Below are 57,671 nucleotides of genomic sequence, written 5' to 3' on the forward strand. Positions count from 1 at the left end.
AATTAACATAATGCTAGTGCATAACACGCATGCGGATGGGGTTAGTTCTTATTGACTCTTGGTGACCCAAAATTCTTTATCAAAAAAGAGCAACAAAATATCTCGAAGTATTTGAAATTCAGACTGCGCTCGGTTTGTATTATATAGAGTGTTAACGGTTTGGTTGCGGTTTGCTTCGGGCTATGGTAGGGGCTGGCCTTCACATCGATTACACACTCAACCAACTCCCCGGACCGTTCCATGACCGCGGCACCCGCGACCGACACCCGCCTCGGCATCCTGATGATGCTGGGCGGGATGACGCTCTTCACGCTGAACGACGCGCTCGGCAAATGGCTGGTGGCCGACCATCCGGTCGCCATGCTGATCGCCGTGCGCAGCCTGTTCGGGCTGGCGGTGCTGGCGCCGATGATCCGGCGCGAGGGCGTGGCCAGGGTCTTCGCCGTCGACCGGCTGCCGCTGCACGTCCTGCGCGTCCTCCTGATGACGGTGGACGTCGCCTGCTTCTACTGGGCGGTCGGCTATCTGCCGCTGGCCGACGTGATGACCATCTACATGTCGGCGCCGCTGATCGTCACCGCGCTGTCGGTGCTGGTCCTGCGCGAGAGCGTCGGCTGGCGCCGCTGGGCGGCGGTTCTGGTGGGGTTCGTCGGTGTCGTCATCGTGCTGAACCCGACCGGCCGCTTCGACCTGTGGCCGTCGCTGGTGGCGCTGCTGGGTGCGGTCATCTTCTCCGCCGGCGTGATCTCCACCCGCGTCCTGCGCTCCGCCTCCAGCCTGACGCTGGTCGGCAACCAGATGGTCGGCGGCATCCTGATCGGCGGTGCGGCGTTGCCCTGGTCCTGGTCGGCGCCGGGCTGGGCCGGCTTCTTCCTGCTGGGGCTGCTGGGCATCACCGCGCTGGCCGGCCACGCCATGATGAACCGCTCGCTGCAGCTCAGCCCGGCCGCGGTGGTGGTGCCGTTCCAGTATGTGTCGATCCTGTGGGCGGTGATCCTCGACCTCGCCGTCTGGGGCACCGCGCCGACCGTCCGCATGGGGGTAGGGGCCGCGCTGATCATCGGCAGCGGCCTGTTCATCGTCTACCGCGAGCAGCGCGTGAAGCGCGGCGTGGCGGCGGAGGGGGTGGCGGAGGTGCCGTGAGGGGAAGGTTATGGCAACGGGTGCCCCCTCCCTAACCCTCCCCGCTCTCGGCCGGCCGAAGGCCGGTCCGATCGCGGGAGAGGGGACTGCCGCTGTGTTCCCGCAAGCGTCCTACCCCCTCCACCGCCAAAGGCGGGGGAGGGATGGGGAGGGGGCACCCGCCGTGACCACTCCCCCTCACCCCCAAAAAACCGCGGCACCAGCCTGATCGTCACCGGCTCCAGCGGGCGCCAGCCATAGTCGCGGATGACGTCGTTGGACTCCACCGCGCGGCGGTTGCGCTCCAGCGACCATGTGATGTGGTAGGTCGATCCGTCGGGCCGGTCGCTGGTGCCGTCGATGGCGACGATGAGCGCCTGCACCCCCTCGCCGTCGTCGGCGCAGCCGATCACCTCCGCAAGCGTCTCGGTCGGCAGCGGCTCATCCCGGCCGGCGCCGAACTTCTGGGTCACATGGTCGGCGACGAGCCGCTCGTAACGCTGCGGGACCAGGGCCAGCAGCCGGCCGCGCTCCTCCGCAGGCAGTTCCCAGCCGGTGTATCCCGCTCCCATCACCCGATCCTCCGATACGCACACGCCCGACTCAACTCAACGCCGGCCGCCGTTCATGATCCCGTCCATGATCTTATTCGCTTCGGCCGGGCCGGCAATCAGCTCGATCATGCGGATGGCGGTGTAGCCGGTGCGGGCATTGCCGGCGGGGCCGCCCAGCGCCTGCTGGGCCTTCTCGGTCAGCGAGGCGGTGGTCTTCTGCGTCATCTCCCGCAGCTCGCCGCGCAGGCCCAGCGAATCGGCGATGGTCGCGCATTTGCGCAGCGCGCGGGCCTGGTTCTCCGCCTGGGCCAGCTGGGCCCGCCCGTCGCCGCCGCCGTCCAGCGCGCCGATGGCCGCGACGATGCCGGCGTCGGCGTCCTGCAGGACCTGCGTCTTCACCATGGCGTGCACGGAGTTGCGGACTTCCTTCAGCCTCTGGTCGAAGTCCCGGTTGCGGCTGTGCTCCATCGCCGCGCGGGTGGCGTCCAGGCTGGCGACGAGGTCGAGCGCGAGGTCGGCCACCGCCATGCGGTCGGTGCCGGTGCCGGGCGCGCTGCGGAAGGCGCGCGACCGGTCCTCGATCTGGGCGACGACGGTGCCGCTCAGCGCCATGAACAGGGCGGCGCGGTCGGCCGACTTCTGGCCCAGATCCATGTCCCACAGCCCGCCCAGCAGGACCGACGGGTCGCTGAGGCGCGATGTGGCGATCAGGACGAAGATCTTCAGCGCCTCCGGCCGGGCGCGGGTGATGCGGCGGCCGATGGCCTGGATCGCCTCGACATGGTCGGCATGCAGCTTCGGTACCGGCTTTGGCGACAGCGCCGCCTTCATTTCCGTCACCTCGGGCGCGATGGACAGGATGGTGGCGATGTCGGTCAGCGCCCGCATCCGCGCCGGATTGATCCGCAGCTCCAGCGCGTCGCTGTAATGGCCGGCGACCGCGCCCTCGGCGATCCGCGCCACCGCGACCCCGCACTCCGCCCAGAAGGCTTCGGTCAGCGACTTGCGTTCCGGTCCGTCCTGCAGGGCGGGGCGGAAGGCGCGCAGCCGCTCCTTGCCGATCTCAGCCTCCACCAGCGGCCACAGGCTGTTCATCAGCGACCGCTCGATCACGCTCAGCGGCACCGGATCGGCTTTGCCCAACGCTTCGAACAGATCCTCGAACGGGTCGCAGAACAGGCGCTTCAGGGTGGGGCGGCGGTGCAGCCGCAGCTCGACCAGCCGGGGGCGGATCACGGCGATGGTGCGCTGGATATCGGGGTGGTCGTTCATCCGCTCCAGCAGATCGACCACCTGCCGGAACTTGGCCTCGTCGATGTCCAGAAGCTTGTCGCCCAGCGCGACCAGATCCCTCATCTCCATGGTCAGGCCGCCCTCCCTTTCAGCGTCTCGATCCGCATGACCAGATCGACGTCCAGCTGGCCGCTGCGCCAGTCGACATAAGCGCGCACCGACCGTTTCTGGCTGGAGATCAGCTTGTCCGCCAGCAGCGACTGGTCGGCGCGCCCCTCGTCGCGGGGCAGCAGCGGGATGACGCGGAAGATGTCGTGGACGGCCATGTCCTGGCTGTAGCGGTCCTGGGTCAGCGCGTCGCTCCACAGCAGGATCAGGTATTCCCAGCCGTCCAGCAGCCAGGACAGCCGGCTGGACGCCTTGCGGATCTGCGGCCGCTTGGTTTCCCACTGGCGCAGCAGGACCTCGAAGGAGGCCATGGCCTGATCCAGCTGGCCGATGACGTTGCGGGCGTGGTTGACCGTGTGCTCCGCCACCTCGGCGCAGAAGCCGCCGATGGGCGCCGCTTCGGACACGTTGTCGGTGGCCCAGTCGGTCATGCTGTCGCGGAAGCCCTGCAGGTCGCGCATCAGCCGCCGCAGCCGCGCCGGCTTGGGCGAGGTGGCGAGCCCGATCGGCTCCATCAGCACCGCCAGCTCGGCGATGCGGCCGTAGAGTTCGGTCGGCTCCAGCGCCAGCCGCTGCGCCGCCCTCATCATCAGGTCGCGGGTCAGCTTCTGACCTTCGGCGGAGGCGAGGCCGACGCGCAGGATCTCGGTCGATTCCAGGCCGACGGCCTTCAGCGCCTCCACGATCAGCTGGTAGTTGATGAGCAGCCGCTGCTCCTCGTCGTCGTTCAGCGCCGCTTCCGCCGCCGCCACCGCGCCGCCGCCGGCAAGGCCGCAGCGCGCCGCCTCCAGCACCGCCTTGCGGATGTCGTCGGGGGAGCAGCCCTCGGCCTTGGCGATCAGGTCGTGCAGCATGCGGTCGTGCACGGTCATCGGGAAGGCCAGCGGCAGCGACTTCCACGGCACCACATAGACGCCGCGCCCCTCCGACAGGTTGGGCACCAGGACCTCCAGCTGGTCGCGGCTGTCCTTGCGCACCCGCGTCTGGGCCAGCACCGGCGTGGTGAAGGCCACCGCGGCACCGCGTTCCTCAAAGGTGGACGGGGCGAAATTGGTAAGGGAGCGCATCGTGTCTGCGGCCGTGGCTGCCAGGGAGTGTCGAAACCGGATCGTCCGATTACGGCCCGGGGAAGCTGAATTTTGCGTTAAATCCAATATAAGCGCCTGCGAAAATATATCACGTTCGGGCTAGGGAATGGGAACTCTTGCGGTACTCCCGTCCCCGGACCTTCGCCGTTCCGCCCCGCCGGCCGTTGTCAGGACAGGACGGTTTGCGGAGGGCCGGGGGCATGGCAGCGCGAGCGGGATCGGTGTTCAAGTGGATCGGCTACGGCCTTCTGGGGCTGGTCGGCCTCGCCGTGGTCGGCGTCGGCGCGGTGGTGCTGCTGTTCGACTGGAACGACGCCCGCGGGTTCGTCGCCCGCCGCGCCTCCGCCGCCCTGGACCGCGAGGTCGCCATCGACGGCGACCTGCGCGTCCGTCTGGGCAACCCGATCCGCATCCATGTCGAGGGGCTGCGCGTCGCCAACGCCCCCTGGGCGGTGGAGCGCGGGGAGGACAAGGACATGGTGGCGATCCAGGCGCTGGACGCCACGCTGCGGCTCTGGCCCCTGCTGCGCGGCGACTGGGAACTGCCGGAGCTGAAGTTCCAGGGACCGAAGCTGATCCTGGAGAAGAACGACAAGGGCGAGCCCAACTGGAACTTCGGCCCGCCCAACGCGGAAAAGGCGGTGGCGAAGGAGGCCGCGACCCCCGATGACCGCGGCGACATCCCGGTGATCGAACGGCTGGTGATCGCCGACGGCCGTCTGCGTTACCGCGATCCCACCAGCGACATCGACATCGACAACACCATCAACACCGCCACCGGCGGCAACGACGCCGACACGGTGCAGCTGAACGGCAAGGGCAACTTCGCCGGCAAGCCCTTCACCCTGGCGGCGGAAGGCGGATCGCTGCTCTACCTGCGCGACGACCCCAAGCCCTATCCGATGAAGATCGAGGCCGCCGTCGGCAAGACCAAGGGCCGCATCGAAGGGTCGGTGGCGGAGCCGGTGAAGCTGGAGGGCGTCGACCTGTCGGTGGCGCTCAGCGGCAATGATCTGGCGGAAATCTTCCCGATCCTCGGCATCCCGACGCCGAAGACGCGCCCCTATTCCATCTCCGGCCACCTGTCGCGCGAAGGGGGGCTGTGGGCCTTCCACGGCATGAACGGCAAGGTCGGCGAAAGCGACCTGTCGGGCGACCTGTCGGTCGACACCAACGGCGAACGGCCGATGGTGAAGGCCGACCTCACCTCCAACCGGCTGGCGGCGCAGGATCTGGCCGGCCTCGTCGGCGCCTCGCCGCGCGGCAGCGACGATTACCCGACCCGCGGCAACGGCCGCGTCATTCCCGCCACTCCGATCAACGTGGCGATGCTGCGCAACACCGACATGGACGTCCGCCTGCGCGGCAAGCGGGTGGAGGCGCCCTTCGCCCCGCTCCAGGACCTCGACATGCGGGTGAAGCTGAACAATGGCGACCTGCATTTCGACCCGCTGTCGCTGGGCATCGGCGGCGGGCGCATCGCCGGCACGGTGCAGGTGGACGGCAGCCGCAAGGTTCCGGCCCTGCGCACCAACCTCGACATCCGCGCCATGAAGCTGTCTGCCTTCTTCAGCGAGACCTCCTTCGCCGGCCAGATCGGCGGCACGGTGGCCGGGCGCATCCAGCTGGCCGGTGCCGGCAAGACGGTGGCCGACCTGCTGGCGACCTCCGACGGCAAGATCGGCGTTTCGGTGGACGGCGGACGAATCACCAGCCTCGCGGTCAAGGGGCTGAAGACCAACATCCTGGAGACGCTGGGCGTCGTGATCTCCGGGTCGGAACCGATGCCCTTCAACTGCCTGGTCGGCAACCTGTCGGTGGAGAAGGGCATTGCCCGCGCCGAGGCGCTGGTGCTGGACACGCCGGAGACGCTGGTCACCGGCAAGGGGACGATCAGCCTGCGCAACGAGGCGCTGGACCTGCGCATCGTCGGCGATTCCAAGTCGCCGCAGATGTTCGCCACCCATGTGCCGGTGCTGGTCGGCGGCACGCTGGGCAACCCCGACATCGGCGTAGACCCCACCGAGTCGGCGGCCCGCGGCGCCGCGGCGGTGGCGCTGGGCGTGCTGCTGACCCCGCTGGCCGGCGTGCTCCCCTTCCTTGACCCAGGCAGTGATGAGCAGCCACAGTGTGGCCGGCTGGTGCAGGATGCCCGATCCCCGAACAAGGGAGCGCCGGCGTCCGGCGGGTCGGGCAATGGCCGTGGGGAGGGGAAGGCGTCGGGTTCCGCGCGCTGACCGTCCGCTCCGCGTCCTTCCTGTCCGGCTCCCTTTCGCCAGGGCAGCCCCGGAAACCGGACAGGAAGGACGCCGCCTTTCCCAATGACCTTCGACCAGATGTTATCGTTCGGCATCATCGGCGCGGTGATCGCGCTGCTGATCTGGGACCGGCTGCGCTACGACCTTGTCGGCATGATCGCCCTGCTGGCCTCGGTGGCGGTGGGGATCGTGCCGGCCAAGCAGGCTTTCCAGGGCTTTTCGGACGACATCGTCATCATCGTCGGCTCGGCCCTGGTGGTCAGTGCGGCCGTCGGCCGGTCCGGCGTGGTGGAGGCGGCGATGCGCCCGCTGGCCGCCCGGATGACCACGGTGTGGTCGCAGGTCGTCATCCTGGCCGGAGCGGTCACCCTGCTGTCGGCCATCGTCAAGAACATCGGCGCGCTCGCCATCTTCATGCCCATCGCCCTGCAGGTGGCGCGGCGGACCGGCACACCGGTGTCGATGCTGCTGATGCCGATGGCATTTGGCTCGCTGATGGGCGGACTGATGACGCTGGTCGGCACCTCCCCGAACGTCATCGTGTCGCGCCTGCGCGCCGAGATGACGGGGCAGCCCTTCCACATGTTCGATTTCACGCCAGTCGGGCTGGTGATCGCGGTGTTCGGCGTCGCCTTCCTGGCTGTGGGCCACCGGCTGCTGCCCAAGGGACGGACGGCATCGGCCGGTCCGGCCTTCAACATCGACGACTACACGGCGGAGGCGAGGCTGCCCGCCGGCTCCCAGTTCGTCGGCCGCACGGTGGCGGAGCTGGAGGCGGTCGGCGAGGGCGAGGTGACGCTTGCCGCCATCGTGCGCGAGAATTACCGCCGCTATGTGCCGTCGGGCCATTGGGTGCTGTTCGCCGACGACATCCTGGTGCTGGAGGGCGACACCACGGCACTGGCCGAACTGGTCAAGCGTGCCGGCCTGAAGATGGTGCACGACAAGGATCTGGAGGGGGTCGAGAAGGAGGACGACATCGTCCTGGTCGAGGCGGTGGTGGAGCAGCGCTCCGCCATGATCGGCCACAGCATCGAGGAGGTGAACCTGCGCGAGCGCTTCGGCGCCAACCTGCTGGCGATCAGCCGGCGCGGGCGGCCGATTCGCCAGCGGCTGCGCCGCGTCCGCCTGCAGTCGGGCGATCTCGTCGTCCTGCAGGGGCGGGAGGCGGCCATGGCCGACACGCTGGCGGAGCTGGGCTGCCTGCCGCTGGCCGAGCGCGACCTCGCCATCGGCCGCACGCCCAAGCGCGCGGCGGCGGTCGCCGTGCTGGGGCTGACCGTGGTGCTGGTCGCCACCGGGCTGGTTCCGGTCGCCATCGCCTTCTTCGGGGCGGCGGTGGCGATGATGGCACTGAAGGTGGTCAGCCTGCGCGAGGCCTACGAATCGGTGGAATGGCCGATCCTGGTCCTGCTCGGCTCCCTGATTCCGGTCAGCGAGACCCTGCGCACCACCGGCGGCAGTGAACTGATCGCCGGCCTGCTGTCGCAGGCGTCGCAGGGACTGCCGCCCATCGGCGCGCTCGCCATGATCATGGTGGCGGCGATGGCGGTGACGCCCTTCCTGAACAATGCCGCGACCGTGCTGGTGATGGCGCCCATCGGCGCCAGCCTCGCCACCCATCTTGGGCTGCGGCCGGACGCCTTCCTGATGGCGGTGGCGATCGGGGCCGGCTGCGACTTCCTCACCCCCATCGGGCACCAGTGCAACACGCTGGTGATGGGGCCGGGCGGTTACCGCTTTGGTGATTACTGGCGGCTTGGTCTGCCGCTGTCGATCATGGTGGTGATCCTGGGCACGGCGGCCATCGCGGTGTTCTGGCCGCTGACGCCGCACTGAAAAAGCCGTCCGTTCACGAAAATGTGCAGCGCGCGGCCGGTTCCGTCTTCCCTCCGTCTGGTGTAGGCTTCCCCCTGGGGGCTGGACCTATGGGCTGGAGCCTGACGGGAGGCGGAAATGTCGGTGTGGCGCCGCTATCTGGTGAAGGACGTGACCGGCCGGCTGGTCGACCTGCCGAGCAGCATGCTCGACCGTGCCGATGACGGCACGGCCCCGCTGCCGCATTTCGCCGGCCGTTGCGTGGAGATGGTGGCGGCGGTGATCGTCGGCGACCGCAAGAGCCACGCCCGCGTCACCGAACTGGCCTTCACCAAGCTGTATTTCGACCAGATGGGCTATGTCGACGCCGCCAAGCGGGAGCGGATGATCCGCCTGATGCTGGAAAGCTGCGCCGACCGCCGCTGCACCACCTCCCCGCAGGACGCCCGTCACGGGGATTGCGCCCGCCTGTCCCGGCGCGCGGGTGCCGCCCGCGACCAGCTGATCCGCGAATTCGGCTGGGAGCCCAAGCCCGCCGAACGCGACGCCGCCCTGAGCCGCCTCGACCCCGCCCGCCTGCGCACCACCCGCGTGGAACCGGTGCAGACGCTGCATTGAGGGGGTGTGCGTAAATTCCCCCTCTCCCCGGGGGGAGAGGGGATCCTTTCGAGGTCGAGGGCCTGTGCATGCCCCGCCCGCAAGGGGAGGGGGCTTTTCGGCTGCCACCTTCCGGCCCATATGCAGGCCAATGGAAAGCATGGAGCCTGGCAAACCACAGATGAGTCCTCCCGATACCGCCCAGACGCTGTCTTTCGCGCGGGTGCGCCAGCTGGCACTGATCGGCGCCGGATGCACCATCATCCTGTTCGGCCTGCTTCTGGCGCCTCTGCCCGGTCCCGGCGGGCTGCCGGTGATGCTGCTCGGCGGCATCATCGTGCTGCGCAATTCCGCCGACGCCCGCCGCCTGTTCGTGCGCAGCAAGCGCCGTTACCCCCGCATGTTCAGCCCGGTGGAACGCATCCGTGTGAAGCTTCGCGAGCGCCGCCTGCGCAAGATGGCCCGCGGCTGACCGGCCGCTCGAACAGTGGAACATCGGCGGAAAAGCGTTCCACACCGTTTCAAACGTTCAGTTCGCCCCATCCGCCGCCCGCGGTCTGCCCTGCGGAAGCGGGCACTGGACAGCCGCGCCCCGCAGCCTCCATCTTGTGCGTCCGTTCGCATCAGGAGGGTTTGCGGTGAAGTCGGGCAACGCGCTGCTGTCCAGCTATGGCACCACCATTTTCGAGGTCATGTCCCGCCTGTCGGAGGAGCATGGCGCGATCAATCTGGGCCAGGGGTTCCCGGACGACCGCGGGCCGGCCGACGTGCTGCAGACCGCGGCCGACGCGCTGCTCCAGGGCTGGAACCAGTATCCGTCGATGATGGGCACCCCCGACCTGCGGCAGGCGCTGGCCGCCCATGCCGGGCGCTTCTACGGCCTGGACGTCGATTGGAAGACCGAGACGATGGTCACCTCCGGCGCCACCGAGGCGCTGACCGCCTGCCTGCTCGGCCTCATCAATCCGGGCGACGAGGTGGTGCTGTTCCAGCCGATGTACGACAGCTACCTGCCGATCGTCCGGCTGGCCGGCGGCGTGCCGCGCTTCGTCTCGCTGAAGGCGCCGGACTGGAGCTTCAGCCGCGCCGACCTGGAGGCCGCCTTCTCGCCGCGCACCAAGCTGGTCCTCATCAACGACCCGCTGAACCCGGCCGCCAAGGTCTTCGACCGGGCGGAGTTGGAGCTGATCGCCGAGTTCGTCGAGCGCCATGACGCACTGGCCGTCTGCGACGAGGTGTACGAGCACATCGTGTTCGACGGCCGCCGCCACATCCCGCTGATGACCCTGCCGGGCATGCGCGACCGCTGCCTGAAGATCGGCTCGGCCGGCAAGACCTTCTCGCTGACCGGCTGGAAGGTCGGCTACGTCACCGCCGCCCCGCATCTGCTGCAGCCGGTGGCGAAGGCCCACCAGTTCCTGACCTTCACCACCCCGCCGAACCTCCAGGCCGCCGTCGCCTACGGCCTTGGCAAGGAGGAGGGCTACTTCACCGGGCTGGCCGCCGGGCTGCAGGCCAAGCGCGACCGGCTGGCCGCCGGCCTCGCCTCCGTCGGATTCGAGGTGCTGCCCAGTGCCGGTACCTATTTCGTCGCCGCCGACATCGGCCGCTTCAGCTTCGACGGCGACGACCAGGCCTTCTGCCGCTGGCTGGTGGCGGAGGCAAAGGTCGCGGCCATCCCGGTCAGCGCCTTCTTCGTGGAAAATGCGCCGACCAGCGTCGTGCGCTTCTGCTTCTCCAAGCGGGACGAGGTGCTGGACGAGGCCATCGCCCGCCTGCGCAACCGCTTCGCGGGCAGCTAGGCGTCGGCGCGGCGGGAGCCATCTGCGCGCCCCCGCCGCAAAGCCATGGCGAAACCCCAGCCGCTTGGGCATACTCCGCGCCGGTTTTGTCCAGGTCCGAGCCGCCGCCAGGGCTGTCCCCGGTCTTGCGGTTCCGGACCCACCCGCGGAATTGGGGCCTGTCTCGAATGTTGCGTGCGCTGGCGCGTGTCTGTGCCGTTCTCGTCGCGTGCTCCGGCACGTTCACCGTTTCCCGGACGCTTGCCGCCGATCCCCCGGCCGAGCCCGTGCCCTTCGGCGTGTCGGGCGTGGAGGTGGTGGCGGAGCGTGATACGCCCCAGGCCTGCTTCACCTTCACCGACCGGCTGGAGCGCTCGCGCGCCGTCAACTACCGCGACTATGTGGCGGTGGAGCCGGCGGTCGACGGTGCCGCCATCGCCCGCGACCGCACCCTGTGCGTCGAGGGGCTGCGCCATGGCGAGAGCTTCCGCGTCACGCTGAAGGACGGGCTGCCCGGCATCGACGGCAAGCGCCTGCCGGCCGCCGACACCCGCGAGGTGCAGGTGCCCAACCGCAAGCCCTCGCTGGCTTTCCGCGGCGCTGGCTACATCCTGCCGCGCGTGGGTGCGGACGGGCTGCCGCTGCGCTCCATCAACCTGGACCGGGCGAAGCTGCAGGTGCTGCGCATCGCCGACCGGACGCTGGTCGAGAAGATCTATTTCGGCCGCATCACCCAGCAGATGACCGACTACGACATCGGCGAGATCCTGGACAAGTCGGGGCAGGAGGTCTGGCGCGGCGAGATGGGCATCGGCAACCAGCCGAACCGCACCGTCACCACCGCCTTCCCCATCGACGCCGTCCTGGGCAAGCTGGAGCCCGGCGTCTATGTCGCCGTCGCCGGCGCCGACGAGATCAAGCCGGGCGGCTGGGACCGCAAGGCGACCCAGTGGTTCGTGGTGTCCGACCTCGGCCTCAACACCATCCTCGGCGACGATTCGCTGGTGGTCTTCGCCCGCTCGGTCCAGGGCGCCAGCCCGGCGGCGGGCGTGGAGCTGCGTCTGGTCGCCCGCAACGGCGCCGAGCTGGGCCGCGTCCAGACCGGGGAGGACGGGCTCGGCCGCTTCGACCTCGCCGCATTGCGCGCCGCCGGGACGGAGCCGGTGCAGGCCCTGTTCGCCGCGCGCGGCGACGGCGACTTCGCCGTTCTCGACCTGACCGCCGGCGGCGCCCCGTCGGCGGAGTCGCCGGACAAGCCGGCCCCGGTCGTCCGTCCGGTGACCGGCGGGCTGAACGCCTATCTCTACACCGAACGCGGGATCTACCGCCCGGGCGAGACGGTGCAGCTGACCGCCCTGCTGCGCGACACCGACCTGAACCCGCCCACCGGCAAGGCGCTGACCATCCGCGTCCTGCGTCCCGACGGCTTCGAGGTCGAACGGCGCACCCTGAACGACAGCGGGGCCGGCGGATACGCCACCCGCATCGACATGCCGATGAACGCCTTCCCCGGCAGCTGGACCGTGACCGCCCACGCTGAGCCGGACGGCCCGGCCGTCGGCAAGGCCGAGTTCCTGCTGGAGGATTTCGTGCCCCCGCGGCTCGACCTGTCGCTGTCCTCCCCGACGACGGAGCTGGCGGCCGACGGCGAGGCCGACGTGGCGCTCGACAGCCATTTTCTCTACGGCGCGCCGGCCTCCGGCCTGCCGGGAGAGCTGACGGTGACCCTGCGCTCCGCTGCCAACCCCTATCCCAACCTGCCGGGCTACCATTTCGGTCTGGCGCAGGAGGACGCGAAGGCGGCCCGCGCCGATCTGCCGGGCTTCATCACCGACTCCAACGGCTCGGCCCGCCTGAAGGTCAAGCTGCCGCGGCCGCCGGAAAGCACCCGTCCGCTGGAAGCCGTGGTCCGCGCCACCCTGTTCGACATCGGCGGCCGTCCGGTCGGCCGCGACTTCGTCCTGCCGGTGCGCCACCAGCCCTTCGCCATCGGCATCAAGCCGCGCTTCGAAGGCGACGGCGTTCCTGAGGGAGCCACCGCCGGCTTCGACGTCATCGCCGTCGGTCCGGACGGCAAGCCGGCCGACCGCGCCGACCTCTCCTACGAGCTGTTCGAGGAGGAGTACGACTACGCGTGGTACGAGGCCAACGGCCGCTGGGACTACAAGGTCACGGTGAAGGACCAGCGCGTGACCGGCGGCACCTTGTCGGCCCAGGCCGCCAGCCCGACCGCCGTGGAGGCACCGGTCGCCGCCGGCCGCTACCGGCTGGAAGTGTTCGATCCCAAGACCGGCGTCGCCACCAGCGTCCGCTTCGCCGCCGGCTGGTGGATGACCCCGACGGCCGGCGAGCGGCCCGACGCCGTCGACGTCTCGGTGATGATGCCGGCCTACCGCGCCGGGGAAAGCGCCTGGGTCTTCGTCAAGCCGCCCTATGACAGTCAGGTTCTGGTGGCGGTGGCCGACCGCGGCGTGACCTATGCCGTCACCCGCGCCATCGGCACGCAGGGCGCCTTCCTGGAAATCCCGGTCGGGCAGGGCTGGACCAGCGGCGCCCATGTTCTGGCGACCGCCTTCGCCACCTCCGACCCGCAGTCGAAGAAGCCGCCGCGCCGCGCCGTCGGTCTCGCTTGGCTGGCGATGGACAAGGCGCCGCGCACGCTGGACCTCCGCCTGTCCGCCCCGGCGGAGGCGGAGCCCCGCCGCGCCATGACCGCCGACATCGCGGTGGAGGGCATCGCGGAAGGCAAGCAGGCCTTCGTGACGCTGGCCGCCGTCGACGAATCGGTCATGCAGCTGACCGACCAGCCGTCCCCCGACCCGTCCCGCCATTATCTGGGCAAGCGGCCGCTGACCGTGGAGCTGCGCGATTCCTACGGCCGCCTGATCGACCCGGCCAACCTGGAGGCCGCCCGGCCGCCGGCGGCCCCGGCTCCGCGCCTGCGTCAGGTCGCCGGACTGGTTCCGCCCAAGTCGGAGCGGGTGGTCTCGCTCTACTCCGGCATCCTGACCGTGGGCGCCGACGGCAAGGTCTCGGTTCCCTTCGACCTGCCCGACTTCCAGGGCCGGCTGCGCCTGATGGCCGTGGCCTGGAGCGAAGGGCGGATCGGCCATGCCGAAAGCCAGATGCTGGTGCGCGATCCGGTCGTCGCCGACGCGGTGCTGCCGCGCTTCCTCGCCCCCGGCGATTCGGCGCAGGTGATGCTGTCGCTCGACAACCTGAACGGCCCGTCCGGCGATTACCGCATGACCCTGACCGCCGAGGGCGCCGTCTCCATCCTCCAGGGTGAGGCGGGGACCGAGCTTGAGGTGCCGAAGCTGGCGCGCGGCAAGCGGGCGACCGCCGGCCGGGTGCTGACCGCCACCGCCGTGGGTGCCGGCCACGTCACGCTGGACGTCACCGGTCCGGACGGCGTCCGCGTCACCCGGCGCTGGGACGTCACCGTGCGCCCGGCCTCGCCGCCGGTGTCGCGCCGCAACGTCGCCGCCCTGCACACCGACAAGAGCCTGACCATCCCGGCCGACATCGCCGCCGGCCTGCGGGCGGAGACGCTGTCCATCGGTGCCGTGGTCGCTCCGCTGCCGGACCTGGACCTGCCGGGCCTGCTCTTCGCGCTCGACCGCACCGCACCGGGCGGGGCGGAGCAGACGGCCAGCCGCATCCTGCCGCTGCTGTCGATGGCGGACGTCGCCGCCGGCCTGGGCATTGCGCCGGAGGACCGGATCAAGGCACGCGTCCAGCGCAGCATCGACCGGCTGCTGACCTTCCAGCGCGCCGACGGCGCCTTCGCCGCTTGGTCGCCGAAGGGCGATCTCGACCCCTGGTTGACCGCCTATGCGGTCGACGTGCTGGGGCGTGCCAAGGCGGCGGGCTACCGCATCCCCGACCAGCCCTATCGCAAGGGGTTGGACTGGATGAAGCAGGCGGTCGACAACGCCTGGGTGGAGACCGCCGACCTGCCGGGCCGTGCCTATGCGCTTTATGTGCTGGCGCGGGCGAAGATGATCGATGCCGGCGCCGTCCGGTATTTCCGCGAGAACTATTGGGACCGGCTGCAGACCGACTTCGGCCGGGCGCAGATCGCCGCTGCCGCCGCCGCGCTGGGCGACCAGCCGGCCGCCGCGGACGCCTTCTCCAAGCTGACCGGCGCCCGGATGGTGACGGCCAGCCTGCGCGACCAGGGCTCCTCCCTGCGGGACGAGGCCGGCGTGGTGACGTTGATGGCGGAGAGCGGCGCGGTCGAGCGCGACCGCATCTTCCAGGCGGCGGAGCGCGTGGCGAAGACCTTCGCCGCGGTGCGCACCACCAACCCGCAGGAACAGGCGTGGCTGCTGCTGGCCTCCAAGGCCCTGATCGACCGTGCCGCACCGATGAAGCTCGCCATCGGCGACCAGACGGTGGAGAGCGCCAAGCCCCAGGTCCTGCGCATCGACCCGGCGGCTCCGCCGGCGGTCCGCAACCTGGGCGGCGAGGTCCGGCAGACCGTGTCGGTGTCCGGCGTGCCCGACCAGCCGGCCGGCGCAGAGGAGCAGGGGATGACCATCCGCCGCCGCCTGTTCGACATGGCCGGCCGGCCGGTCGATCCGGCCGGCGTCCGCCACAACGACCTGCTGGTGGTGATCCTGGAAGGCGAGGTCAACGACCCGCTCGACCATTCGGTGCTGGTCAGCGACCCGCTGCCGGCCGGCTTCGAGATCGAGAATGTCCGTCTCGCCAACAGCGGCCAGCTCGGCAAGCTGTCCTGGCTGGGCGAGCTGTCGTCCGCGCGCAACGTGGAGTTCCGCGACGACCGCTTCCTGGCCGCCGTCGATCTGCCGAAGGCGGCCCCCCGCTTCCGGTTGGTCTATCTGGTCCGCGCCGTCACCCCCGGCGACTTCGCGGCCCCCGGCGCCCAGGTGCAGGACCTGCAGCGTCCCCACCTGTCCGCCCGCACCGCGGTGTCCCGCCTGCGCGTGCTGCCGGAGTGATGTGAAAGTAACCACGGGGCGCCGGCCGTCGGCGCCCCGTGATCGCAACATCGTGCCTAAAGGTAGCTCTGCTCGCCGCGATGGCTGTCGCGCCGCCGGACGAGCAGGGTCAGGCCTGCGACCACCACCGCGAAGCACAGCGTCAGCAGCACGTAGAAGGCCAGTGCGAGGCCGACCGTCATGGTGCCGAGCAGCACCATGGCCAATATCCAGACGCCCAGCGATACGATGGCGCGCGCCGACATGGGTTGTCTCCTGTCCCCTGTCCTGATCCGCCGAAGAGCGGTCGACCCGTCCTGAACCCGTCGCGGCCTTCAGGCCGTCTGTGCGGCGCCCTGTCCGCTTCCCATATGGAATCGGGGAACCGGCCGGGCGCGTCGTGTCCCGTGCAAAGCCTGCCACAGCCGCAATGGGAAACAGGGCGTGGCATCCTGTCACTGCGCGGGCGCGCCGCACCCGTTAGTGGCTGAACAGTCGACACCGGCCGGTTCGCCAAACTGGTTCGCTTGGTCAACAAGTCTGTTGACAGCAAGCGGCACTGACCTTACCTTTACGTAAACGTCAAGGAGGACGGGCGGCGTGGATCGGATTTCGGACGGCATCGGTTCGATGGAGGCGGAGGAGGGCGGCAGGTCGGATGGCCTTGCGTCCGGGCCGCGCCTTGCCATCGGCGAATTGGCCGGGGAGTTCGGTCTGACCCACCGCACCATCCGCCATTACGAGGACGAAGGGCTGCTGACGCCCGAGCGGATCGGCAGCGCGCGCGTCTATGGTCACCGCGACCGCGCCCGGCTGGCGCTGATCTGCCGGGGCAAGCGGCTGGGCTTCAGCCTGGCCGAGATCAAGGATTTCCTGAACCTCTACGACACCGACGACGCCCAGATCGAACAGATGCGCTACATGCGCACGATCGCGCGCCGCCGGATTTCCGCGCTTGAACAGCAGCTTGCCGATGTCCAGCAGACGCTGGCGGAGCTGTGCACCATCGACACCCAGATCTCCGAGCATCTTCGCCGCAACGGCATCACGGAGACGCAGGACATGGAGGAGAAGCACTCATGAAGTCGGTCGTCATCGCCGGTTACGCCCGTTCGCCCTTCGCCTTCGCCCACAAGGGCGAGCTGACCAAGGTCCGTCCCGACGACCTGCTGGCCCGCGTCATCGCGGCGCTGGTGGAGCGCACCGGCCTGAAGACCGAGGATGTCGAGGACGTCATCGTCGGCTGCTCCTTCCCCGAGGGCGAGCAGGGGCTGAACGTCGCCCGCACCATCTCCTTCCTGGCCAAGCTGCCGCAGACCGCGGCGGCCACCACCGTGAACCGCTATTGCGGATCGTCGATGCAGGCGATCCATCAGGCGGCGGGCGCCATCCAGATGGGCGCCGGCGACGTCTTCATCTGCGGCGGCGTCGAATCGATGACCCGCGTGCCGATCATGGGCTTCAACCCGATGCCGAACCCGGCGCTGAAGGATTCCTATCCGGAAGCCTACTGCTCCATGGGCGTCACGGCGGAGAATGTCGCCCGCAAATACGCCATCTCCCGCGCCGAGCAGGAGGCGCTCGCCGTCGCCTCCCACGCCAAGGCGGCGGAAGCCCAGGCAGCCGGCCGCATGGCCGATGAGATCGTCGGCATCCACACCCCGGCCGGGCTGGTCGACAAGGACGGCTGCATCCGCCCCGGCACCAACGCCGAAGGGCTGTCGGGCCTGAAGCCGGCCTTCACCGCCGACGGCACCGTGACCGCCGGCACCTCCTCGCCGCTGACCGACGGCGCCGCCGCCGTGCTGGTGACGACGGAGGAGTATGCCAAGGCCCACGGCCTGCCGATCCTGGCGAAGATCCGCTCGGTCGCCGTCGCCGGCTGCGCACCGGAGCTGATGGGGCTGGGTCCGGTCCCGGCGACCCGCAAGGCGCTGGCCCGTGCCGGCCTGTCGATCAACGACATCGACATCATCGAGATCAACGAGGCCTTCTCGTCCCAGGCCATCGCCTGCATGCGCGACCTCGACATCGACCCGTCCCGCATCAACCCGGACGGCGGCGCGCTGGCGCTCGGCCACCCGCTGGGGGCCACCGGCGCCCGCATCACCGGCAAGGCCGCGGCCCTGCTGAAGCGCGAAGGCAAGCAGTTCGCGCTGGCCACCCAGTGCATCGGCGGCGGCCAGGGCATCGCCACCATCCTGGAAGCGGTCTGACGAACGGGATCGGGGAGGAAACGACCATGAAGATCGAACGCGCCGCCGTGATCGGTGCGGGCGTGATGGGTGCGGGCATCGCCGCCCATTTCGCCAACGCCGGCATCCCCTGCGTCCTGCTCGACATCCCGGCGAAGGAGGGTGCCGACCGCAGCGCCATCGCCAAGGGCGCCGTGGCGAAGATGCTGAAGACCGATCCGGCTCCCTTCATGCATCCCAAGAACGCCAGGCTGATCACGCCCGGCAACCTTGAGGACGACCTGAACCTGCTGGCCGACGTCGATTGGATCGTCGAGGCCATCGTCGAGAACCCGGCGATCAAGGCCGACCTCTACAAGCGCATCGACCCGGTGCGCAAGGCGGGGTCGGTGGTGTCGTCCAACACCTCCACCATCCCGCTGGCGGTGCTGATGGAGGGGCAGAGCGAACAGTTCCGCCGCGACTTCCTCATCACCCACTTCTTCAACCCGCCGCGCTACATGCGGCTGCTGGAGATCGTCGGCGGTGCCGACACCCGGGCCGACGCCATGGCGGCCATCGCCGATGTCTGCGACCGCCGGCTCGGCAAGGGTGTGGTTCACTGCAAGGACACGCCGGGCTTCATCGCCAACCGCATCGGCGTCTTCTGGATCCAGTCGGCGGTGAATGCCGCGGTCGATCTCGGCCTGACGGTGGAGGAGGCGGACGCCGTCGGCGGCCGTCCGATGGGCATCCCCAAGACCGGCGTCTTCGGCCTGATGGACCTCGTCGGGCTGGACCTGATGCCGCACATCGCCAAGAGCATGTCGGCCACCCTGCCGGCCAATGACGCCTACCGCGGCCAGATGCGCGAACACCCGGTCATCACCCGGATGATCGCGGAGGGCTATACCGGCCGCAAGGGCAAGGGCGGCTTCTACCGCATCAACAAGGCCGGCGGCGGCAAGGTCAAGGAGTCGGTCAACCTGCAGACCGGCGAGTACGCCCCGTCGGAGAAGGCCCGGCTTGACAGCGTCTCCGCCGCCGGCCGCGACCTGCGCAAGCTGTGCGAGCATCCGGACAAGGGCGGCCGCTTCGCCCGCCGCGTCCTGGCCCAGACGCTGGCCTACGCCGCCAGCCTGGTGCCGGAGATCGCCGACAGCATCGTCGCCGTCGATGAGGGCATGCGGCTCGGCTACAACTGGAAGCAGGGTCCGTTCGAGCTGATCGACCGGCTGGGCACCGAGTGGTTCGCCGAGCTGTGCCGCTCGGAAGGCATCCCGGTCCCGGCCCTGGTCGAGACCGCCGCCGGCCGTCCCTTCTACCGGGTGGAAGGCGGTAAGCTCCAGCACCTGACCACCGCCGGCATCTACGACACCGTGGTGCGTCCGGACGGCGTCCTGCTGCTGTCGGACATCAAGCGCGCCGCCGGCAAGCCGGTGTGGAAGAACGGCTCCGCCAGCCTGTGGGACATCGGCGACGGCGTGCTGTGCGTCGAGTTCACCAGCAAGATGAACGCCGTCGACGGCGACATCATGGCCGCCTACGAGAAGGCGATGCGCCTGATCGGCGACGGCAAGGGGGACTGGAAGGCTCTGGTCATCCACAACGAGGCCGACAATTTCTCGGTCGGCGCCAATCTGGGCCTTGCCCTGTTCGCGCTGAACATCGGCCTGTGGCCGCAGATCGAGGAGATGGTGGAGGGCGGCCAGCGCACCTACCGCGCGCTGAAATACGCCCCCTTCCCGGTGGTGGCGGCGCCCAGCGGCATGGCGCTCGGCGGCGGCTGCGAGATCCTGCTGCACTCCGACCATGTCCAGGCCCATGCCGAGACCTATGTCGGCCTGGTCGAGGTCGGCGTCGGCCTGATCCCGGCCTGGGGCGGCTGCACCGAGATGCTGGCCCGCCATCAGGCCAACCCGAAGGCGCCGCGCGGGCCGATGCCGGGCATCGCCAAGGCGTTCGAGATCATCAGCACCGCCACCGTCGCCAAGTCGGCGGCCGAGGCCAAGGAACTGCTGTATTTCCGCGCCACCGACGGCATCACCATGAACCGCGACCGCCTGCTGGCCGACGCCAAGGCCAAGGCGCTGGAACTGGCAGCCGACTACACCCCGCCGGAGAAGAGCACGGCTTACGTCCTGCCCGGCCCCAGCGCCAAGGCGGCGATGGAGCTGGCGGTGGAAGGCTTCGCCCTACAGGGCAAGGTCACGCCGCACGACAAGGTGGTCTGCGCCGCCCTGGCCGAGGTGCTGAGCGGCGGCGAGGTGGCCGACGTTTCCAAGCCGGTCGGCGAGGACCATGTCCTGCGGCTGGAGCGCGAGGCGTTCATGGGTCTGGTGCGCACCGGCGGCACCATCGACCGGATCGAGCACATGCTGCTCACCGGCAAGCCGCTGCGGAACTGAGGGGGAGGAACGAGAGATGCCGATCTACAAGGCTCCGCTTGAGGATGTGCGCTTTGTCCTGGACGAGATCGTCGGCCTGGACAAGCTGTCGGCCCTGCCGGGTTATGAGGACGCCACGCCGGAACTCGTTGGGCAGGTGCTGGAGGAAGGCGCCAAGCTGTGCGAGGAGGTGCTGTTCCCGCTGAACCAATCCGGCGACGGCGAGGGGTGCCATTTCGAGAATGGCGAGGTCCGCACGCCCAAGGGCTTCAAGGAGGCCTACGACACCTACATCGCCGCCGGCTGGCAGGGCCTGGCCTGCGACCCGGCCTATGGCGGGCAGGGGCTGCCAAAGCTGGTCAACATCATGCTGGAGGAGTTCATCTGCTCCGCCAACCTCAGCTTCGGCATGTATCCCGGCCTGTCGCTCGGCGCCTACAACGCGCTGGCGATGTACGGCTCGGACGAGCTGAAACAGCGTTTCCTGCCCAAGCTGGTCGACGGCACGTGGTCCGGCACCATGTGCCTGACCGAGCCGCATTGCGGCACCGACCTGGGCATCATCCGCACCAAGGCGGTTCCAGACGAGCAGGGCGCCTACAAGATCACCGGCACCAAGATCTTCATCTCGGCCGGCGAGCATGACCTGACCGAGAACATCCTGCATCTGGTGCTGGCCCGCCTGCCGGACGCGCCGGCCGGGACCCGCGGCATCAGCCTGTTCCTGGTGCCGAAGTTCATGCCGAACGCCGACGGCACGCCGGGCGCGCGCAACGGCGTCGCCTGCGGCTCCATTGAGCACAAGATGGGCATCAAGGCGTCGTCCACCTGCGTCATGAACTTCGAGGACGCCACCGGCTGGCTGGTGGGCGAGCCGCACAAGGGCATGCGCGCCATGTTCGTGATGATGAACGCGGCCCGTCTGGCCGTGGGCATCCAGGGGCTGGGTCTGGCCGAGGTGTCCTACCAAAACGCCGTCAACTACGCCCGCGAACGGCTCCAGGGCCGGTCGCTGTCGGGGGTGAAGGCGCCGGACAAGCCGGCCGACCCGATCATCGTCCATCCCGACGTGCGCAAGAATCTGCTGACCGCGCGAGCCTATGGCGAAGGCGCCCGCGCGCTCGGCGCGCTGGTCGCCTATCACCTGGACGTGGCGGAGAAGCATTCCGACGCCCGCACCCGCCGCGACGCCGACGAGTTCGTCCAGCTGATGACGCCGATCGTCAAGGCGCTCTTCACCGACATCGGCTTCGAATCGGCCAACATCGCCGTGCAGGTCCATGGCGGCCATGGCTTCATCTGGGAGACCGGCGTCGAGCAGTATGTCCGCGACGCCCGCATCTGCCAGATCTATGAAGGCACCAACGGCATCCAGGCGCTCGATCTGGTCGGCCGCAAGCTGCCGCAGGACATGGGCCGCCTGCTCCGTCACTTCTTCCACCCCGTTGGCCGCGACATCGAGGCGGCGATGGAGAAGGACGAGTTGGGCGAGTTCGTGATGCCGCTGGCCAAGGCCTTCGCCAAGCTGCAGCAGGCCACTGCCCTGATCGCCCAGAAGGGCCTGAAGGATCCGGAGGAGGCCGGCGCCGCCGCCAGCGACTATCTGCGCCTGTTCGGTCTGGTGGCTCTGGGCTGGAGCTGGCTGACCATGGTGGAGAAGGCGCAGGCCAAGCTGGAGGCCGGGGAGGGCAACGCCGCCTTCTATGAGGCCAAGATCAAGACCGCCCGCTTCTACATGACCAAGCTGCTGCCGCAGACGAACAGCCTGTTCATCACCATCGCCGCCGGCGCGAAGCCGTTGATGGAGCTGGAAGAGGCTGCCTTCTGACACGCGTCCGACGTCCTCCGGGACGCGCGACTTCAGGCCGGTCCGGTGCCCGCAAGGCGCCGGTCCGGCTTTCTTTGCCTTTTCGGCAAGCCCGAAGAGCGCATCGGTATAATGACCTAAAATTGTCATACACCCTTGGCAATATCACTCTTGGGAAGCTCCAGCCTCAGCCGATCAGCATTTGCAGCCGTGACAAAAGTTAATTTCAGGTTGTTCCTCCTCGTCCCTGCGTGTTACATCTCAATAGAGATTACGTTCGGCCGGTGCCTGCTATATCCTTTGGATTTTAGGGAATATGCGGGTGGCGACAGCCCCTCCTTTTCTCAAGCCCCCTGGGGCGACTTTCGGAGGGGCAGGCATGGTTCGGGAGTTTGAGCGATGAAGATCCTGATCGGTGATGATCACGTCCTGTTCCGGGAAGGACTTCGCCGTCTGCTTGAGCAGTTGCGCGAAAATGCCACCTTTGCGGAGGCCAGCAATTTCGACGAGCTTCTGGACATGGCGGCTGTGAAGGATGAGGCCTATGACCTGATTCTGACCGACCTGCGCATGCCCGGCTGGCCCGGCTTCTCCGGCATCGGCATGCTGCGCGACCGGCAGCCGAACGCCAAGGTCGTGGTCGTGTCCGCGTCGGAGGCTCAGTCCGACGTGCGGGAAGCGCTGGAGAACGGCGCGGCCGGCTATATCCCGAAATCGTCCAGCGTGAAGATCATGCTGAGCGCACTCGACCTGATCTTCTCCGGCGGCGTCTATGTGCCGGCGACGGTCCTGCGCGAGGGGATCGAGCCCGACCAGCGCGGCGGTTCGGTGATGCCGCCGACCGACCCGCAGCTGGAGCAGCTGCTGACCCAGCGTCAGCGCGAGGTGCTCGACCGTCTGCGCGAAGGCAAGTCGAACAAGCAGATCGCCCATGAGCTGGGCCTGTCCGAAGGCACGGTGAAGATCCACATGACCGCGATCTTCAAGTCGCTGGGTGTGCGCAACCGCACCCAAGCGGCGATGGCCTTCCCGCAGTCGCATTCTGCGTGAAGTCCGCGTTTCCGATACCGACGCGAAAAGGCCCGCCGGACATCCCGGCGGGCCTTTTCGCATTGGAGAGGAATAGGGCGCCTCAGCCCATCCCGGCCACATAACCGCGGAGCGACTCGACCTCAAGCTCGGCATCGTCGATCCGGGCCTTTACCACGTCGCCGATGCTGATGACGCCGACCACGCGGCCGTCATCGATGATGGGCACATGGCGGATGCGCCGTTGGGTCATCACCGCCATCATGTCGGCAACGGTGTCGGTCGGGGTGGCGGTGATCAGGTCGCGGGTCATCAGGTCCGCCGCCGGGCGGTCGAGTGCCGCGGCGCCGTCGCGGGCGACGGCCCGTACGATGTCGCGTTCCGACAGGATGCCGACCGGCTGGCCGTCGTCGCCCATCACCAGCACGGCACCGATCCGGTGCTCGGTCAGCAGGCGGGTGACGGCGGCCACCGCATCGTCCGGTGCGGCGGAGACGATCCGGTTGCCCTTGCGCTTCAAGACGGCTGCAACATGCATGGCGGTACGGCCTCCCTTCCGATGACCCAGATACTGGAATCATGGGGATGGGCGTACAATCTGCAAGGCGGATAATACAAAGAAAAAGGCGGCCTCTCCGGATGGGAGAGGCCGCCTTCAGAGTGCCGGGACGAGTCCCGAAACCCCTTCTTAGAAGCGGTAGCCGACGCCGACGCCGACCAGCCACGGGTCCAGCGTGACCTTCGAGGTGACCGGCAGGACGGTGGTGCCGAGGCGGGCGTTGGCCGTCACGTCGGTCTTCAGGAAGACCTTCTTGACGTCGAAGTTCAGCGACCAGTTGCCGGTGATGGCAACGTCGACACCGGCCTGCAGGGCCCAGCCGAAGCGGTTCTTGTAGTTGGTGTCGGTGATGCGCAGACCGCCGGCGTTGGGGTTGTTGGCCGCGTCCTCGTTGTAGAACAGGGTGTAGTTCACGCCGGCGCCGATGTAGGGGCTGATGCGCTCCTTCGGCATGAAGTGGTACTGCACGGTCAGGGTCGGCGGCAGCAGCGAAACCTTGCCGATTTCCGTCACGCCGCCGGCGGCGGCGATCAGGTTGCCCTTGACGCGATGACGGCTGGTGCCGGCGATCAGCTCGGCCGCGATGTTGTCGGTGAAGAAGTAGGTGAAGTCGACTTCGGGAATGTAGTCGTTGCCGACCTTGGCCGAGCCGACGTCACCCAGCGTCGTGTTGTTGATGGTGCCCTTTTCCTGCGGCAGCACGGCCAGGCCGCGCGCGCGGACGACGATGTCGCCGGCCGACTTGCCCTTGAAGTCCTGAGCGAGCGACGGGGAAGCGATGGCGACAAGGGCCGAGGTCGCCAGCAGGGCGGCGGCGGCGCGCGACAGGATGGTCATGGGGTCTGCTCCAGGCAATGCGTTGTTGCTGTTCTGTGGCATCAGCCAATGGAGCTATTACCAGACGTCCTGTGTGGGTACTAGGGGGTGCAACCGATCCTCGTTCAATGCAGCAGCTCTGCAACAGTGACGAGTTGTCGCATGGACAATGAAATCAAGGCCCTGGCTTGATCGTCCGCTGCGGAATCAGCGCCATGCAGTTCTGGACGATGGCGTAGCATTGGCCAAGTCGTGCCGATCCGCCGGACGCGCCGCCATACACCACGCGCTCGACCACACCGTTTCTCAAACTGAAGGTTGCTTCACAGTCGAAGCTGTTGACTTCATAACCATAGGCCGGCCAGCCATAGCCGTAACCGTAATGGGGCCATCCCCAGCCGCCGTAATAGCCGAGCGGCGGCGGGCTGGGGTAGGTGACCAGACGGGAACTGCGATAGGTGAAGAACTCGCGGTTGTCGACCGCGGCCTGACGCTCCGGCACGCCGGCGCAGGACAGCAGCGTCTCCTTGGGCATGCCGATCAGCGCGGTCTGCGCCACCAGCGCCTCGTCCGCCGACGGGTTGGCACAGCCGGCCAAAGCCCCGGCGACGCCGAGCGACGCCGCGGCCAGAAGCCGGCGGGCCGTCCTGCCCTTCATCCTCCGACGCACATCCATCGCACGCCTCCACCCATTCAGCAGTCGGTTACCGCGGCCGGGCCGGCGACAGGTCGGACTCGGCGACGCCCAGCGCCCGGACATCCTCCGGCAGGCCCCGGCCGGTGGCGAGTCCCGCCACCACCCGCCCCATGGCCGGCGCGGTCTGGATGCCGTAGCCGCCCTGGCCGGCGACCCAGAAAAACCCCTCCGCATCGGGAGCGAAGCCCACGACCGGAACCTTGTCGGCCACGAAGCTGCGCAGCCCCGCCCAGCGGTGGGCCAATCTCCGAACGGAGAAGCGCGACGCTTGTTCCAGCCGGTCCACCGTTTCGGCGACGTCGATGTCCTCGGGCTGCACGTCGCAGGGCTCGACCGGGGTCTGGTCGGCGGGGGAGGCCAGCAGGCGGCCGGCATCGGGCTTGACGTAGAAGGTCTCGGCCACGTCAGACACCATCGGCCAGCCGTCCAGGCCGGCCTTGTCGGCCGGGTCTTCGAAGACGGGGTCGAAGGTGATGGCGGTGCGCCGTTTCGGCACCAGCCCGACCGTGGCGACTCCGGCCAGCTTGGCCAGCTCGTCGGCCCAGGCCCCGGCGGCGTTCACCACCACCGGCGCCGCGAAGCTGCCGGCGCTGGTCTCCGCCACCCACAGGCCGTCGCGGCGAGCGAGCGCCCGCACTTCGGCATCGGTCACCACCCGGCCGCCGCGCGCCTTCAGTCCGCGCAGGAAGCCATGATGCAGGGCATGGACGTCGATGTCGCGGGCGTCCGGCTCCCACACGCCGCCGGCCACATAGTCCGCGCGCAGGAAGGGGGCGCGGGCAAGCACCTGTTCGCGGTCGTAGCGCTCGACCGACGGGGTCAGGCGGCGGCCCTGCTCATACTCCGCATCCAGCCGGTCGATCTCATGGTCGCGGCCGACGATCAGCACGCCGCGCGGCGTCAGCAGTTCGTGTTCGGCGAAGCCGGCGGGCGGGTTGGTGTAGAAATCCCAGCTCGCCACCGTCAGGGCGCGGATCGGTGCCGGACCGTAGGTCTGGGTGTAAAGCGCCGCGGACCGGCCGGTGGAGTGGTAACCGGGCTGCGATTCACGTTCCAGCACCAGCACCCGGCCCTGCGCGGCCAGCTCATAGGCGGCCGACGCGCCGGCGATGCCGGCCCCGACCACCAGGAAATCGACGCGTTCCACTTGTCCCGCTCCTCGGAGTCTTATCGGCCGCCTATGGGATGGCGGCGCTTTGGCTTGGCATGTGATCGGGCAGGGCGACCATTTCAAGGATCAGTTTCTGCCGCAGTGCGGCGACGAAGCTGTCCCTGTCCATGGCGCTTTTCACGAAGCTTCCCGGCCCGCCGATCACGCTTTCCTCGAAATACTCCTCCAGCCAGGAGAATTCGTCGAGGATCGCGAGGCCGTTGATGATGATTCCGCGCTTCGTCACCCGGTCGCGCGCCTCGGCCGGGTCGATCCCGCCGTTGGAAAAGCCGTTGGAGACCAGATCGATCACCTGCCGCGGCGCCTTGCCGCCGCGGTCGAACAGCTTCGCCGCCTCCATGATGGCGCTGCCGATGGCCGTCGAGTCGCCCTGGAAGCCGCGGGGCAGGGCGTCGATGCGGTCGGCGAAGCGGCCGGCATCTTCCGGCTTGGCCAGCGCCGTCCAGGGGATCAGCACCTTCAGGCTGTTCGGACCCGAATAGGCGGTCAGCGTCACCCGCGCCCGTGCGGAGGCGAGCGCTTCGGCCACCGCCGGATCGCGGAAGGCGGCGGCATGGCCCTGCAGCTGGAATTCCAGGTCCCCGGTCGTGATGGAGGCCGACCCGTCGAGCGCCAGAACGAGCGCCACCCCCGCCTGCCCGTCCTTCTCCGGCGGGGCTGCCCGCAAGGTCCCGGTCAGGGCGAGAAGGACGAACAGGGCGGTCATCACGGCACGCGGCATTCGCATCGGCACTCCACTACTCAGCCGGCGCGTCACGCATTGGAAAGCGCGTGGCGCACCACCTTCACCATCACCGACGGCAGCGCCTGATCGCCCAGGCGGTCCACCGGCACCCAGTTCCCGTCGGCCCGCTGCCAGTCCGGACCGGCCTGGGCGGCGACCACCTCAAGCTCAAGGTGAAAATGGGTGAATGTATGGCGGACCAGCCCCGGCAGCCGGCGCCAGCGCGCAGGGAACGGCTGCTGCGCCGCGACCGCAGCCTCGCCCGGCAACTCCGGCCCCCAGGCGGTCGAGGGCACCTCCGCCATGCCGCCCAGCAGCCCGTCCTCCGCCCGGCGGCGCAGCAGGACGGCGCCCTCCGGGTTCAGCAGCCAATAGGCGACGCCGCGCCGGGTCGGCTTCTCGGCCTTGGCGACCTTGCGCGGCAGGCTTTCGGCGATGCCGGCGGCGCGCGCCTCGCAATACTCCGCCCACGGGCACAGCATGCATTTCGGTTTGCGCGGCGTGCAGATGGTGGCGCCCAGGTCCATCATCGCCTGGGCATAGTCGCCGGGCCGGAAGTCCGGCGTCAAGGTGGCGGCCAGCCGGCGCAGGGTCGGCTTGGCGTTGGGCAGCGGCTCCTCCACCGCGAAGATGCGGGCGATCACCCGCTCCACATTGCCGTCCACCACGGTGGCCTTGCGGTCGAAGGCGATGGCGGTGATGGCGGCGGCGGTGTAGGCGCCGATGCCCGGCAGCTCCAGCAAGGCCGCCTCCTCGCCGGGAAACCGCCCGCCATGCCCGTCGGCCACCACGCGGGCGCATTTGTGCAGGTTGCGCGCCCGCGCGTAGTAGCCGAGCCCGGCCCAGGCGACCAGCACGTCGTCCAGCGGCGCGTCGGCCAGATCGCGCACCGTCGGCCAGCGTTCGATGAAATTGCGGAAATAGGGGGCTGCGGCGGGCACGGTGGTCTGCTGCAGCATGATTTCCGACAGCCAGACCCGGTAGGGATCGGCGGTCTCCCCCGGCTTGGCGCGCCAGGGCAGGTCGCGGCGGTGGCGGTCGTACCAGGACAGCAGCCGCCGGGCGGCCTCGATCGAATTTGGAATCATGATGGGAAGAAATAGAGGGTCGGGAGCGTCTGGGGAAGGGACGGGGTCCGGTGCTGGGCATCGGCCGAAGCTTGCGCTAGGGTGCCGCCATCCCACATGACCCGGAACCGCTTCCCGGACCGGGGCCGCACAGGAGTGATCGCAGAGCATGAGCGGACCGCGTCGCATCGGCCAATCCGTTCCGGAGGTCGCCGGCAAGGTGCTGGGCAAGCGCGGACTTGCCTTCGGCGCGCTGATCACCGACTGGCCGTCCATCGTCGGCCATCAGCTGTCGCTGCGCACCGCCCCCGACAAGCTCAGCTTCCCCCGCGGCAAGCGCGAGGAGGCGACGCTTCACATCCGCGCCATGGGCGCCATCGCGCTGGAGCTGCAGCATCTGGAGCCGCAGATCATCGAACGCATCAACAGTTTCTTCGGCTATCGCGCCGTGGCGAAGATCAAGCTGATCCATGCGGCCCTGCCGTCCACCCCGTCGCCGGTGGTGCGCCCGCGCGCCCTGACGATGGACGAGGAGATCGGCATCACCACCACCACCGCGGCGGTCGAGGACGAGGAGCTGCGCGCCACCCTGGAACGCTTCGGCCGCTCGCTGATGGCCCGGCCGAAACGCGCCGCGCGATAGCCGGCCGGCTGGACGCATCGGTACGTCATTGTCTATACGTCAACATCTGGTAGGAACGAGGGCAAAGTGAACCGCAAAATTTTGGGAATCGCCGGTCTTCTGGCCATCGGCTTCACCGCCGCGTTCGGCACCGCCATGACCGCGGCGTCCACGGCAGCACAGGCCGCGGCCACCCTGCCGCCGGTTTCGGAGATGATGGCCGAGCGCGTGATGGGCGATCCGAACGCGCCGGTGACGATCCTCGACTATTCGTCGATGACCTGCTCGCACTGCGCCAACTTCCACGTCAACGTGCTGCCGAAGATCAAGGAAGCTTACATCGACACCGGCAAGGCCAAGCTGGTCTTCCGCGACTTCCCCTTCGATCAGGCGGCGCTCAGCGCGGCCATGCTGGCCCACTGCGCCCCGCCGGAGCGGTATTTCCCGCTGACCGACGTGCTGTTCAAGAGCCAGCCGAACTGGAGCCGCGCTTCCGACCCGGCCAAGGCGCTGGCGCAGTACGGCAAGCTGGCCGGCATGACCCAGGAGACCATCGACGCCTGCCTTGCCAACAAGGAACTGGCCGACGCCATCCTGAACACCCGCCTGACCGGCCAGAACCAGTTCAAGGTCGAGGCCACCCCCACCTTCATCCTCAACGATGGCAAGGCCCGCATTGAAGGCGCCCAGTCGTTCGAGGCTTTCGCGAAGGAAATCGACAAGCTGTTGAAGTAAGCGCCGGCGTCTTGCCCCCTTCCCGACCCTCCCCGCTCTCGGTCGGCCAAAGGCCGATCCGATCGCGGGAGAGGGAGTTGAGTGCAAGTGCGGCGGAGTTCCCTCTCCCGCCTTAGCGGGGGAGGGTTAGGGAGGGGGCAACAGATTTCCAATGCCCATGCTGTCCTAAGCCCAGTACACCAAAGGTTCTTCCCCAGTGCAGTTCACGCGTCTCCGCCTGTCGGGTTTCAAGTCTTTCGTCGATGCCACGGAACTGGTCATCGAGCCCGGCATGACCGGCATCGTCGGCCCCAACGGCTGCGGCAAGTCCAATCTAGTGGAGGCGCTGCGCTGGGTGATGGGCGAGACGTCGGCCAAGCGCATGCGCGGCGACGACATGGATGACGTCATCTTCGGCGGCACCTCCAGCCGGCCGGCGCGCAACCTGGGCGAGGTGACGCTGGCGGTCGACAACCGGTCGCGCACCGCGCCGGCCGGCTTCAACGAGCATGACGAGCTGGAGATCACCCGGCGGATCGAGCGCGGTTCCGGCTCCGACTACCGCATCAACGGCAAGCTGGTGCGGGCGCGCGACGTTCAGCTGCTGTTCGCCGATAACGCGTCGGGCGCCGCTTCGCCGGCCCTGGTCAGCCAGGGCAAGGTCGCCCAGATCATCTCCGCCAAGCCGCAGGACCGCCGCGCCCTGCTGGAGGAGGCCGCCGGCATCACCGGCCTGCATTCCCGCCGGCACGAGGCGGAGCTGCGGCTGAAGGCGGCGGAAGGCAACCTGACCCGCCTCGACGACGTGATCGGGGCAATGGACACCCAGCTGCAGAGCCTGAAGAAGCAGGCGCGGCAGGCTTCGCGCTACCGCAACCTGTCCGACCAGATCCGCAGGGCGGAAGCCGTGCTGTGGCATCTGCGCTGGCTTGCCGCGCAGGAGGAGCGCGCCCGCGCCCATGCCGCCTTCGCAGCGGCCGAGGCTGCGGTGCGCGACCGCATGCTTTCCGTCAACCAGCTGACCGCAAGGCGGACGGAAGCCGCCGCCGGCCTGCCGGAGAAGCGCCAGGACGAGGCGCGCGCGGCATCGGCTCTGCAAAGGCTGGTGATCGCGCGCGAACAGCTGGACGCCGAGGAAAAGCGCGTCGCCGACCAGCAGCGCGCGCTGGAGGCCCGGCTGCGCCAGATCGCCGGCGACCTCGGCCGCGAGGAGGCGCTGGCCGCCGATGCCGGGGAGGCACTGGCCCGCCTGATGGCCGAGCGCGACCGCCTGATCGCGGCGCAGGCCGACGAGGAGATGCAGGAGGAAGCCGCCGCCGAGGCCCTGGCCGAGGCGCGCGAGCAGGTCGATGCCCTCGACCGCGAACTGACCCGCCTGACGGAGGCCGTCGCCACCGATGAAGCCCGCCGCGCCGCCACCCAGCGTCAGGCCGCCGAACTGGAAGCCCGCGCCGCCGGTCTTGCCAAGCGGCTGGCCGACCAGCAGGCCCAGCGCGCCGCGCTGGAGGCGGAGATCGACGCCCGCGCCGACCTGTCGGATGCCGAACTGGCGGTGGAACTCGCCGAACAGCGGCTGGAGCAGGCCCGCGAGGCCGCCGAGGCCGCCGAGCAGGCGAAGGCGGAAGCCGAACCGGCCCAGTCCCGCGCCCGCGAGGCGCTGTCCGCCGCCGACTCCGCCCGTGCCAAGCTGCGCGCCGAAGAACGCGCGCTGGCCGAGTTGCTGGAGGCCGGTGCCGGCGGGCTGTTCCCGCCGCTGGTCGATGCGGTGACGGTGTCGCCCGGCTATGAGGGTGCGCTGGCCGCCGCCCTCGGCGATGCGCTGACCGCTCCGCTCGACGAAGCGGCACCGGTGCATTGGCGCACGCTGCCGGCCTTTGGCTCGGTGGCGCCGCTGCCCGACGGGGCCGAGCCGCTGTCGCGCCATGTGGAGGGGCCGCGGGCCGCCGCCCGTGCGCTTGCCCATGTCGGCGTTGTCGCCGATGCCGCCGCCGGCGGGGCGCTGGCCGCGACGCTGGCGCCCGGGCAGGTGCTGGTCAGCCGCGATGGCGGGGCCTGGCGCTGGGATGGGCTGACCGTCCAGGCCGGCGCCCCCACCGCAGCGGCCGTTCGCCTGAAGCAGCGCAACCGGCTGGCCGAACTGCGCGGCGAGCTGGAGCTTGCCGACGAACGGGTCGAGTTGGCGCGCGAAGCTCTGGACTCCGCCAAGCTGGCGGTGGAGGAGGCGTCGCAGGGCGACCGCCGCGCCCGCGATGCCGTGCGCGAGGGCTTCGCTGCGCTGAACGTCGCCCGCGACCGTCACGCCAAGCTGGCGCGCGAGGCCGATGCCGCATCCTCCCGCCTCGTGGCGCTGGTGGAGGCGGTGGAGCGCCTCGCCGCCGACGAGCGCGAGGCCGCCGCCCGCCGTGACGAGGCGTTGGAACTGCTGGAGTCGCTGCCGGACCCGCGCGAGGGGCGGGAGTTGGTGAACGACCGGCGCGCCGCATTGGCCGAGCGCCGCGCCGTGCTGGCCGAGCGGCAGAATGCGCTGGATCGCCTGACGCGCGAGGCGCAGGCCCGGCGCCAGCGTTTGGGGGCCATACAGGCTGAAACCGCGTCGTGGGACACCCGCTCCGCCGGGGCCGGCGGACGCGTCGCGGAACTGCGCCATCGTGCCGACGAAGCCGAAGGCGAGCTTGCGCAACTGTCCGGCCGGCCGGCCGAGATCGCGGCGGAGCGCCAGGATTTGCTCGACCGCATCGCCATGGCGGAGCGTGACCGCAAGCGCGCCGCCGACGCGCTGGCCGAGGCCGAGTCCCGGCTGGCCGAGACCGAACAGGCGCTGCACGACGCCGAAGCGGCGCTGGCCGACAGCCGCGAGGCCCGCGCCCGTGCCGAGGCCGCGGTGTCCGCCGCTCTTCAGCAGGAACGCACCCTGACGGAACGCATCGCCGAACGGCTGGATTGCCGGCCGGAGGACACCCGCGCCGCCGCCGACCTCGACCCCGCCGAACCGATGCCCGATGCGGCGGCGGTGGAAGCCCGGCTCGACAAGCTGACGCGCGAGCGCGAGAACATGGGGCCGGTCAACCTGCGCGCCGAGATCGAGGCGGAGGAACTGGAGGCCCAGATCACCGGCCTGCATGGCGAGCGCGAGGACCTGACCGCCGCCATCGCCCGCCTGCGCCAGGGCATCTCCAGCTTGAACCGCGAGGCGCGCGAACGGCTGGTCGCCAGCTTCGACGTGGTCAACCGCGACTTCCAGGAGCTGTTCACCCGCCTGTTCGGCGGTGGCAAGGCCTATCTGGAGCTGGTCAACGCCGAGGACCCGCTGAACGCCGGTTTGGAGATCTATGCCAGCCCGCCGGGCAAGAAGCTGCAGGTGCTCTCCCTGCTGTCGGGCGGCGAGCAGGCGCTGACCGCTCTGTCGCTGCTGTTCGCCGTCTTCCGGTCGAACCCGGCGCCGATCTGCGTGCTGGACGAGGTCGACGCCCCACTGGACGAGGCGAATGTCGGCCGCTTCTGCGATCTGGTGGAGGACATCGCGCGGCAGGGCGACACCCGCTTCCTCATCATCACCCACCACCGCCTGACCATGGCCCGCGTCGACCGCCTGTTCGGCGTGACGATGGTGGAGCGCGGCGTGTCGCAGTTGGTCAGCGTGGATTTGAGTGCGGCGGAGGAGCTTAGGGGGTGGCGTGAGGGGGTGAAGTCGTCGGCTGACGATGCCCCCACCCTGACCCTCCCCCGCTGGGCGGGGAGGGGATTGGACCTTTGTCGGCGTTCAGCGGCAGTCCCTCCCCGCCCAGCGGGGGAGGATAGGTGGGGGTCTAACTCCGCCGTCCCTCGCTACCCCCAACCCTCATCCCCCCGCTTCCACACCGTGGTCTCGATGTAGCGGCTTGCCAGGAAACGGTAGGTCTGCTTCTGCAGTGCCTCCACCTTGGGCGAGCGTTCCATCGTGATCTCGTCCCAGCCCTGCAGCAATTCCTCCCATTCCAGCAGCTTGGCGCGCAGGTCGTCGCGGATCTTGCGGATGAACTGGATGGTCGGGTGGAAGTTGCGCAGCGCGCCGACGATGTCGCCGGTCTGGGCGTCGGCCTGGTCGAAGATCAGGTCGTATTCGCGCAACGGCTTGCGGATCAGCCCCTGCATCCGGTTCAGTTCGCTGCAGAAGGTGCGGTCGGTGCGGTAGATGGTGGCGAGTTTCGCCATCGCCTGATCGATGCGGCGGATGTGCCTGAAGCGGTCGCGCAGGGCCTCGATGTAGGACAGCTCCTGCGCCAGATCGTCGATGCGGTCGGTCAGGTATTGTTCGGCGTTGTTGGTCAGCTTCAGCCGTTCCGCGATCTTGGCGAAGGCCGCCTTCATCTTCTCGTGTGTCTGCGGATCATCCAACAGCTGTTCCAGTTCCGACTGGTCGGAAACGATGATCTCGTTGCCGGTGAAGGACGAGACGATCTGCATGGTCAGCCGGCCCTTGGCGATGATGCGGTGTTTGTCCTCCACCGACCAGGAGGCGCGGCCGTCCAGCAGTTCGCCGGGAATCTCCTCGCCGGGGCGGATCTGCTTCACGAAGGCGAGGCCCTGTTCGATGATCTCAAGCAGGCGGGCGTCGTGTGTCCCCTCCTCGATCTGGAAGGACTCCATCAGGGTGGGGAAGGCCAGCGCCGCCTTCAGGTCGCCCAGCAGGATGTTCAGCACCGGCTCCTTGCTGTTCGGCTCCTGGCAGAAGAAGGCGCCGGGCAGGCTGAAGACCTTGTGCTGGAAGTCGAAATGCGTGTCCCGCATCGGCTGGACCAGCACATTCTCCTGCGCGGCCTTTTCGGCGACGGCGGCGTCCGCGGCGGCATCCGCGGCGGGAGCGGTCTCCGAAGTGGGGTTGGTCTCGTCGCTGCTGGAGGTGTCGGTCATGGGAAGGAGCGGGACTCGGCGGGGAAGGGGGAGGGAAAGACTGCGGATTGCTTCCCCAGCCTACAGCAGATCGCGCAGACGGAACCACATCATTGCGAGGACCAGCGCCGGCGTGCGGAACCGCCGCCCGCCGGGGAAGGGCGTGTGCGGGATGCGGGCGAACACGTCGAACCGCCCGGCGGTGCCGCCCACCGTCTCCGCCATCAGCCGCCCGGCCATGCCGGCCAGAGCCACGCCGTGGCCGGAATAGCCGTGGGCGTACAGCGTCGTCGGCGACAGCCGGCCCAGATGCGGCATGCGGTTCATGGTGATGGCGACCCGGCCGCCCCAGAAATACTCGACGCGGGCGTCCTTCAGGTCCGGATAGATCGCCAGCATCTTCAGCCGCATCGCCTGCTTCAGCCCCGGCGCGTCCACCCCCGAATAGCTGACGCCGCCGCCGAACAGCAGCCGGTGGTCGGCGGACCGGCGGAAGTAATCCAACGAGAACTTCATGTCCGACACCGCGATGTTCGTCGGCAAGAGAGCGAGCGCTCGCTCTTCGCCCAGCGGTTCGGTGGCGATCATGTAGGTCGCGACCGGCATGATTGTGCGGTCCAGCGCCGGGGCCAGCCCGCCGAGATAGGCGTTTCCGGCCAGGATCAGGTGCTTCGCCGTAACCCTGCCACGTCCGGTGCGGACCCAGGGCTTCGCCCCGCTGTCCATGGCGAGGACGCGGCTGTTCTCGAAGATGCGAACCCCGGCGGCATCGGCGGCGCGGGCGAGGCCCAGCGCGTAGTTCAGCGGGTGCAGATGGCCGCTGCCCTCGTCCAGCAGGCCGCCGATATAGGCGTCGCTGCCGACATGCTCGCGGATGCCGGCGTGGTCCAGCCGCCGCACCCGGTCATAACCGTAGCCGTCGCGCATCTCGCGCTCCAGCGCCGCCACGTCCTGCATGTGGCGCGGCTTCAGCGCGGCATAGGCGAAGCCCCAGGTCAGGTCGCAGGCGATGGCGTGGCGCTCCACCCGCTCGGCCAGCTGGGCCTTGGCCTCCTCCCCGAACTCCCACAGGCGGCGGGCATCCTCCTTGCCGACCCAGCTTTCGATGGTCGCCATCGGCTTGTTGTAGCCGGTGATGATCTGTCCGCCGTTGCGGCCCGAGGCACCCCAGCCGCAGCGTTCCGCCTCCAGCAGCACGACATCGAATCCGCGCTCCGCCAGTTCCAGCGCCGCGGTCAGGCCGGTGTAGCCGCCGCCGACGATGCAGACGTCGCAGGCCGCCTCCCCCTCCAGGATCGGGCGGTCGGCACGGGGAGCGGCGGAGGCCGCGTACCAGCTGTTCAGGTATGAGGCTTTCGGCATGGCCGCAGTTAAGTCCCAGCCGATGGGGGAGGTCAACGGAAAGGCGGATGTTTCACTGAAGGGTCATGCTGAACCCTCTGGCGCGCCCACCGCGAACGGCGTCATAGTGTCGCTGTCGTTCACAGCACGGAGGGGGCTGCCCATCGTCCGGAGCGGTCCGCCATACCCATGGGTTTTATGGAAGACTTCATCAAGAAGAACCGCATTACCGAAGTCGAATGCCTTGTGCCCGACATGTCGGGCATCGCGCGGGGAAAGATCGTTCCCGCCGAGAAGTTCCTCCGCATCCTGCGCGACCGCGGCCTGCGCCTGCCCGAGGCGATCTTCGTCCAGACCGTGACCGGTGAATTCCCCGACGACGAGGACATCACGTCCGACGAGAATTCCGACATCTACATGATTCCGGACGAACGCACGATCCGCTTCGTCCCCTGGTACAATGAGCCGACGGCCCAGGTCATCACCGATTGCGTCTATGCCGACGGGCGCCCGGTCGACGTCTCGCCCCGCCATGTGCTGAAGCGCGTCCTGTCCCTGTACGAGGAGCGGGGCTGGAAGCCGATGGTGGCGCCGGAACTGGAATTCTTCCTGGTCCAGGTCAACAAGGACCCCGATTACCCGCTGGTGCCGCCGGTGGGGCGCAACGGCCGGATGGAGAGCGGGCGGCAGGCCTTCGGCATCGACGCCGTCAACGAATTCGACCCGATCTTCGAGGCGGTCTATGATTTCTGCGAAAAGCAGGACATCGACATCGACACGCTGACCCACGAGGCCGGCGCCGCCCAGATCGAGATCAACTTCAACCACGGCGACGCGCTGGAACTGGCCGACCAGGCCTTCCTGTTCAAGCGCACGGCGCGTGAGGCGGCGATCCGCCATCAGGTCTACGCCACCTTCATGGCGAAGCCGATGCAGGGCGAACCCGGCAGCGCCATGCACATCCACCAGTCCGTGGTGGACGCCGACAGCGGACGCAACCTGTTCGCCAATCCCGACGGCACCGACAGCGACCTGTTCATGTCGCATGTCGCCGGCCTGCAGAAATACCTGCCCTACGCGATGCCGCTGCTGGCGCCCAACGTCAACAGCTACCGCCGGCTGGTCCCGAACTCAGACGCGCCGATCAACGTGCATTGGGGCCGCGACAACCGCACCACGGGCTTGCGCGTCCCCGTCTCCCAGCCCGACGCCCGCCGGGTGGAGAACCGGGTGGCCGGCGCCGACGCCAACCCCTATCTCGCCATCGCCGCGTCGCTCGCCTGCGGCTATATCGGCATGACCCAGGGGCTGGAGCCGAACGACCCGATCAAGGGGTCCGCCTACCGGCTCGCCTTCACTCTGCCGCGCCACCAGTCGGAGGCGCTGACCAAGTTCAACGCCTGCAAGCCGCTGAAGGAAATCCTCGGCGAACGCTTCATCGACGCCGTCACCTGCGTGAAGGAGGCGGAGTATGAGGCGTACAACCGCGTCATCAGCTCGTGGGAGCGCGAGAACCTGCTGCTGAACGTCTGATCCGGTCGCGCTGCCGGAAGTACAGGGGGCGGTTCGCGGAGGGTTCCGTGGGCCGCCCCTCTACGCATCCGGTGTTCGAATCCTGCGCCTGTCCGTGACCACCCTGCCGGACCGTCCATTGCCGTTTCGCGCCGGCCACTTCTCCTTCTGTGAGCCCGTCCGCCCCGGTTTCTCACGATTTCCGGCGAAAAGACCCCGTCCGACGGCGGCGAGCGACCGCGGTCTTACCCCTGGGAGCAGCCTTCTCGCCCCGTCCGGGCGTCCGCTGCCGCGGATCTCCACGTCCGCGCTGCCCGGTCGTGTGCGGCAAATAGAAAAACGCAAGATCGCCCGTAACACCAATATGGCGGCCTGCACACGAAATCGAAGACTTTCAGAATAAAATCGCGGTGTATTTTTTACCCGTTCCAATGAACGGACGAGGCAAGCGCAGGTGCCGCGCGGTTAACCCGCGATGGCCGATTTATTATCCGGTTTGAAAACTTCAAGCCCCTTCCGACCGCATTTGCCGTGGGCATCGCGCACCGCGCCGCCGTGGCATGCGCCCTTTCTGCTCCGCCGGTTCATCGAGCCGGCGGAACCGCACCGTCTTGACGCAACCGATGGATGGCCAAGTATGAGCATGCAGCCCGCGATTACATCCCTTCGAACAGGTCTCCATCGGGCCGGGCGGATCCAGCGCAGTGTCCTTCTGGCGTTGATGTTCGTCGTGCTGACCACCGGTCTGCTCGGGCTGGCACTCCATCGCGGCGGCCATGCCAGCAACCTGACCGACATCCAGAACCTGTTCGTGCTGGAGAATCCGGACCTGATTCCGGTCGATTCGTGGGATCCGATGATCGCGGCGCTGGATTGGCTGCACGACCGCCCCGGCGAGAATGTCTATGAAGGCGTGTTCTTCCAGCAGCGCATCAAGTTCCAGTATCCCGTGACCTCGCTTCTGCCGCTGGAGGCGATGCAGGCGTTCGGGGTGCTGAACCTCGCGGCGTTCGAGCGCATCAACCTGCTGTTCGTGCTGGCGACGGCGGCCGGCATGGCGATCCTGATGTTGGAACTGGCGGCGTGGCTGCGCCTGCCCGGCGTGCGTGACGACCGGCTGACCCAGGTGATGCTGGGCGGGTTCGGCTTCGCCGCGACGCTGTGCTTCTATCCGGTGCTGAAGGCCTTCTCGCTGGGACAGGTGCAGGTCTGGCTCAACGCCGCCTTCGTCTTCGCCTGCATTGCCCTGCTGCGCGACCGCCGGATGCTGTGCGGCGCGCTGCTGGGCGCATCGGCGCTGATGAAGCCGCAGATGTCGCTGTTCCTGGCCTGGGCCGTGCTGCGGGGGGACTGGCGGATGGCGGCCGGATGGGCCGCCGTGGTGGTGCCCGGCGTGGCGGTGGCGACCCTGCTCTACGGCTTCGCGCCGATGATCGACTATCTCGACGTGCTGCTGTTCATCGGCCGCCATGGCGAGAGCTACCACGTCAACCAGACCGTCAACGGGCTGGTCAACCGCCTGCTCCACAACGGCAACAATCTGGACTGGTCGGCGGAAGCCTTCGCCCCCTATCATCCGGTGGTCCATGCCGCGACCCAGCTTTCCGGCCTCGCCTTCTTCGGCTTCGGCCTGCTGTGGCGCCGCCGCGACCGCGGCACCGACCGGATCGTCGCCTTCGCGGTCGCCGGAGTGTGCTTCACCATCGGGTCGCCGGTCGCCTGGGTGCATCATTACGGCATCCTGCTGCCGGCCTTCGCGCTGTCCTTCCTGATCCTGCTGGAACCCGGCGTCCGGCGTCCGGCCGGCGCCCTCGCGCTGCTGGCGGCGGCCTATTTCCTGGCCGGCAACCTGCTGTTCTGGCCGGTCAACGCACTGGCCGATACGCTGCTGAACATCCTGCAATCCTACCTGTTCTTCGCCACGCTGACCCTGCTGGGCCTGACTGTCGCGCTGGCCGGCCGGCACGACCGCACTTCGGCGCCCGCATCGGGCAGGGTCGAGGTGGGAGAGCGGGGGAGCGATACCCCGACGGTGACCCCTGCCGAAACCGTCCAAGCGACGGGTGCTGCGGAGTCTGCCGCCGCACCTGCTCCGGCCGCCACCGCCGAGCCGCCGCTTTTCGTCGATCTGGACGGCACGCTGCTGCGGACCGACCTGCTCTACGAGTCGCTGTTCGGGCTCATCAAGGCGCGGCCCTGGACCGCGCTGCTGGTGCCGGTCTGGCTGGCCGGGGGCAAGGCGCGGCTGAAGGCGGAGTTGGCCCGGCGGGTGGACATCGATCCGGCCGGTCTGGTCTACAACCAGGCCGTTCTGGAACGGCTGCAGGCGGAGCGCGGCCGCGGCCGCCGGCTGGTGCTGGCCACCGCCGCGCATCGCCGCTACGCCGACGCCATCGCCCGCCATCTCGGCCTGTTCGATCAGGTGCTTGCCAGCAGCGACGGCCTCAACCTGAAGAGCGGGCGCAAGCTGGAGGCGATCCGGGCGCAGGTGCCGTCAGGCGTCTTCGATTACATGGGCAATGACGAGGCCGACTATGCCGTCTGGCGCGCCGCCCGCCGCGGCATCGCGGTGGACGCGTCCGCCGCCGTGCTGCGCCATGCGGCGACCCTGTGCCCGATGGAGACCATCGCCACGCCACGCCGGCCGCGCCTGCTGCTGATCCTGAAGGCGCTGCGCCTGCACCAGTGGCTGAAGAACCTTCTGGTCTTCGTGCCGCTGCTGGCCGGCCAGAAGCTGGGGGAAATCGGGCCGGCGCTGCAGGCGGCGGTGGCCTTCCTGGCCTTTGGGCTGTGCGCGTCGAGCATCTATGTGCTGAACGACCTGCTCGACCTGCCGGCCGACCGGCGTCATCCGCGCAAGCGCCGCCGCCCCTTCGCCGCGGGCGACCTGCCGCTCGACCTCGGCCTGTCGCTGATCCCCGGCCTGCTTCTGGCAAGCGTCGTCCTGTCGGTGCTGACCCTGCCGCCGCTGTTCCTGGCGGCGCTGGCGATCTATGCGGCCTCGTCTCTCTTCTACAACCTGTTCGCCAAGAACCGGGTGATCTGGGACGTGATGCTGCTGGCCGGGCTTTACTCGCTGCGCGTGCTGGGCGGCGCCACGGCGACGGCCATCGTTCCGTCCTTCTGGCTGCTGGCCTTCTCCATGTTCCTGTTCCTCAGCCTGGCGATGGTGAAGCGCTATTCCGAGATGGACAGCATGCTGAAGCTGGGATTGGGGTCGGCGGAGGGGCGCGGCTACCTGACCGCCGACATGCCGGTGCTGCAATCCATCGGCGTCTCCGCCGGCTTCCTCTCGGTGCTGGTGATGGCGCTCTACATCAACAGCCCGGAGGTCGGGCGCGTCTACGACCAGCCGCAGGCGCTGTGGATCATCTGCCCGCTTCTCCTCTTCTGGATCGGGCGGGTGTGGCTGCAGACCCACCGCGGGCTGATGCACGACGATCCGGTGGTGTTCGCCGCCCGCGACAAGTGGAGCCTCGCCATCGGCATGGTCTGCGCCGCCGTGCTCGTCTTCGGCCGGGCGTGAAGCCTTCGGTCCCACCCATCCGTCATCGTTCCGGAGCCCCCATGCCCATCGCCGTCGTCGGATTGATCCTGTTGAGCGTCACGCTGTCCGCCATCGCCCAGATTTCCCTGAAGATCGGCATGTCCAGCCCCCCGGTGGCGACCGCGCTGGCCCAGGGGGAGGCGGGCCGCATCGCCCTGTCGGTCGTCGCCACGCCGCATATCCTGACCGGGCTCGCCTGCTATGGGCTGGGCATGGTGGTCTGGCTCGCCGTTCTGGCAAAGGTCGACGTCACCATAGCCTATCCGTTCGTCGGGCTGGGCTTCCTGGTCACGCTGGCCCTCGGCGTCCTGCTGCTGGGCGAAAGCATGAGCGCGACTCGCCTGATCGGCACGGTGCTTGTCGTGCTGGGCGTGATGCTGACCGCCCAGAGCTGAGCGCCGCCGCCCCGGTCTCCGCCTTGCCGGTGCATACCATTGTCCGGCAACGCCTTCTGTCATCCCGTCTTTCAAGCCCGAAACAAACCGCGACAATTGTGGCATTGACCCGAAAGTTGCGAGGGATATAACTGACCGCATAGTCGCGAGCGAAAATACTAGCGTATGCAATTTCAGCGTGGGCGACCCGGTCGCCGGCCGTCAGGCCGTTGGTCGGGGTAGGCTTTCCCTTGCCGGCCGCGACATCCGCACATGGGCTTTCCGGCCCCTGTGCGGCGCGGCCGGCCGCCACCTTCTCCGCGTCATTCTCCCGACTCCGCCGGCCTTGGCCGCAGCCATCTGAAAACTCGACCCAAACCGTTGACAACACACCCGGGCCTGGGTGCAATAGCGCCCGCGAGCCGGGTGTACCGTTGGGATGTGGCGGCGCCCGCAACACAGACGAACAGGTCGGGGCAAACCATGAAAAAACTCGCTCTCAGCCTCATCGGCGCGGTCGCGGCGATTGCCATCGCCGGCCCGGCGATGGCCCAGGCCAAGAAGCCGGTCAATATCTACATCTGGAACGACTATCTGGGTGAGACGACCCTCGCCGACTTCACCAAGGCCACGGGTGCTGAGACGAAGGTCGACCTGTACGACAGCCTGGAACTGCTGGAGCAGAAGGTGCTCGTCGGCAAGTCCGGCTACGACGTGATCGTGCCGACCGCGGAGCCGACCCTGTCCCGGCTGATCCAGGCGAAGGTCGTGGGTCCGCTCGACAAGTCGAAGATCCCCAACTACAAGAACATCGACCCGAAGGTCCTGAAGCTGCTGGAGAATTCCGATCCCGGCAACAAGTTCGCCGTCCCCTATCTCGGCGGGACCGTCGGCATCGCCATCATCCCGGAAAAGATCAAGGCCGTCGCCCCCGACGTTCCGCTCGACAGCTGGGACCTGATCTTCAAGCCGGAAGTGGCGAAGAAGGTCGCGGCCTGCGGCATCACCGTGATGGATTCGGCCATCGACGTCATTCCGTCGGTGCTGAACTATCTCGGCCTCGACCCGAACTCCGAGAAGAAGGAGGATCTGGACAAGGTCGAGAAGACGCTGATGGCGGTCCGCCCCTACATCAAGCGATTCGTCACCGGCGAGAACATCAACATCCTGGCCGGCGGCGACGCCTGCGTCGTGATGGCCTACAACGGCGACGCCATCCAGGGCGCCGCCCGCGCTGCCGAGGCCAAGAGCGCCAAGGTGGAATTCGTCACGCCGAAGGAAGGCGTGCAGGTCTGGTGGGACACGCTGGCGGTGCCGGCCGACGCGCCGAACAAGGACGGCGCGTACGAGTTCATCAACTTTGTGCTCGATCCGGCCAACATGGCGAACATTTCCAACAAGGTCAGCTACGCCAATGCGGTGCCGGGCTCGCTGGCGACCGTGGCCGACGACATCAAGTCGAACCCCGGCATCTTCCTGCCGGCCGACAGCAACTTGAAGCTGTTCTCGCTGAAGCAGATCAAGCAGGCCACCGACCGCGCCCGCACCCGCGTGTGGACCAAGGTCAAGACCGGCAAGTAAGCCGGACCCCCTGAGGCGCCGCCCCTTGGCGCCGGCCCCGCCCCGGCCGATCCCCAGCGATGGGGAGCGTCCGGGGCGTTGTCATGAAAGAGGAAACCGGATGGCCGGTCAGCCGAATCGCAAGCCCACCCGCCTGGAACCGTGGCAGGACGCGGGCCAGACGCCCTATGTCCGCATCGAGAAGGTGACGAAGACCTTCGGCGACTTCGTCGCGGTGGACGAGGTCAGCCTGTCGATCTACCGCAACGAGTTCTTCGCCCTGCTCGGCGGCTCGGGCTCCGGCAAGACGACGCTGCTGCGCATGCTGGCGGGGTTCGAACAGCCGACCGAAGGCAAGATCTACATCGACGGCGTCGACATGGCCGGCATCCCGCCCTATGAGCGGCCGGTCAACATGATGTTCCAGTCCTACGCCCTGTTTCCGCACATGACGGTGGAGCAGAACGTCGCCTTCGGCCTGAAACAGGACGGCGTGGCGAAGGCGGAGATCCGCGACCGCGTGGAGGAGATGCTGGGGCTGGTCCAGCTGTCGGCCTTCGGCAAGCGCCGCCCGCACCAGCTGTCCGGCGGCCAGCGCCAGCGCGTGGCGCTCGCCCGCTCCCTGGTCAAGCGGCCGAAGCTTCTGCTGCTCGACGAGCCGCTGGGCGCGCTCGACAAGAAGCTGCGTGAGCGCACGCAGTTCGAGCTGGTCAACATCCAGGAAAAGCTGGGCGTCACCTTCATCGTCGTGACCCACGACCAGGAAGAAGCGATGACCATGTCCTCGCGCATCGCGGTGATGAACCATGGCGTCATCGCGCAGGTGGGCACGCCGACCGAGATTTACGAGTATCCGCACAATCGCTTCGTCGCGGAGTTCATCGGCTCCATCAACATGTTTGACGGCCGCGTGGTGGAAACCGACGGCGACCAGGTGATCGTCGCCTCGGAAGAGGCGGGCTGCGAGCTGCTGATCGCCCACGCCACCCCGGCGCCGGTCGGCTCCCCCGTTTCCGTCGCCATCCGGCCGGAGAAGATCGCCTTGTCGAAGGAGCCGGTTCCGGCGGAAGGTGATGGCCGCAACCGGACCACCGGCATCGTGCGGGAGATCGCCTATCTCGGCGACGTGTCGATCTATCTGGTGCAGCTGCCGACGGGCAAGACGGTGCGCGTCACCGCCCCGAACGTCACCCGCCGCACCGAAATGCCGATCACCTGGGAGGACGAGGTGACCCTGACCTGGCGCCCCTTCGCCGGCGTGGTGCTGACCCAATGAGCGGGGTCGTCTCCGTCCTCGTTTCCGGCCTCAGCCGGATCGGGCTGTGGGGGCGCGGCGTGGTCGTCGCCATCCCCTATCTGTGGCTCCTGCTGTTCTTCCTGGTGCCCTTCCTGATCGTCTTCGGCATCAGCTTCTCCGAATCGATCATCGCCCAGCCGCCCTATTCGTCGCTGGTGGAATGGCTGACCGACGAGGATGCCGGCACCTCGAAGCTGCAGATCCTGCTGAACATCAGCAACTACTTCCGGCTGGGCGGGGACGACCTCTACATCCTCGCCTACCTGAACTCGCTGCGGATCGCGGCGGTCACCACGCTGCTCTGCCTGCTCATCGGCTATCCCATGGCCTACGCCATCGCCAAGGCCGACCCGGCGCGGCGCGGGCCGTTGATGATGCTGGTGATCCTGCCCTTCTGGACCAGCTTCCTGATCCGCATCTATGCCTGGATCGGCATCCTCAAGGGCAACGGCGTCATCAGCAACCTGCTGGAATGGACGGGCATCACCAGCGGTCCGGTGGAGATCCTCTATTCCGACTGGGCGGTCTATATCGGCATGACCTACTGCTATCTGCCCTTCATGGTGCTGCCGCTCTACTCCACGCTGGAGAAGATGGACCCCAGCCTGCTGGAGGCGGCGGCCGACCTCGGCTCCCGCCCGTTCAAGTCCTTCCTGTCGATCACGCTGCCGCTGTCGCTGCCGGGCATCGTCGCCGGGTCGCTGCTGGTCTTCATCCCGGCGGTGGGCGAGTTCGTGACGCCGGAGCTGCTGGGCGGCCCCGACACGCTGATGATCGGCCGGGTGCTGTGGAACGAGTTCTTCGCCAACCGCGACTGGCCGGTGGCGTCGGCCGTCGCCATCGCGCTGCTGCTGGTCCTGGTGGTGCCGATCATGATCTTCCAGCATGTGCAGGGCAAACAGGCGGAGGCCGGGCGATGAAACGGTTCGGCTTCCTGTCCTGGGCGCTGCTGTTCGGCTATGCCTTCCTCTATGTCCCCATCGCGCTGCTGATCGTCTACAGCTTCAACGAGTCGCGGCTGGTGACGGTGTGGAGCGGCTTCTCGACCAAATGGTATGCGGAGCTGATCCGCAACGACACGCTGCTGGACGCGGCCTTGCTGTCCTTCCAGGTGGCGGCGGTGTCGGCGACGCTGGCGGTGCTGCTCGGCACCTGCGCCGGACTGGCGCTGGTCCGGTTCGGGCGCTTCCGCGGCCGCACCCTGTTCGGCGGCATGATAACCGCGCCTCTGGTCATGCCGGAGGTCATCACCGGCCTGTCGCTGCTTCTGCTGTTCGTGGCGATGGAGCAGTGGCTGGGCTGGCCCGACGGGCGTGGCGTCACCACCATCACCATCGCCCACACCACCTTCACCATGGCCTATGTCGCGGTGGTCATCCAGTCGCGGCTGGCCGGTATGGACGGCAGCCTGGAAGAGGCGGCGATGGATTTGGGCGCCCGCCCGGCCAAGGTATTCTTCGTCATCACCCTGCCGCTGATCGCCCCGGCGCTGGTCGCCGGCTGGCTGCTGGCCTTCACCCTGTCGCTGGACGACGTGGTGGTGGCGAGCTTCGTCTCCGGCCCCGGTTCGACGACGCTGCCGATGGTGATCTTCTCCAGCGTGAAGTTCGGCATCAGCCCGCAGATCAACGCGCTGGCCACCCTGATGGTTCTGGTGGTGGCGACCGGCATCTTCGTCGCCAGCATCGTCATGGCCCGCCAGGAACGCCAGCGCAAACGCGACGAGCAGATGGCGATCCAGAACGGCTGATGGCCATGCCCGGGAGTATTGCGGACCGGCCGGACGCAGGATCCGGCCGGTCCGCAGTCGTCTGCGGCATCCTATCCGTCCGCGCTCGGCAGACCCGTGCCGCTGTGGATGGCAATTGCCCGTTTCTTTTGCTATGTTGATGCCATCGTCAACAGCGAAAGAGGCTGTGCCATGCGCGCGCTCCTGTGGTTCCCCTTGTTGAGGCTTGGATTCTTCAATCCCGTTTCCACTGCTTATTCGACCACCCGTACGGTCACCGCCCGCCGCGCCCTGCGCCCGCCGTCCGGCCTCTGACCGGACCCCATGCCGGCTCCCTCTCCCGGCATGCCGACGCGACCCGCTGATCGCGTCTTTTTAAAAGTTCCTCTGCCATAAGGCCAAGTGCCCGCTGCGGTGGACGCGATTGCCAAAGGCGCGCTCCCGTGGTTAGGGTGGGTTGGGATGGAAAATATCCCGATCCTGCGCGGTTCGCCGGCCGACGTCCGATGCCGCCGCCGCAATGGGCCAAGGGGTACGCGCCCCAGGGATATGCGCAAGAGAACGATGGGTAGAGGGATCGACGCATGACGACACCGAACGCCCCGACGCCGACGGGTCAAGGCTTCCACATGCCCGGCGAATGGGCCCGCCACAGCGGTTGCTGGATGGCGTGGCCGTGCCGGCCGGAAACCTGGCCGGAGGGCGCCTTCGACGCCGCTTGCGACGCCTACGCCGAGGTCGCGCAGGCCATTTCCCGGTTCGAACCGGTGACGATGGTCTGCGACCCGGCGGATGTGGCCGAGGCCTCGCTCGCCTGCGGTCCCGGCGTCCAGATCCTGCCGCTGCCGATCAGCGATTCCTGGATTCGCGACACCGGACCCAGCTTCGTCGTCGACGGCAAGGGCGGGCTGGCCGGCGTCCATTGGGGATTCAACGCCTGGGGCGGCAACTACGACGGCTGCGAGAAGGACCAGCAGGTCGGCCGGCTGATCCTCGACCATCTCAAGCTCCCCTGCTTCTCCGCCCCGCTGGTGATGGAGGGCGGCTCGTTCCATGTGGACGGGGAGGGGACGCTGATCACCACCGAACAATGCCTGCTGAACCCCAACCGCAATCCCGGCCTGTCCAGGGACGAGATCGAGCGGAACCTGAAGGACCATCTCGGCATCGAGACGGTCATCTGGCTGGGCGAGGGCTATCAGGACGACGAGACCGACGGCCACATCGACGAAATCGCCCTGTTCGTTCGCCCCGGCGTGGTGATGGCGATTACCACCGACGATCCGGGCGATCCCAACTTCAAGATTTTCCAGGACAATCTCGACCGGCTGAAGCGCGCCCGCGACGCCAGGGGCCGCGAGCTGGAGGTCATCCCGATCCAGCAGCCCGCCCGCCGCGACATGAACGGCGTGCGCCTGACCCTGTCCTACACCAACCTCTATATCGCCAACGGCGGCATCGTCATGCCCGCCTTCGAGGATCCGGCCGACGACGAGGCCTACCGCGTCGTCCGCAAGGCCTTCCCCGACCGCGAGGTGGTGCAGATCGCCGCGATGGACATCGTGCGCGGTGGCGGCGGCATCCACTGCATCACCCAGCAGCAGCCGCTTCCCTGACGGCAGGTTCCTGACGGCGGTTCCCTCGCCGCCTCCACCATTGGGCGGGCGAGGGAACGCGCCGGCACGGCCGGTGTTCCTGTCGGGCATTCTCCCTTCCGGAAAGCCCGACGATCATGGCCGAGGACACCGCCCGCCGGCTGCAGGCACGCCCCATCGCGGTGCCCAAGGCAGCGCCACCCGCCTCGACCCAGACGATCCTGCTGATCATCACACTGATCGTGGTGACGCTGTATCTGGCGGCGGACATCCTGATCCCCATTGCGCTGGCGGTGCTGCTGGGCTTCGTGCTGACGCCCATCGTCAGCCGTCTGGAGCGCTGGCATCTGGGCCGGGTGCCGTCGGTGCTGGCGGTGGTGGTCCTGCTGTTCATGGCCATCATCGGCTTCGGCGCGGTGGTGGGCAGCCAGCTGGGCGATCTGGCGGAGAATCTGCCGACCTACCAGCGCAACATCCACACCAAGATCCAGACCCTGCGCGCCGCCACCTCCTCCGCCGGGGACCGTGGCGCGCTGAAGCAGGCGACCGATGCCTTCCGCGACCTGCAGCAGGAGTTGGAAAAGGCGACCGGCGGCGAACAGCCGGCACCACCCGCCGCCGGTACCGCTCCGGCGGCATCGCCGTCAGGCACGGCCGCCGATCCGCCGCGCCGGGAGCCGGTGCCGGTCCGCCTCGACCAGTCCGACGCGGGCATCTTCGACCTCGTGCAACGGGTGCTCGGCCCGGCGATGACGCCGGTCGCCACGGCCGGCATGGTGCTGGTCTTCACCATCTTCATGCTGTTGCAGCGCGAGGATCTGCGCGACCGCCTGATCCGGCTGGTCGGGTCCGGCGACCTCAGCCGGACGACGGAGGCGATGAACGACGCGGGCGAGCGGGTCAGCCGTTACCTGCTGATGCAGGTGGTGGTCAATGTCACCTACGGCATTCCGATCGGCATCGGCCTGTGGCTGCTTGGCGTGCCGAACCCGTTGCTGTGGGGGCTGCTGGCGACGGTGCTGCGCTTCATCCCCTTCCTGGGGCCGGTGATCGCCTCGGCCTTTCCCATCCTGCTGTCCTTCGCGGTCGATACCGGATGGACCCTGCCGTTGCTGTGCATCGCGCTGTTCGTGGCGGTGGAGCTTTTCTCCAACAATGTGGTGGAACCCTGGCTCTACGGCACGGCGACCGGCCTGTCCTCCCTCGCCATCATCGTGGCGGCGGTGGTGTGGACGACCCTGTGGGGGCCCGTCGGCCTGCTGCTGGCGACGCCGCTGACCGTCTGCCTCGTGGTGCTGGGCCGCCATGTGCCGCAGCTGCATTTCCTGGAGGTGATGCTGGGCGACCGCCCCGTCCTGCCCGACGAGGCGAAGGTGTATCAGCGCCTGCTAGCCCGCGATCCCGTGGAGGCGACCGAGATCGCGGAGGAACGGCTGGGCAAGGCCACCCCCGTGGAGATGGCGGACGGCCTGCTGCTGCCCGCCCTGTCGCTGGCCGAACAGGACCGCCAGCGCGGCACGCTGAACCCGGAGGGCCGTCAGGCGGTTGCCGACGGGATGGCGAGCCTGCTGGACGAGCTGTCGGAAACCGGGACCCTGCCGGACGAGTCGCCGCGGGTGCTCTGCGTCGGTGCCCGCAACAACCTGGACGAGGCGGCGGCCGGGCTGCTCGCCTATCTGCTGGCCGGCCGCGGCATCCGCGCCGATGTGATCCCGTGCGAGAAGGTGTCCGCCCGCGCCATCGCCAGCCTCGGCACGGCGGGGGTGGATGCGGTGGTCCTGTCCTCCCTCAACCCCTCGGCGCTCGGCCATTCGCGCCGGCTGCTGCGCCGGCTGCGCCTGCATTTCGGCCCCCGCGTGCCGATCCTGCTCTGCCTGTGGAGCGCCCATCCCGAAGCCGAGGTGCCGGAGCGCGCCACCGCCGAGACCGACGCCAATCTGGTCGCCACCGGCATGGCCGGCGCCCTGGCGCAGTTGGAGGAGTTGGGGATCGGCGCCCCAACGCCGGCAGTCGCCGAACCGCAGGTCGACGCGGATTGAGGGAGGCGACCCGCCGGCAGCTTATGCCGCCGCGGCCCACCTGTTCCGTCCGGCGCGCTTGGCGATGTACAGCGCGTCGTCCGCGGCCTGGATGCAGTCGTCGGCGGTCCGCCCCGCCCGGTAGGCGGCGACGCCCAGGCTCAGCGTCACGGCGATGCTGCGCCCCTGATGCGTGATGGGGTGGTGGGCGATCAGCCCGCGCAGCTTTTCCGCCACCGCCTCCGCCGGCACCTGATCGGTGTCGGGCAGCAGGATCAGGAACTCCTCGCCGCCCCAGCGGGCGCACAGGTCGTGTCCGCGCAGGTTCCGGCGCAGCAGCCCGGCGGTCTCCACCAGCACATGGTCGCCCGCGGCATGGCCGAAGGCGTCGTTGACCTCCTTGAAATGGTCGATGTCCAGCATGATGAGCGCGAAGCCGCCGCCGTTGCGGCCGATGCGGCACAGCTCGGCCTCCAGCCGATCGACCATATGGCGGCGGTTGGGCAACTCGGTCAGCGGATCGGTCTGCGAGGCCGCGTGCAGCGCCTGGGCCATCTGCCGCGTGTCGGTCTGCATGCGGTCACTGATCTTGGCGATCTTGGTCAGCTGCCGCATCAGCTTCATGTGTTCGTCCGCCAGGGCGCGGAACTCGCCCATCAGCGGATGGCCGGCATACTCCTCGTTCTCGGCGAGGCGGGCGAGCCAGTCCTGGAGCTTCTGTTCCTGCAGCATCATCCCCACCGTTCCCCGCCGCAGAGCCCAGCGCCTGGGCAGGCCCGTGACCTTCACTTCGCCGGGCTTCGCGACCCCGCTCATGACGCCGGCTCCGTCACCGCCGGGTCGGCCGGGACCGCGGCAGCGGGCTGCACCGGCGCCGACCGGGCGACCGGCAGGCGGACAGTGAAAGTGGAGCCTTCGCCGGGCCGGCTCGCCACCGTTATCCCGCCGCCGTGGGTGTCCACGATGCAGCGGGCGAGGTGGAGCCCCAACCCGGCGCCGGTGGTGCCGGCGGCGTTGGACGCACGGAAATACTTGTCGAACAGCCGCGCCGCGTCGGCGGCATTGACGCCGATTCCCTCGTCCGTGACCCGCACCGTCACCTGCCCCTCGGCGGATGAAAGGTCGAGGCGGATCGTCCCCCCGTCCGGCGAGTACTTCACAGCGTTTTCCAGCAGGTTGGAAAACACAACGGCCAAAAGGTCGCGGTCGCCGGGAATCGGCAGCGGACGGTCGGCGCCGTGCAGTTCGAACCGGTGGCCGGGCGCCGAGGCCCCCATCTCCGCCACCAGGCCGGACAGCATGGCGGCGAGGTCGAAGGCCGTCGGCCGGGCGGCGGCGGCCCCCAGCCGCTCGTCGGTCAGGCAGCGCTCGATCAGATGGAGCATCCGCTGCACCGCGTTGCGGATCTTTCCCACCCGCGGCATGGCCGAGACCGGCAGCTTTGGTTCCATTTCCAGCAACTGCGAGGCGCTGTCGATGATCGCCAGCGGCGTGCGGAACTCGTGGCTGACCATCAGCACGAACTGGCGCTGCTGGCGCGCCATGTCCTTGGTCTCGGTCTGCAGCCGGTCGCTGATCTTGGCGATCTTGCGGAACTGGCGCAGCAGCTTGCCGTGCCGTTCAGCCAGCTCCTGGAATTCCGCCAGCAGCGGATTGCCGGCATTGGCCGGATCCTCGGCCAGCCGCTCGATCCACTGACGAAGCTCCTGTTCCTGCGACCGCATCGTCATCTCGGGTGCTCGGTTCTATTCGACTGCTGCACGCGCCATCAATGGGCGAGGATCTCGAAGGGCAGGGAGACGTCCTCTGCGAATTCCTCCGCCATGTCGAGGGCGCGGTCGTTGTCGCTGTCGTAATGCCAGCGCACCGACACGGTCCGGCCCTTCTGATGGGCGACGTCCAGCATCTCCAGCACGTCGATCATGCATTTGATGCTGCTGGTGTTGAGATAGCTGAGCCCGATGTCCAGCACCACCGCCGGCGCCGGTTCCTTCAGATACTCCTCAAGCCAGCTGAACACCGGCGCATAGAAATCGAAAGAGTTCTCCGGGTAGGATTCCCCCTCGATGCGCAGCAGGCCGGCCGCCGGATCGAAATCGATCAGGGGCGAGCAGGAGGTTGCCTCGATCCGCAAACTGTCCATTATGCGTGTTCCGTGATTTCTTATAGCTGGACTTCAAGGCTGAAGAAGAAATAGCGCTCGTCCACCGCGCGCACCGAATATTCCAGCGGCCGGGTGGCCTTGCGCGCCATGTCGATCAGGCCCAGGCCGGCGCCGCTGGCGCCCGCTTCGCGCGGCTTGCGCGACTGTTCCTTGTAGGCGGCCTTCAGCCCCGCCTTGTCCAGGCCGCGCAGCTTCTCCAGCATCGCCGTCAGGCCGGGAACGTCGTCGGCCTCGACCAGATTGCCGGAGCTGACGACGTAATGTTCGTCCTCCTTGCCGATCACGACGATGCCGCTGTTGGCGGGGATCGGCCGGCCCAGCGCCTCGCGGGACGCGGTATAGTTGCGGACGTTCTGCGCCTGCTCCACATAGACGGAGAAGACGTCCATGATCGCCGATTTTTCGATCCGCTCATTTTCCAGATGGTTGCGGACCGCCTTGCCCAGCTCCTCGATGACGCTGTGGCTGAACGGGCCGCTGAAGCAGATCAGCAGCTTCTGCCGGGAGAGCAGCTCCTGCAGGTTGAAGAGTTCGTTGCCTTTCATCGTACCTTGACGACCTGCCTTACGGGTGGATGAGGTGGGAGGAGGGGCCGGCGCCCCCGGAAGCCGCCGCGGCCGATGCCGGCGACAGCGAGAAGCCGATCAGGGTGATGTCGTCGCGCTGTGCCCGGTCTCCCTGGTGGTCGGCCAGGGCCTGCGCGAAGGCGGCCTTGCGTTCTGCCATGGGAATGGCTTCGCATTCCAGCAACATTGCGTTGAAGCGCCGGTTGCCGAACCCGAAACCGCGGGCGCCGCCGGCCTGATCGAGGAATCCGTCGGTGGTCAGGTAGAAGCTGCGGCCCGGCGCCAGTTCCACCCTGTGGGTGGCGAAACGGTGGCCGGTGTCCGACCGGCGGTAGCCCAGGCTCTGGGCGTCGCCCTTCACCTCGCTCACCGCCGCGGTGCCTTCCCGGGCATCGACGATATGCAGACCGATCCGGCCGCCGGCGAACAGCAGGTCGCCCCGGTCAGGCCGCACCAGGCACAGCCCAATGTCCAGCCCGTTGTCGAAGCGCGGATTGTCCCGCCCGCGAGCCAGTGCCGCCCGCACCATACGGTTCAGCCGGCCCAGGATCGCCGCGGGATCGCTGTCGGGCGTGTCGGACAGCACATGGTCGAGGATGGCCGACACCGTCATCGTCATGAAGGCGCCCGGCACGCCATGGCCGGAGCAGTCGGCGACGCCGATCAGGAAACGGCCGTCCTCCAGTTCGCGGAAGATATGGAAATCGCCGCCCACAACGTCGCGCGGGCGCCACAGCACGCAGACGCCGTCCAGCCGCCGCGCCATCTCCCGTTCGTCGGGCAGGATGGCCGACTGCAGCAGGCTGGCATACTGGATGCTGTCCATCACCTGACGGTTCGCCACGGCCAGCTGTTCGTTGGACTGGCGCAGTTCCTCCGTCCGTTCGGCGACGCGCTGCTCCAGCCGCTCGGTGTAGTCGTGGACGGTCTCCGCCATGTGGTTGAAGGCGACGGTCAGCTGTCCGATCTCGTCGGCGCGGCGGTTGCGCAGCCGCACACGATAGTCGCCGGCGGCGATGGCCCCGGCCGACCGGGTCAGCCGGGCGAGCGGCGCCAGCACCAGCCGGTTCAGCAGGATGCTGATCATGCCGATGACGGCCAGCAGCGAGAAGAAGACGAGGCCGGCCATCGGGGCCAGCGCGGTCATGGTGGCGCTTTCCGCCTCTTCCAGCGAATAGGTCAGGCGCAGCAGGCCGACCATGGTGCGTTCGCCGTCGCTGCGGGAAACGGCGATCTGCCGTTCGACCGTCGCCAGCTCCGCCCGGCCGGCGGGGCGTTCCAGCGCCACCAGAGGCTCACCATGGCCGCCGCGGCCGCCCGTCGCCGCCCACACCTTAACGCTGCGCACCGCGGCATCTTCGGCCATCAGGCCGCGGATCATCCCCTCCACCGCGCGGGTGTCGAATTCCCACACCGCCTGCCCCATGGCCGAAGCCTGGAGCGTGCCGACCAGCATGGCGCGGTGGGTCAACGCGTCGCGCTGCTGGCGACCGACGAGGATGGACGACACGCCCATGGCGACCAGCCCGACCAGCAGGGTGCAGCCGACGATCATCAGGATGACGCGGGTCAGCAGCGACGTTCCGCCGGTGCGGACGGCATCCTCGTCCGTGCCGCGGGGGCCGGTGCCGCGAAGCGTATAGGATTCGGTGTCGTCCCATCCCGTGACGCTCATCCACATCCTCCTGACCCGGCCGACCGGGGCGCGTTCGTTCATGACGGTCTTCATGGCAGCCCCGGTCCGATCGACCGGGAGTGCGGTAATCCCACGCCCATCAGTAAATCCACCCCTGCTTGCACTGTGCCGACAGTCATCGGATCGGCCGGCGGGCATGATGCGTGTGGCGGACAAGCCTATCCTTAGCACGATCGTTGTAGTCAGTCGTGAAATAACATTCGGCATCGGCGTGCTTCATTGTCGAAAAGCCCGGGGAAATGGGAACGACCGGCAACCGTGGGCGACCAATGTCGTCCAATTGCGACGAAGTGTGACGGACGTGGCCCAGAACGGGCAAAGCCGTTGCCGGGAACGGGATTTTCGGTGGACGGCCGCGCAGTTGCCCATGTTACTTTCGCGCCCGCCGCTTCCGGGCGGGATGGTCGCGGCCCGTGCCGCAACGCTGGAGGACGAAGGATGGCGTTCGGTGTTCGTGCAGTCGGTGCCGCAGGACTCTTTGCCGCCATTCTCGCCGGCGCCCTTCCCATGGAGCCCTCGCCGGCCGCGGCCCGTCCGGTGACGGTGCTGGCGCCCGAACTGCCGCCGATGATGACCGGCGACGGAACCGGACGGGAAGCCTCCATCATCGCCGAGACGCTGGCGGCCTGCGGGCATGAGGCGCGGTTCAAGGTCGTGCCCTTCGGCCGCCACTGGAACGATTTCCGCGACGGCGCCCAGGTCGACGCCGTCACCACCGTGCCGGCGGGCATGGAAATGCCGGGCGCGCGCTCCGCCCCCTACATCCTCTATCAGAACGGCGCGTCGGTGCTGAAAAGCAGCGGCCTGACCGTGAAGTCGCTGGCCGATCTGGCGGGAAAGCGGGTCATCACCTTCGCCGGCGCGCCCGACGTCCTGCCCGGCCTGCGCGCCGCGATCCCGAGCTTCGGCGACTTCCGCGAGCGCGCCGACCAGATGGTGCATTCCAACCTGCTGTTCGCCGGCCGCGTCGACGCGGTTCTGGCCGACGGCCTGATCTTCGCCGAATACAACCGGCAGCTTCAGGACAAGGCGAAGGCCGGCGGCGGCCTGCCCTTCGATCCGGCCCAGCCGGTGCAGTTCACCGCCATCTTCCCGCCGACGCCCTACAGCATGGTGTTCCGCGACGAGTCGCTGCGCGGCGACTTCGACCGTTGCCTTGCCGAGCTGAAGGCGGCGGGCCGGATCGACGCCATCGACAAGGCCGTGGTAGCGCGCTACTCCGCCACCGTGGGCGACCAGTACCTGTCCGTCAGGTAAGGTGGCGGAACCGATCCTGCGCGGTCCCGGTTTGGACCGATCGCATTGATTGGGTTTGCGTAGCCCGATTGGGCGTTTAATATAACCTCATACGAATGTGAATGGGGGCATAGGCGTCGTGGCCCGGATCATTGTGGTCGAAGACGAAGCCGACCTTCGTGACGATCTTGTCGAATATCTCGACCGCTGCGGATTCGAGGTGCGGGGGGCGTCGCGCGGTGCGGAGCTGGACCGGCTGCTGGAAAGCGGTCCGGCCGACGTCATCGTGCTCGACATCAATCTGCCCGATGAGGACGGCTTCTCGGTCGCGCGGCGCATCCGCGCCTCGTCCCCTGCCGCCATCATCATGCTGACGGCGCGCTCCAGCCTGATCGACCGGGTCATCGGGCTGGAGCTGGGCGCCGACGTCTATCTGGTCAAGCCCGTCGATTTCCGCGAGGTGGAGGCGCAGGTCAAGGCGCTGATCCGCCGGATGCAGAAGGGCACCGCTCCGATTGCCGCAGCGGAGCCGGCGCCTGTCGCCGCCCCCGCCGCCGCGGCCGACGCGCGGAAGGCCTGGGTGTTCGACGACATCGAATGGCGCATCCAGCCGCCGACCGGCGCCGCCGTGCCGCTGACCGCGACCGAGTACAAGTTCCTCTCCCTGCTGGTCACCGCGCCGGGCGAGCCGGTGACCCGGCAGGACATCTCCGTGGCGCTGACCGGCCGCGACTGGGACCCCTACAGCCGCTCCATCGATTCGCTGGTCCGCCGCCTGCGCATCAAGGTGGAGGAGCGCAGCGGCTGCGCCCTGCCGGTCCAGGCGGTGCACGGCGTCGGCTATGCCTTCGTCGGCCCGGTGGTCAGCAGCGTGGTCGAGGACAGCGCGTCCTGATCTCTAAGCACTGATCTCCGGCCCCTGATATCCGGTCTCGGCACTCGACTCCCGGGCCTCCTTCGGCGATGGTAGCGCCCGCAAGGAAGGGACGAGAGACCATCATGACCGACGCCACCGCTGCCTCCCAGAACGACGCCTCCGGCACCGCCTCCAACGGCGACGGCAGCGGCCTGTATCTGGTCGACGGCTCCGGCTTCATCTTCCGCGCCTTCCATGCGCTGCCGATGCTGACGCGGCCGGACGGCACGCCGGTCAATGCGGTGCTGGGCTTCTCCAACATGCTGCTGAAGCTGCTGGCCGACGCCAAGGCGGAAGCGGTGGCGGTCGTCTTCGACAGCAAGCGCCTGAATTTCCGCAACGAATTCTATCCCGACTACAAGGCCCACCGCCCGGAACCGCCGGAGGAGCTGAAGCCCCAGTTCGCCCTGATCCGTGAGGCGACGGAGGCGTTCTGCCTGCCCTGTCTGGAGCTGGAGGGCTATGAGGCCGACGACCTGATCGCCACCTACGCCCGTCTGGCGCAGGAGGCCGGGCGTCAGGTGACCATCGTGTCGTCGGACAAGGACCTGATGCAGCTGGTCCGCCCGGGCGTCGGCATGTTCGACCCGATGAAGAACAAGACCATCGGCCCCGACGAGGTGTTCGAGAAGTTCGGCGTCCCGCCGGAGAAGGTGGTGGATGTCCAGGCGCTGGCCGGTGACAGCGTCGACAACGTTCCCGGCGTGCCCGGCATCGGCGTGAAGACCGCTGCCCAGCTGATCACCGAATATGGCGACCTGGAAGCCCTGCTGGCCAATGCCGAGAAGATCAAGCAGCCGGCCCGCCGCCAGAAGCTGATCGAGTTCGCCGAGCAGGCCCGCATCTCCCGCCGTCTGGTCCTGCTGGACGAGAATGTGCCGCCGCCCAAGCCCTTGGACGAGCTGCGTGTCCGCGAGCCCGACCACCAGCGCCTGATCGACTTCCTGCGTGCCCAGGGCTTCCGCAGCATCGTCTCCCGCGTTGAGATGGAGATGCAGAAGGACGGCCGCATCGCCGACGGGGCCGGGTCGTCCGCCGCCAGCCCCTTGGCCGCTCCCATTGCGAATGTCCCCGCCGCTGCGCAGTCCGAGGAGCCGGCGGAGCGCCCGGCCCGCAAGACGGTGCTGCATGTGCCGGAGGTGCGCTACGAGCTGGTGCAGGATGCCGACGCGCTGCGCCGCTGGGTCGAGCGTGCCCGCGAGACCGGCGTGCTGGCGGTGGATACCGAGACCGACAGCCTGACCCCGGCCACCGCCACGCTGGTCGGCGTGTCGCTGTCGACCGAGCCCGGCATCGCCTGCTACATCCCGCTGGCCCATGGCGCGTCCACCGCCGCCACCGGCCAGTTGGACTTCGACGCCCCGCCGCCGCCGGTGCAGATCCCGACGGCCGAGGCGATGGCGATCCTGAAGGACGTGCTGGAGGATCCGTCGGTCCTGAAGATCGGCCACAACTTCAAGTTCGACCATCAGCTGTTCGCCCGCAACGGCATCGCGGTATCGCCGGTGGACGACAGCATGCTGATCTCCTACGTGCTGGACGGCGGCGCCCACGGCCACGGCATGGACGAACTGGCGGAGATGCACCTGTCCTACACGCCGATCCCCTTCAAGGAGGTCTGCGGCACCGGCAAGAACCAGATCACCTTCGACCGCGTGCCGCTGGACAAGGCGCTGGCCTATGCCGCCGAGGATGCCGACATCACGCTGCGCCTGTGGACGCTGCTGAAGCCGCGGCTGGTCGACGACCGCATGGTCACCGTTTATGAGACGCTGGACCGCCCGCTGGTCCCGGTGGTGGCGGACATGGAGCGGGCCGGCGTGCGCATCGACAAGAAGGCGCTGTCCGACCTGTCGCAGAGCCTGTCCGTCCGCCTCGCCGAGATCGAGAAGGACGTCCACGCGCTGGCCGGCCAGAGC

Annotated in this window: 44 protein-coding genes (1 of these 44 running past the window's edge); 27 read left to right on the top strand and 17 right to left on the bottom strand. The window is 68.5% G+C overall.

Annotated features, from left to right (window positions below; all coding sequences use genetic code 11):
- Positions 1 to 240: 240 nt before the first annotated feature.
- Positions 241 to 1,143: a DMT family transporter gene (locus AB8P05_RS23200; RefSeq protein WP_472761065.1), complete on the top strand. Its 903-nt coding sequence runs from the start codon at positions 241 to 243 to the stop codon at positions 1,141 to 1,143.
- A gap of 8 nt (positions 1,144 to 1,151) precedes the next feature.
- Here the strand turns inward: AB8P05_RS23200 and AB8P05_RS23205 are convergent, their stop codons facing one another.
- The 3 genes from AB8P05_RS23205 to AB8P05_RS23215 are packed head-to-tail and all read right to left on the bottom strand — an operon-like array spanning position 1,152 to position 4,144.
- Positions 1,152 to 1,694 (bottom strand): hypothetical protein, encoded by a 543-nt coding sequence (locus tag AB8P05_RS23205; RefSeq protein WP_472761066.1) that lies wholly within the window; start codon positions 1,692 to 1,694, stop codon positions 1,152 to 1,154.
- A gap of 36 nt (positions 1,695 to 1,730) precedes the next feature.
- Positions 1,731 to 3,038, bottom strand: coding sequence for a hypothetical protein (locus AB8P05_RS23210; protein ID WP_455175115.1), 1,308 nt, complete (start codon positions 3,036 to 3,038; stop codon positions 1,731 to 1,733).
- Between the two features lie 2 nt (positions 3,039 to 3,040).
- The gene (locus AB8P05_RS23215; protein WP_472761067.1) at positions 3,041 to 4,144 is read right to left on the bottom strand and encodes a hypothetical protein; all 1,104 of its coding nucleotides are present in this window, start codon (positions 4,142 to 4,144) and stop codon (positions 3,041 to 3,043) included.
- A 221-nt stretch (positions 4,145 to 4,365) separates the two neighbouring features.
- On the opposite strand from AB8P05_RS23215, the gene AB8P05_RS23220 reads away from it, so the two are divergent.
- The 6 genes from AB8P05_RS23220 (at position 4,366) to AB8P05_RS23245 (ending at position 15,586) form a co-directional block, all read left to right on the top strand.
- On the top strand, positions 4,366 to 6,402 hold the full coding sequence (locus AB8P05_RS23220; RefSeq protein WP_472761068.1) for an AsmA family protein: 2,037 nt from the start codon (positions 4,366 to 4,368) through the stop codon (positions 6,400 to 6,402).
- Positions 6,403 to 6,486: 84 nt separating this feature from the next.
- A complete protein-coding gene (locus AB8P05_RS23225) occupies positions 6,487 to 8,262 on the top strand; it encodes an SLC13 family permease (RefSeq protein WP_472761069.1) in 1,776 nt (591 codons plus the stop codon).
- 117 nt (positions 8,263 to 8,379) lie between these two features.
- The gene (locus AB8P05_RS23230) at positions 8,380 to 8,859 is read left to right on the top strand and encodes a hypothetical protein (protein ID WP_472761070.1); all 480 of its coding nucleotides are present in this window, start codon (positions 8,380 to 8,382) and stop codon (positions 8,857 to 8,859) included.
- A gap of 160 nt (positions 8,860 to 9,019) precedes the next feature.
- Complete coding sequence (locus AB8P05_RS23235) at positions 9,020 to 9,310, top strand: hypothetical protein (RefSeq protein WP_455175110.1); 291 nt, start codon at positions 9,020 to 9,022, stop codon at positions 9,308 to 9,310.
- 166 nt (positions 9,311 to 9,476) lie between these two features.
- The gene (locus AB8P05_RS23240) at positions 9,477 to 10,640 is read left to right on the top strand and encodes an aminotransferase (protein WP_472761071.1); all 1,164 of its coding nucleotides are present in this window, start codon (positions 9,477 to 9,479) and stop codon (positions 10,638 to 10,640) included.
- Between the two features lie 167 nt (positions 10,641 to 10,807).
- Entirely contained in the window at positions 10,808 to 15,586 is a 4,779-nt protein-coding gene (locus tag AB8P05_RS23245) for an alpha-2-macroglobulin family protein (RefSeq protein ID WP_472761072.1), read from the top strand.
- A 56-nt stretch (positions 15,587 to 15,642) separates the two neighbouring features.
- Here the strand turns inward: AB8P05_RS23245 and AB8P05_RS23250 are convergent, their stop codons facing one another.
- Positions 15,643 to 15,831: a hypothetical protein gene (locus AB8P05_RS23250; RefSeq protein ID WP_455175107.1), complete on the bottom strand. Its 189-nt coding sequence runs from the start codon at positions 15,829 to 15,831 to the stop codon at positions 15,643 to 15,645.
- A 334-nt stretch (positions 15,832 to 16,165) separates the two neighbouring features.
- Here AB8P05_RS23250 and AB8P05_RS23255 point away from each other — a divergent pair, with 334 nt between their 5' ends.
- The 5 genes from AB8P05_RS23255 to AB8P05_RS23275 all read left to right on the top strand — a co-directional run bounded on the left by AB8P05_RS23255 (position 16,166) and on the right by AB8P05_RS23275 (position 22,983).
- Positions 16,166 to 16,648, top strand: a complete 483-nt coding sequence (locus tag AB8P05_RS23255) for a MerR family transcriptional regulator (RefSeq protein ID WP_455175106.1) — start codon at positions 16,166 to 16,168, stop codon at positions 16,646 to 16,648.
- Entirely contained in the window at positions 16,645 to 17,781 is a 1,137-nt protein-coding gene (locus AB8P05_RS23260) for a thiolase family protein (protein WP_472761073.1), read from the top strand. The genes AB8P05_RS23255 and AB8P05_RS23260 overlap by 4 nt, the downstream gene beginning before the upstream one ends.
- 26 nt (positions 17,782 to 17,807) lie before the next feature.
- On the top strand, positions 17,808 to 20,147 hold the full coding sequence (locus AB8P05_RS23265; protein ID WP_472761074.1) for a 3-hydroxyacyl-CoA dehydrogenase/enoyl-CoA hydratase family protein: 2,340 nt from the start codon (positions 17,808 to 17,810) through the stop codon (positions 20,145 to 20,147).
- Positions 20,148 to 20,163: 16 nt separating this feature from the next.
- Entirely contained in the window at positions 20,164 to 21,954 is a 1,791-nt protein-coding gene (locus AB8P05_RS23270; RefSeq protein ID WP_472761075.1) for an acyl-CoA dehydrogenase C-terminal domain-containing protein, read from the top strand.
- Positions 21,955 to 22,332: 378 nt separating this feature from the next.
- Positions 22,333 to 22,983, top strand: coding sequence for a response regulator (locus AB8P05_RS23275; protein WP_455175102.1), 651 nt, complete (start codon positions 22,333 to 22,335; stop codon positions 22,981 to 22,983).
- 82 nt (positions 22,984 to 23,065) lie between these two features.
- Here the strand turns inward: AB8P05_RS23275 and AB8P05_RS23280 are convergent, their stop codons facing one another.
- The 6 genes from AB8P05_RS23280 to mutY form a co-directional block, all read right to left on the bottom strand.
- Positions 23,066 to 23,500 carry a CBS domain-containing protein gene (locus AB8P05_RS23280; protein WP_472761076.1) on the bottom strand — a complete coding sequence of 145 codons (435 nt, stop codon included), beginning with the start codon at positions 23,498 to 23,500 and terminating at the stop codon, positions 23,066 to 23,068.
- A 150-nt stretch (positions 23,501 to 23,650) separates the two neighbouring features.
- On the bottom strand, positions 23,651 to 24,358 hold the full coding sequence (locus AB8P05_RS23285; RefSeq protein WP_472761077.1) for an OmpW/AlkL family protein: 708 nt from the start codon (positions 24,356 to 24,358) through the stop codon (positions 23,651 to 23,653).
- 154 nt (positions 24,359 to 24,512) lie between these two features.
- A complete protein-coding gene (locus AB8P05_RS23290) occupies positions 24,513 to 24,995 on the bottom strand; it encodes a hypothetical protein (protein WP_455175099.1) in 483 nt (160 codons plus the stop codon).
- 46 nt (positions 24,996 to 25,041) lie between these two features.
- Positions 25,042 to 26,181, bottom strand: coding sequence for an NAD(P)/FAD-dependent oxidoreductase (locus AB8P05_RS23295; protein ID WP_472761078.1), 1,140 nt, complete (start codon positions 26,179 to 26,181; stop codon positions 25,042 to 25,044).
- Between the two features lie 31 nt (positions 26,182 to 26,212).
- On the bottom strand, positions 26,213 to 26,926 hold the full coding sequence (locus AB8P05_RS23300) for a DUF1194 domain-containing protein (RefSeq protein ID WP_472761079.1): 714 nt from the start codon (positions 26,924 to 26,926) through the stop codon (positions 26,213 to 26,215).
- Between the two features lie 32 nt (positions 26,927 to 26,958).
- Positions 26,959 to 28,017, bottom strand: coding sequence for an A/G-specific adenine glycosylase (gene mutY / locus AB8P05_RS23305; protein WP_472761080.1), 1,059 nt, complete (start codon positions 28,015 to 28,017; stop codon positions 26,959 to 26,961).
- A gap of 148 nt (positions 28,018 to 28,165) precedes the next feature.
- On the opposite strand from mutY, the gene AB8P05_RS23310 reads away from it, so the two are divergent.
- The 3 genes from AB8P05_RS23310 (at position 28,166) to smc (ending at position 33,206) form a co-directional block, all read left to right on the top strand.
- A complete protein-coding gene (locus tag AB8P05_RS23310) occupies positions 28,166 to 28,639 on the top strand; it encodes a DUF721 domain-containing protein (protein WP_310117204.1) in 474 nt (157 codons plus the stop codon).
- Between the two features lie 66 nt (positions 28,640 to 28,705).
- Positions 28,706 to 29,353 (top strand): DsbA family protein, encoded by a 648-nt coding sequence (locus AB8P05_RS23315; protein ID WP_455175095.1) that lies wholly within the window; start codon positions 28,706 to 28,708, stop codon positions 29,351 to 29,353.
- 196 nt (positions 29,354 to 29,549) lie between these two features.
- The gene (smc, locus tag AB8P05_RS23320) at positions 29,550 to 33,206 is read left to right on the top strand and encodes a chromosome segregation protein SMC (protein ID WP_472761081.1); all 3,657 of its coding nucleotides are present in this window, start codon (positions 29,550 to 29,552) and stop codon (positions 33,204 to 33,206) included.
- On the opposite strand, the gene AB8P05_RS23325 is transcribed toward smc, so the two are convergent.
- Together AB8P05_RS23325 and AB8P05_RS23330 are read right to left on the bottom strand one after the other, a co-directional pair.
- On the bottom strand, positions 33,158 to 34,222 hold the full coding sequence (locus AB8P05_RS23325; protein ID WP_472761082.1) for a hypothetical protein: 1,065 nt from the start codon (positions 34,220 to 34,222) through the stop codon (positions 33,158 to 33,160). The two genes, smc and AB8P05_RS23325, sit on opposite strands and share 49 nt — an antisense overlap.
- A 60-nt stretch (positions 34,223 to 34,282) precedes the next feature.
- Entirely contained in the window at positions 34,283 to 35,563 is a 1,281-nt protein-coding gene (locus AB8P05_RS23330) for an NAD(P)/FAD-dependent oxidoreductase (protein ID WP_472761083.1), read from the bottom strand.
- A gap of 168 nt (positions 35,564 to 35,731) precedes the next feature.
- Here AB8P05_RS23330 and AB8P05_RS23335 point away from each other — a divergent pair, with 168 nt between their 5' ends.
- The 9 genes from AB8P05_RS23335 (at position 35,732) to AB8P05_RS23375 (ending at position 49,195) form a co-directional block, all read left to right on the top strand.
- Positions 35,732 to 37,075, top strand: coding sequence for a glutamine synthetase family protein (locus tag AB8P05_RS23335; protein ID WP_455175091.1), 1,344 nt, complete (start codon positions 35,732 to 35,734; stop codon positions 37,073 to 37,075).
- Positions 37,076 to 37,775: 700 nt separating this feature from the next.
- Positions 37,776 to 40,580 (top strand): UbiA family prenyltransferase, encoded by a 2,805-nt coding sequence (locus AB8P05_RS23340; protein ID WP_472761084.1) that lies wholly within the window; start codon positions 37,776 to 37,778, stop codon positions 40,578 to 40,580.
- 41 nt (positions 40,581 to 40,621) lie between these two features.
- Positions 40,622 to 40,996, top strand: a complete 375-nt coding sequence (locus AB8P05_RS23345) for an EamA family transporter (protein WP_455175090.1) — start codon at positions 40,622 to 40,624, stop codon at positions 40,994 to 40,996.
- Positions 40,997 to 41,458: 462 nt separating this feature from the next.
- Positions 41,459 to 42,556 (top strand): extracellular solute-binding protein, encoded by a 1,098-nt coding sequence (locus tag AB8P05_RS23350; RefSeq protein WP_472761085.1) that lies wholly within the window; start codon positions 41,459 to 41,461, stop codon positions 42,554 to 42,556.
- Between the two features lie 100 nt (positions 42,557 to 42,656).
- Complete coding sequence (locus AB8P05_RS23355) at positions 42,657 to 43,811, top strand: ABC transporter ATP-binding protein (protein ID WP_472761086.1); 1,155 nt, start codon at positions 42,657 to 42,659, stop codon at positions 43,809 to 43,811.
- Positions 43,808 to 44,752 (top strand): ABC transporter permease subunit, encoded by a 945-nt coding sequence (locus AB8P05_RS23360; protein WP_472761087.1) that lies wholly within the window; start codon positions 43,808 to 43,810, stop codon positions 44,750 to 44,752. The genes AB8P05_RS23355 and AB8P05_RS23360 overlap by 4 nt, the downstream gene beginning before the upstream one ends.
- Positions 44,749 to 45,582: an ABC transporter permease subunit gene (locus AB8P05_RS23365; protein WP_455175086.1), complete on the top strand. Its 834-nt coding sequence runs from the start codon at positions 44,749 to 44,751 to the stop codon at positions 45,580 to 45,582. The genes AB8P05_RS23360 and AB8P05_RS23365 overlap by 4 nt, the downstream gene beginning before the upstream one ends.
- Positions 45,583 to 46,145: 563 nt before the next feature.
- A complete protein-coding gene (locus AB8P05_RS23370; protein ID WP_455175085.1) occupies positions 46,146 to 47,177 on the top strand; it encodes an agmatine deiminase family protein in 1,032 nt (343 codons plus the stop codon).
- A 116-nt stretch (positions 47,178 to 47,293) separates the two neighbouring features.
- Positions 47,294 to 49,195, top strand: coding sequence for an AI-2E family transporter (locus tag AB8P05_RS23375; protein ID WP_472761088.1), 1,902 nt, complete (start codon positions 47,294 to 47,296; stop codon positions 49,193 to 49,195).
- A gap of 21 nt (positions 49,196 to 49,216) precedes the next feature.
- Here AB8P05_RS23375 and AB8P05_RS23380 read toward each other — a convergent pair whose 3' ends face one another.
- The 5 genes from AB8P05_RS23380 to AB8P05_RS23400 are packed head-to-tail and all read right to left on the bottom strand — an operon-like array spanning position 49,217 to position 53,579.
- Positions 49,217 to 49,990: a diguanylate cyclase gene (locus AB8P05_RS23380; protein ID WP_472761089.1), complete on the bottom strand. Its 774-nt coding sequence runs from the start codon at positions 49,988 to 49,990 to the stop codon at positions 49,217 to 49,219.
- On the bottom strand, positions 49,987 to 50,904 hold the full coding sequence (locus AB8P05_RS23385) for a sensor histidine kinase (protein ID WP_472761090.1): 918 nt from the start codon (positions 50,902 to 50,904) through the stop codon (positions 49,987 to 49,989). The genes AB8P05_RS23380 and AB8P05_RS23385 overlap by 4 nt, the downstream gene beginning before the upstream one ends.
- Positions 50,905 to 50,942: 38 nt before the next feature.
- Positions 50,943 to 51,317: a biofilm regulation phosphoprotein SiaC gene (siaC, locus tag AB8P05_RS23390; RefSeq protein ID WP_455175081.1), complete on the bottom strand. Its 375-nt coding sequence runs from the start codon at positions 51,315 to 51,317 to the stop codon at positions 50,943 to 50,945.
- A gap of 20 nt (positions 51,318 to 51,337) precedes the next feature.
- Complete coding sequence (locus AB8P05_RS23395; protein ID WP_472761091.1) at positions 51,338 to 51,883, bottom strand: SiaB family protein kinase; 546 nt, start codon at positions 51,881 to 51,883, stop codon at positions 51,338 to 51,340.
- 19 nt (positions 51,884 to 51,902) lie between these two features.
- Complete coding sequence (locus tag AB8P05_RS23400; RefSeq protein WP_472761092.1) at positions 51,903 to 53,579, bottom strand: SpoIIE family protein phosphatase; 1,677 nt, start codon at positions 53,577 to 53,579, stop codon at positions 51,903 to 51,905.
- A 528-nt stretch (positions 53,580 to 54,107) separates the two neighbouring features.
- On the opposite strand from AB8P05_RS23400, the gene AB8P05_RS23405 reads away from it, so the two are divergent.
- The 3 genes from AB8P05_RS23405 to polA all read left to right on the top strand — a co-directional run.
- On the top strand, positions 54,108 to 54,857 hold the full coding sequence (locus AB8P05_RS23405) for a substrate-binding periplasmic protein (protein ID WP_472761093.1): 750 nt from the start codon (positions 54,108 to 54,110) through the stop codon (positions 54,855 to 54,857).
- Positions 54,858 to 54,975: 118 nt separating this feature from the next.
- Positions 54,976 to 55,731 (top strand): response regulator transcription factor, encoded by a 756-nt coding sequence (locus tag AB8P05_RS23410; RefSeq protein WP_472761094.1) that lies wholly within the window; start codon positions 54,976 to 54,978, stop codon positions 55,729 to 55,731.
- Positions 55,732 to 55,835: 104 nt separating this feature from the next.
- Positions 55,836 to 57,671 carry the 5' portion of a DNA polymerase I gene (gene polA / locus AB8P05_RS23415; protein ID WP_472761095.1) on the top strand. Its footprint extends 1,059 nt past the window's final position, so the window shows 1,836 of its 2,895 coding nt (coding positions 1-1,836); the start codon lies at positions 55,836 to 55,838; the stop codon falls past the right edge of the window.

The organism is Azospirillum sp. VT-I1, from assembly GCF_055698305.1.

Bases quoted from the DNA above. Each gene is read 5' to 3' on its own strand.
- AB8P05_RS23200 (WP_472761065.1), top strand. From the start codon at position 241: ATGACCGCGGCACCCGCGACCGACACCCGCCTCGGCATCCTGATGATG.
- AB8P05_RS23205 (WP_472761066.1), bottom strand. From the start codon at position 1,694: ATGGGAGCGGGATACACCGGCTGGGAACTGCCTGCGGAGGAGCGCGGC.
- AB8P05_RS23210 (WP_455175115.1), bottom strand. From the start codon at position 3,038: ATGGAGATGAGGGATCTGGTCGCGCTGGGCGACAAGCTTCTGGACATC.
- AB8P05_RS23215 (WP_472761067.1), bottom strand. From the start codon at position 4,144: ATGCGCTCCCTTACCAATTTCGCCCCGTCCACCTTTGAGGAACGCGGT.
- AB8P05_RS23220 (WP_472761068.1), top strand. From the start codon at position 4,366: ATGGCAGCGCGAGCGGGATCGGTGTTCAAGTGGATCGGCTACGGCCTT.
- AB8P05_RS23225 (WP_472761069.1), top strand. From the start codon at position 6,487: ATGACCTTCGACCAGATGTTATCGTTCGGCATCATCGGCGCGGTGATC.
- AB8P05_RS23230 (WP_472761070.1), top strand. From the start codon at position 8,380: ATGTCGGTGTGGCGCCGCTATCTGGTGAAGGACGTGACCGGCCGGCTG.
- AB8P05_RS23235 (WP_455175110.1), top strand. From the start codon at position 9,020: ATGAGTCCTCCCGATACCGCCCAGACGCTGTCTTTCGCGCGGGTGCGC.
- AB8P05_RS23245 (WP_472761072.1), top strand. From the start codon at position 10,808: ATGTTGCGTGCGCTGGCGCGTGTCTGTGCCGTTCTCGTCGCGTGCTCC.
- AB8P05_RS23250 (WP_455175107.1), bottom strand. From the start codon at position 15,831: ATGTCGGCGCGCGCCATCGTATCGCTGGGCGTCTGGATATTGGCCATG.
- AB8P05_RS23260 (WP_472761073.1), top strand. From the start codon at position 16,645: ATGAAGTCGGTCGTCATCGCCGGTTACGCCCGTTCGCCCTTCGCCTTC.
- AB8P05_RS23265 (WP_472761074.1), top strand. From the start codon at position 17,808: ATGAAGATCGAACGCGCCGCCGTGATCGGTGCGGGCGTGATGGGTGCG.
- AB8P05_RS23270 (WP_472761075.1), top strand. From the start codon at position 20,164: ATGCCGATCTACAAGGCTCCGCTTGAGGATGTGCGCTTTGTCCTGGAC.
- AB8P05_RS23275 (WP_455175102.1), top strand. From the start codon at position 22,333: ATGAAGATCCTGATCGGTGATGATCACGTCCTGTTCCGGGAAGGACTT.
- AB8P05_RS23280 (WP_472761076.1), bottom strand. From the start codon at position 23,500: ATGCATGTTGCAGCCGTCTTGAAGCGCAAGGGCAACCGGATCGTCTCC.
- AB8P05_RS23285 (WP_472761077.1), bottom strand. From the start codon at position 24,358: ATGACCATCCTGTCGCGCGCCGCCGCCGCCCTGCTGGCGACCTCGGCC.
- AB8P05_RS23290 (WP_455175099.1), bottom strand. From the start codon at position 24,995: ATGAAGGGCAGGACGGCCCGCCGGCTTCTGGCCGCGGCGTCGCTCGGC.
- AB8P05_RS23300 (WP_472761079.1), bottom strand. From the start codon at position 26,926: ATGCCGCGTGCCGTGATGACCGCCCTGTTCGTCCTTCTCGCCCTGACC.
- mutY (WP_472761080.1), bottom strand. From the start codon at position 28,017: ATGATTCCAAATTCGATCGAGGCCGCCCGGCGGCTGCTGTCCTGGTAC.
- AB8P05_RS23310 (WP_310117204.1), top strand. From the start codon at position 28,166: ATGAGCGGACCGCGTCGCATCGGCCAATCCGTTCCGGAGGTCGCCGGC.
- AB8P05_RS23325 (WP_472761082.1), bottom strand. From the start codon at position 34,222: ATGACCGACACCTCCAGCAGCGACGAGACCAACCCCACTTCGGAGACC.
- AB8P05_RS23330 (WP_472761083.1), bottom strand. From the start codon at position 35,563: ATGCCGAAAGCCTCATACCTGAACAGCTGGTACGCGGCCTCCGCCGCT.
- AB8P05_RS23335 (WP_455175091.1), top strand. From the start codon at position 35,732: ATGGGTTTTATGGAAGACTTCATCAAGAAGAACCGCATTACCGAAGTC.
- AB8P05_RS23340 (WP_472761084.1), top strand. From the start codon at position 37,776: ATGTTCGTCGTGCTGACCACCGGTCTGCTCGGGCTGGCACTCCATCGC.
- AB8P05_RS23345 (WP_455175090.1), top strand. From the start codon at position 40,622: ATGCCCATCGCCGTCGTCGGATTGATCCTGTTGAGCGTCACGCTGTCC.
- AB8P05_RS23350 (WP_472761085.1), top strand. From the start codon at position 41,459: ATGAAAAAACTCGCTCTCAGCCTCATCGGCGCGGTCGCGGCGATTGCC.
- AB8P05_RS23355 (WP_472761086.1), top strand. From the start codon at position 42,657: ATGGCCGGTCAGCCGAATCGCAAGCCCACCCGCCTGGAACCGTGGCAG.
- AB8P05_RS23360 (WP_472761087.1), top strand. From the start codon at position 43,808: ATGAGCGGGGTCGTCTCCGTCCTCGTTTCCGGCCTCAGCCGGATCGGG.
- AB8P05_RS23365 (WP_455175086.1), top strand. From the start codon at position 44,749: ATGAAACGGTTCGGCTTCCTGTCCTGGGCGCTGCTGTTCGGCTATGCC.
- AB8P05_RS23370 (WP_455175085.1), top strand. From the start codon at position 46,146: ATGACGACACCGAACGCCCCGACGCCGACGGGTCAAGGCTTCCACATG.
- AB8P05_RS23375 (WP_472761088.1), top strand. From the start codon at position 47,294: ATGGCCGAGGACACCGCCCGCCGGCTGCAGGCACGCCCCATCGCGGTG.
- AB8P05_RS23380 (WP_472761089.1), bottom strand. From the start codon at position 49,990: ATGAGCGGGGTCGCGAAGCCCGGCGAAGTGAAGGTCACGGGCCTGCCC.
- AB8P05_RS23385 (WP_472761090.1), bottom strand. From the start codon at position 50,904: ATGACGATGCGGTCGCAGGAACAGGAGCTTCGTCAGTGGATCGAGCGG.
- siaC (WP_455175081.1), bottom strand. From the start codon at position 51,317: ATGGACAGTTTGCGGATCGAGGCAACCTCCTGCTCGCCCCTGATCGAT.
- AB8P05_RS23395 (WP_472761091.1), bottom strand. From the start codon at position 51,883: ATGAAAGGCAACGAACTCTTCAACCTGCAGGAGCTGCTCTCCCGGCAG.
- AB8P05_RS23400 (WP_472761092.1), bottom strand. From the start codon at position 53,579: ATGAGCGTCACGGGATGGGACGACACCGAATCCTATACGCTTCGCGGC.
- AB8P05_RS23405 (WP_472761093.1), top strand. From the start codon at position 54,108: ATGGAGCCCTCGCCGGCCGCGGCCCGTCCGGTGACGGTGCTGGCGCCC.